This is a genomic window from Roseibium hamelinense, from assembly GCF_007830545.1.
GTDB lineage: Bacteria > Pseudomonadota > Alphaproteobacteria > Rhizobiales > Stappiaceae > Roseibium > Roseibium hamelinense.
This window is the reverse complement of sequence record NZ_VLLF01000001.1, coordinates 801,646-859,187: the sequence shown is the minus strand read 5'-3', so window position 1 is coordinate 859,187 and position 57,542 is coordinate 801,646. Positions and strand designations below refer to the sequence as shown.

51 protein-coding genes are annotated in these 57,542 nt (G+C 58.5%); 25 read left to right on the top strand and 26 right to left on the bottom strand.

The window, feature by feature from the left end; all coding sequences use genetic code 11:
- Positions 1–214: 214 nt before the first annotated feature.
- From JM93_RS04010 to JM93_RS04000, 3 genes are all read left to right on the top strand, one after another.
- On the top strand, positions 215–991 hold the full coding sequence (locus tag JM93_RS04010; protein WP_145340743.1) for a substrate-binding periplasmic protein: 777 nt from the start codon (positions 215–217) through the stop codon (positions 989–991).
- 80 nt (positions 992–1,071) lie between these two features.
- Entirely contained in the window at positions 1,072–1,581 is a 510-nt protein-coding gene (locus JM93_RS04005) for a YcgN family cysteine cluster protein (RefSeq protein ID WP_145341054.1), read from the top strand.
- 138 nt (positions 1,582–1,719) lie between these two features.
- On the top strand, positions 1,720–2,526 hold the full coding sequence (locus JM93_RS04000) for an amino acid ABC transporter substrate-binding protein (RefSeq protein ID WP_145340742.1): 807 nt from the start codon (positions 1,720–1,722) through the stop codon (positions 2,524–2,526).
- A 123-nt stretch (positions 2,527–2,649) separates the two neighbouring features.
- Here JM93_RS04000 and JM93_RS03995 read toward each other — a convergent pair whose 3' ends face one another.
- The 11 genes from JM93_RS03995 to JM93_RS03945 form a co-directional block, all read right to left on the bottom strand.
- Entirely contained in the window at positions 2,650–3,165 is a 516-nt protein-coding gene (locus JM93_RS03995; RefSeq protein ID WP_145340741.1) for an Hcp family type VI secretion system effector, read from the bottom strand.
- 486 nt (positions 3,166–3,651) lie between these two features.
- On the bottom strand, positions 3,652–4,392 hold the full coding sequence (locus JM93_RS03990) for an SDR family NAD(P)-dependent oxidoreductase (RefSeq protein ID WP_145340740.1): 741 nt from the start codon (positions 4,390–4,392) through the stop codon (positions 3,652–3,654).
- A gap of 12 nt (positions 4,393–4,404) precedes the next feature.
- Positions 4,405–5,877, bottom strand: coding sequence for an amidophosphoribosyltransferase (gene purF, locus JM93_RS03985; protein ID WP_145340739.1), 1,473 nt, complete (start codon positions 5,875–5,877; stop codon positions 4,405–4,407).
- Between the two features lie 125 nt (positions 5,878–6,002).
- Entirely contained in the window at positions 6,003–6,614 is a 612-nt protein-coding gene (locus tag JM93_RS03980) for a CvpA family protein (RefSeq protein ID WP_145340738.1), read from the bottom strand.
- Between the two features lie 63 nt (positions 6,615–6,677).
- Complete coding sequence (radA, locus tag JM93_RS03975) at positions 6,678–8,072, bottom strand: DNA repair protein RadA (RefSeq protein WP_145340737.1); 1,395 nt, start codon at positions 8,070–8,072, stop codon at positions 6,678–6,680.
- 9 nt (positions 8,073–8,081) lie between these two features.
- Positions 8,082–9,215 (bottom strand): alanine racemase, encoded by a 1,134-nt coding sequence (gene alr / locus JM93_RS03970; RefSeq protein ID WP_145340736.1) that lies wholly within the window; start codon positions 9,213–9,215, stop codon positions 8,082–8,084.
- Between the two features lie 62 nt (positions 9,216–9,277).
- Entirely contained in the window at positions 9,278–10,762 is a 1,485-nt protein-coding gene (locus JM93_RS03965; protein ID WP_145340735.1) for a replicative DNA helicase, read from the bottom strand.
- A gap of 361 nt (positions 10,763–11,123) precedes the next feature.
- Complete coding sequence (gene rplI / locus JM93_RS03960) at positions 11,124–11,714, bottom strand: 50S ribosomal protein L9 (RefSeq protein WP_145340734.1); 591 nt, start codon at positions 11,712–11,714, stop codon at positions 11,124–11,126.
- A 112-nt stretch (positions 11,715–11,826) separates the two neighbouring features.
- Positions 11,827–12,075 carry a 30S ribosomal protein S18 gene (rpsR, locus tag JM93_RS03955; protein ID WP_145340733.1) on the bottom strand — a complete coding sequence of 83 codons (249 nt, stop codon included), beginning with the start codon at positions 12,073–12,075 and terminating at the stop codon, positions 11,827–11,829.
- Positions 12,076–12,081: 6 nt separating this feature from the next.
- Positions 12,082–12,519, bottom strand: a complete 438-nt coding sequence (gene rpsF, locus JM93_RS03950; RefSeq protein ID WP_145340732.1) for a 30S ribosomal protein S6 — start codon at positions 12,517–12,519, stop codon at positions 12,082–12,084.
- 355 nt (positions 12,520–12,874) lie between these two features.
- The gene (locus tag JM93_RS03945) at positions 12,875–13,609 is read right to left on the bottom strand and encodes an MOSC domain-containing protein (protein ID WP_145340731.1); all 735 of its coding nucleotides are present in this window, start codon (positions 13,607–13,609) and stop codon (positions 12,875–12,877) included.
- A 209-nt stretch (positions 13,610–13,818) separates the two neighbouring features.
- On the opposite strand from JM93_RS03945, the gene fabD reads away from it, so the two are divergent.
- The 7 genes from fabD to gmk all read left to right on the top strand — a co-directional run bounded on the left by fabD (position 13,819) and on the right by gmk (position 20,329).
- Complete coding sequence (fabD, locus tag JM93_RS03940; protein ID WP_145340730.1) at positions 13,819–14,763, top strand: ACP S-malonyltransferase; 945 nt, start codon at positions 13,819–13,821, stop codon at positions 14,761–14,763.
- Positions 14,764–14,815: 52 nt separating this feature from the next.
- Complete coding sequence (gene fabG, locus JM93_RS03935) at positions 14,816–15,553, top strand: 3-oxoacyl-[acyl-carrier-protein] reductase (RefSeq protein ID WP_145340729.1); 738 nt, start codon at positions 14,816–14,818, stop codon at positions 15,551–15,553.
- A gap of 247 nt (positions 15,554–15,800) precedes the next feature.
- Positions 15,801–16,037, top strand: coding sequence for an acyl carrier protein (locus JM93_RS03930; protein WP_145340728.1), 237 nt, complete (start codon positions 15,801–15,803; stop codon positions 16,035–16,037).
- A gap of 69 nt (positions 16,038–16,106) precedes the next feature.
- Positions 16,107–17,372: a beta-ketoacyl-ACP synthase II gene (fabF, locus tag JM93_RS03925; protein ID WP_145340727.1), complete on the top strand. Its 1,266-nt coding sequence runs from the start codon at positions 16,107–16,109 to the stop codon at positions 17,370–17,372.
- A gap of 129 nt (positions 17,373–17,501) precedes the next feature.
- Positions 17,502–18,638, top strand: a complete 1,137-nt coding sequence (gene mltG / locus JM93_RS03920; RefSeq protein ID WP_145340726.1) for an endolytic transglycosylase MltG — start codon at positions 17,502–17,504, stop codon at positions 18,636–18,638.
- Positions 18,639–18,736: 98 nt separating this feature from the next.
- A complete protein-coding gene (locus tag JM93_RS03915; RefSeq protein ID WP_145340725.1) occupies positions 18,737–19,630 on the top strand; it encodes a YicC/YloC family endoribonuclease in 894 nt (297 codons plus the stop codon).
- A gap of 3 nt (positions 19,631–19,633) precedes the next feature.
- Entirely contained in the window at positions 19,634–20,329 is a 696-nt protein-coding gene (gene gmk / locus JM93_RS03910; RefSeq protein ID WP_145340724.1) for a guanylate kinase, read from the top strand.
- Here gmk and rsmA read toward each other — a convergent pair.
- The 6 genes from rsmA to lptF all read right to left on the bottom strand — a co-directional run bounded on the left by rsmA (position 20,326) and on the right by lptF (position 27,951).
- Positions 20,326–21,171, bottom strand: a complete 846-nt coding sequence (gene rsmA / locus JM93_RS03905; protein ID WP_145340723.1) for a 16S rRNA (adenine(1518)-N(6)/adenine(1519)-N(6))-dimethyltransferase RsmA — start codon at positions 21,169–21,171, stop codon at positions 20,326–20,328. The genes gmk and rsmA overlap by 4 nt on opposite strands.
- Positions 21,171–22,190 carry a 4-hydroxythreonine-4-phosphate dehydrogenase PdxA gene (pdxA, locus tag JM93_RS03900; RefSeq protein ID WP_145340722.1) on the bottom strand — a complete coding sequence of 340 codons (1,020 nt, stop codon included), beginning with the start codon at positions 22,188–22,190 and terminating at the stop codon, positions 21,171–21,173. The genes rsmA and pdxA overlap by 1 nt, the downstream gene beginning before the upstream one ends.
- Positions 22,191–22,196: 6 nt before the next feature.
- The gene (locus JM93_RS03895) at positions 22,197–23,117 is read right to left on the bottom strand and encodes a SurA N-terminal domain-containing protein (protein ID WP_145340721.1); all 921 of its coding nucleotides are present in this window, start codon (positions 23,115–23,117) and stop codon (positions 22,197–22,199) included.
- A gap of 155 nt (positions 23,118–23,272) precedes the next feature.
- Positions 23,273–25,657: an LPS-assembly protein LptD gene (locus JM93_RS03890; RefSeq protein WP_145340720.1), complete on the bottom strand. Its 2,385-nt coding sequence runs from the start codon at positions 25,655–25,657 to the stop codon at positions 23,273–23,275.
- Between the two features lie 10 nt (positions 25,658–25,667).
- Positions 25,668–26,762 (bottom strand): LPS export ABC transporter permease LptG, encoded by a 1,095-nt coding sequence (gene lptG / locus JM93_RS03885; protein WP_145340719.1) that lies wholly within the window; start codon positions 26,760–26,762, stop codon positions 25,668–25,670.
- A 1-nt stretch (position 26,763) separates the two neighbouring features.
- Complete coding sequence (gene lptF, locus JM93_RS03880; RefSeq protein ID WP_145340718.1) at positions 26,764–27,951, bottom strand: LPS export ABC transporter permease LptF; 1,188 nt, start codon at positions 27,949–27,951, stop codon at positions 26,764–26,766.
- A gap of 246 nt (positions 27,952–28,197) precedes the next feature.
- Here lptF and JM93_RS03875 point away from each other — a divergent pair, with 246 nt between their 5' ends.
- The 6 genes from JM93_RS03875 (at position 28,198) to JM93_RS03850 (ending at position 33,441) form a co-directional block, all read left to right on the top strand.
- Entirely contained in the window at positions 28,198–29,709 is a 1,512-nt protein-coding gene (locus JM93_RS03875) for a leucyl aminopeptidase (RefSeq protein WP_145340717.1), read from the top strand.
- Between the two features lie 457 nt (positions 29,710–30,166).
- A complete protein-coding gene (locus JM93_RS03870) occupies positions 30,167–30,619 on the top strand; it encodes a DNA polymerase III subunit chi (protein WP_145340716.1) in 453 nt (150 codons plus the stop codon).
- The gene (locus JM93_RS03865; RefSeq protein WP_208994904.1) at positions 30,616–31,341 is read left to right on the top strand and encodes a methyltransferase domain-containing protein; all 726 of its coding nucleotides are present in this window, start codon (positions 30,616–30,618) and stop codon (positions 31,339–31,341) included. Before JM93_RS03870 ends, JM93_RS03865 begins: the two co-directional genes overlap by 4 nt.
- Positions 31,342–31,357: 16 nt before the next feature.
- Complete coding sequence (locus tag JM93_RS03860) at positions 31,358–31,756, top strand: rhodanese-like domain-containing protein (RefSeq protein WP_244300747.1); 399 nt, start codon at positions 31,358–31,360, stop codon at positions 31,754–31,756.
- Positions 31,757–31,936: 180 nt separating this feature from the next.
- A complete protein-coding gene (locus tag JM93_RS03855; protein ID WP_145340714.1) occupies positions 31,937–32,284 on the top strand; it encodes a hypothetical protein in 348 nt (115 codons plus the stop codon).
- A 161-nt stretch (positions 32,285–32,445) separates the two neighbouring features.
- A complete protein-coding gene (locus tag JM93_RS03850) occupies positions 32,446–33,441 on the top strand; it encodes a cell division protein ZapB (protein WP_145340713.1) in 996 nt (331 codons plus the stop codon).
- A 117-nt stretch (positions 33,442–33,558) separates the two neighbouring features.
- On the opposite strand, the gene abc-f is transcribed toward JM93_RS03850, so the two are convergent.
- From abc-f to JM93_RS03830, 4 genes are all read right to left on the bottom strand, one after another.
- Positions 33,559–35,436 (bottom strand): ribosomal protection-like ABC-F family protein, encoded by a 1,878-nt coding sequence (gene abc-f, locus JM93_RS03845; RefSeq protein ID WP_145340712.1) that lies wholly within the window; start codon positions 35,434–35,436, stop codon positions 33,559–33,561.
- 63 nt (positions 35,437–35,499) lie between these two features.
- Positions 35,500–36,837, bottom strand: coding sequence for a DUF2254 domain-containing protein (locus tag JM93_RS03840; protein WP_170230497.1), 1,338 nt, complete (start codon positions 36,835–36,837; stop codon positions 35,500–35,502).
- Positions 36,838–36,888: 51 nt separating this feature from the next.
- A complete protein-coding gene (locus tag JM93_RS03835; RefSeq protein WP_145340710.1) occupies positions 36,889–37,782 on the bottom strand; it encodes a DUF4344 domain-containing metallopeptidase in 894 nt (297 codons plus the stop codon).
- 107 nt (positions 37,783–37,889) lie between these two features.
- Positions 37,890–38,459, bottom strand: a complete 570-nt coding sequence (locus JM93_RS03830) for a DinB family protein (protein WP_145340709.1) — start codon at positions 38,457–38,459, stop codon at positions 37,890–37,892.
- A gap of 270 nt (positions 38,460–38,729) precedes the next feature.
- On the opposite strand from JM93_RS03830, the gene ndk reads away from it, so the two are divergent.
- The 3 genes from ndk (at position 38,730) to JM93_RS03815 (ending at position 43,222) form a co-directional block, all read left to right on the top strand.
- Positions 38,730–39,152, top strand: a complete 423-nt coding sequence (gene ndk, locus JM93_RS03825; protein ID WP_145340708.1) for a nucleoside-diphosphate kinase — start codon at positions 38,730–38,732, stop codon at positions 39,150–39,152.
- A 757-nt stretch (positions 39,153–39,909) separates the two neighbouring features.
- Positions 39,910–40,989, top strand: coding sequence for a YHYH protein (locus tag JM93_RS03820; RefSeq protein WP_145340707.1), 1,080 nt, complete (start codon positions 39,910–39,912; stop codon positions 40,987–40,989).
- Positions 40,990–41,125: 136 nt separating this feature from the next.
- Positions 41,126–43,222, top strand: coding sequence for a molybdopterin-containing oxidoreductase family protein (locus tag JM93_RS03815; protein WP_145340706.1), 2,097 nt, complete (start codon positions 41,126–41,128; stop codon positions 43,220–43,222).
- Positions 43,223–43,240: 18 nt separating this feature from the next.
- Here the strand turns inward: JM93_RS03815 and JM93_RS03810 are convergent, their stop codons facing one another.
- The 3 genes from JM93_RS03810 to purM all read right to left on the bottom strand — a co-directional run bounded on the left by JM93_RS03810 (position 43,241) and on the right by purM (position 45,647).
- Entirely contained in the window at positions 43,241–43,798 is a 558-nt protein-coding gene (locus tag JM93_RS03810) for a DUF3291 domain-containing protein (RefSeq protein ID WP_145340705.1), read from the bottom strand.
- Positions 43,799–43,908: 110 nt separating this feature from the next.
- The gene (gene purN, locus JM93_RS03805) at positions 43,909–44,562 is read right to left on the bottom strand and encodes a phosphoribosylglycinamide formyltransferase (protein WP_145340704.1); all 654 of its coding nucleotides are present in this window, start codon (positions 44,560–44,562) and stop codon (positions 43,909–43,911) included.
- A complete protein-coding gene (purM, locus tag JM93_RS03800) occupies positions 44,559–45,647 on the bottom strand; it encodes a phosphoribosylformylglycinamidine cyclo-ligase (RefSeq protein ID WP_145340703.1) in 1,089 nt (362 codons plus the stop codon). Before purM ends, purN begins: the two co-directional genes overlap by 4 nt.
- Before the next feature lie 204 nt (positions 45,648–45,851).
- Here purM and JM93_RS03795 point away from each other — a divergent pair, with 204 nt between their 5' ends.
- The 4 genes from JM93_RS03795 (at position 45,852) to JM93_RS03780 (ending at position 51,479) form a co-directional block, all read left to right on the top strand.
- Positions 45,852–46,937 (top strand): AI-2E family transporter, encoded by a 1,086-nt coding sequence (locus JM93_RS03795; RefSeq protein WP_145340702.1) that lies wholly within the window; start codon positions 45,852–45,854, stop codon positions 46,935–46,937.
- 11 nt (positions 46,938–46,948) lie between these two features.
- Positions 46,949–47,629, top strand: a complete 681-nt coding sequence (locus JM93_RS03790) for an HdaA/DnaA family protein (protein ID WP_145340701.1) — start codon at positions 46,949–46,951, stop codon at positions 47,627–47,629.
- 99 nt (positions 47,630–47,728) lie between these two features.
- Positions 47,729–49,948 carry an RNA degradosome polyphosphate kinase gene (locus JM93_RS03785; RefSeq protein ID WP_145340700.1) on the top strand — a complete coding sequence of 740 codons (2,220 nt, stop codon included), beginning with the start codon at positions 47,729–47,731 and terminating at the stop codon, positions 49,946–49,948.
- Position 49,949: 1 nt separating this feature from the next.
- Positions 49,950–51,479 carry a Ppx/GppA phosphatase family protein gene (locus JM93_RS03780; RefSeq protein WP_145340699.1) on the top strand — a complete coding sequence of 510 codons (1,530 nt, stop codon included), beginning with the start codon at positions 49,950–49,952 and terminating at the stop codon, positions 51,477–51,479.
- 77 nt (positions 51,480–51,556) lie between these two features.
- On the opposite strand, the gene rnd is transcribed toward JM93_RS03780, so the two are convergent.
- Positions 51,557–52,732 (bottom strand): ribonuclease D, encoded by a 1,176-nt coding sequence (gene rnd / locus JM93_RS03775; RefSeq protein ID WP_145340698.1) that lies wholly within the window; start codon positions 52,730–52,732, stop codon positions 51,557–51,559.
- 159 nt (positions 52,733–52,891) lie between these two features.
- On the opposite strand from rnd, the gene JM93_RS03770 reads away from it, so the two are divergent.
- Positions 52,892–53,515, top strand: a complete 624-nt coding sequence (locus JM93_RS03770; RefSeq protein ID WP_145340697.1) for a ParA family protein — start codon at positions 52,892–52,894, stop codon at positions 53,513–53,515.
- A gap of 68 nt (positions 53,516–53,583) precedes the next feature.
- On the opposite strand, the gene JM93_RS03765 is transcribed toward JM93_RS03770, so the two are convergent.
- Entirely contained in the window at positions 53,584–55,827 is a 2,244-nt protein-coding gene (locus tag JM93_RS03765) for a bifunctional diguanylate cyclase/phosphodiesterase (RefSeq protein ID WP_145340696.1), read from the bottom strand.
- Positions 55,828–56,159: 332 nt separating this feature from the next.
- Here JM93_RS03765 and JM93_RS03760 point away from each other — a divergent pair, with 332 nt between their 5' ends.
- Complete coding sequence (locus tag JM93_RS03760; protein ID WP_145340695.1) at positions 56,160–57,503, top strand: globin-coupled sensor protein; 1,344 nt, start codon at positions 56,160–56,162, stop codon at positions 57,501–57,503.
- Positions 57,504–57,542: the final 39 nt, after the last annotated feature.

Below are 57,542 nucleotides of genomic sequence, written 5' to 3'. Positions count from 1 at the left end.
GTTGTCTTGTGTCCGGCAACGGCGCCTGGATCTGTGCGACCCTAGCGCCAAAACATCTGCGTTTTCAACCAATGCCACAGCTGCGTTCCCAAATCGCTAAGAGTTTCCGAAGTGTTTTCGAAAGGCGTGGATTTCCAGTTTTTCCTTTAGGGAAAGTTTTAGGCCAAGTGAATAAATTTGAGCAAATTTTTATTGGTGTCAGGGCGATTTTGTCATGCGGTCGGGTTGGTATGTTCCGCGCGCTTTTGCTGCGCTTGCTATTTTGGTCGCGGCGTTTGGGGTGAGCGGCGCCGGCAAGGACGCCCGCGCCTCCAGTGGACCGCTGCTGATTGCCTATGACGTAGAATTTAGGCCATTAACCTTTCAAAACGGTCTTGGTGCGGCGGATGGCCTTTATATTCACATCCTGAAAGGCGCGCTTGACGCGGGTGGGATCTCCTACCGGCTGGTGCCGATGCCGTGGAAACGGATCGTCTCGGAAACCGATGCGGCGGCGGTGGATGTGTCCTTGCCCTGGCGCCATCAGCCTGAACGCTTTGAAAAATATCACATGGTCGGCCCCATCAGCGAGAGCGGCATGCCGGCGCGGCTGTGGCAGAAGACCGGCGCCGGGCTTCGCTGGGACACGTATGAGGATCTGTCGGGCATGAAGGTTGGTGTGAGGGCGGGCTTCACCTATGCCCCCGATTTTCAAGAGGCGGACAATTTCGAGCGCGTCCGCACGTTTTCGAACGAAGTCATGATCCGCATGCTGATCAACAAGCGCTTTGACATCGCGATCAGCGACGAGATCACCCTGCGCATGGCGGCCAGGGATCTTGGACTTGAAGCAGAAATCGAACCGGTTGACGGGCCGCCCGTCGATTTCACGCTCCGGTATTTCGTGGTGCCGAAATCCAAGCCCAAGATTGCCGGGCAGTTGCAGTCTCTGCTGGACGCCTTCAAGCAAACCGGGCGCTACCGCCAGATCATTGCTCAGTATTTTGATTGAGGCCGGGCGATGCCCCGGCCGCAGTTGCCGCTTGTTGCCGGGCGCTGGAGATGCTACCCGGCGCCGTGACGTCCGAATTGATGCCCACAGAAGGCCAAACACCTTTGTCCAGCAAAGCTTCCCCCTCAGATCCGCGCCCGTTTTGGCAGCGCAAATCCCTGGCCGAGATGACCGGGGCGGAGTGGGAATCCCTGTGTGACGGCTGCGCCCGCTGCTGTTTGAACAAGCTGGAGGACTGGGACACGGGCGTTGTTGTGTGGACCGATGTCGCCTGCACCTTGCTGGATGGCGAGACCTGCAGGTGTACCGACTATGAAAACCGCGCCGCGACGGTGCCGGATTGCATTCAGCTGACACCCGAGGAGGTGCCAAAGCTCGGCTGGCTGCCGCCGACTTGCGCTTACCGACTGATAGAGGAGGGCGCCGATCTTTACTGGTGGCATCCGCTTGTCTCGGGCGATCCGCAGACCGTTCACCAGGCGGGCGTGTCTGTGACCCGGCGCACGGTCAGTGAAGACGGCATGGACCTGGAAGACTATGAGGACCATGTGGTCAGCTGGCCCGCCGAGGTGCCGCCACAAGCGCGCTGAGAGCCCTCGGCCTGCCTTCGGCTGCCGGCAAGCCGGTTCCGGGCCGGTGGTGTTTGCCCTTTACATAACGGAAAGCTTCTCGTAACCCAAACGGGCTATAGTCAAGGTTGCGCACAGTTCATTGGGATGTTTGACGCAATGAAGTCCTGGCTGTTTGTTTGCTTTTTGTTGGCCGCGGTGTGCTCGACGCGGGCGGAGGCGGATGACTCCTTCAGCCTCAAGATTCCGGACAACAATTTGACCGTCTACGTGTCCAATCTCCTCGGCACCGCTCTGGCCCGGACCGGACACACGGTCGAGATCGACCTTCTGGATCCTTCCATACCCATGCCCCGTCAGATGGTGATGTTGGATCTCGGCAAGGACATTGACCTTTTCTGGCGCGGCGAAGACGAGATGCTGAAGCGCCGCTTTCTGGAGGTTCCCGTGGATCTGACGGAAGGCTTGAAGGGCGTTCGCGTGCTGTTCGTGCGTCCGGGCGACGAAGAACGCTATGCCGATGTCGGGACCCTTGACGAGTTTCGCAACAAGAAAACGGTCGGCGTTTTCGGCCAGGACTGGAACGATATTGGTGTGTGGTCCGAGAACGGCCTGCCCTACGAGGAATGGCGCGGCCGCTGGAACCCGGACATCTTCCACCAGCTCGCTGCCGGGCGGACCGGTGTCGACTATTTTTCGCGCGGCATTATGGAAATCGCCGTGGAGGCACCGCAGTTTCCCGATCTTGCGGTCGAACGGCATCTGGCATTGGTCTATGAAAACGACTTCCGGCTTTACGTTTCGCGCAACAACCCGGAGCTTCACGCGCTGTTGACGGACGCGCTCCAGGTCGTTGAGGCGGACGGCACCTTGTCGCGCATGCTGCGCGAGGCATTTCCGGAGGTTTATGACGAAAAGGCGCTGAATTTGGCCGGACGGCGGATCATTCAGCTGCAAATGCCTTAGCCGGCCAACACACTTGGCCCTGACAGGTTTTGGCTGACATCAAAAAGCCGTCCCCGGGGCATGGGGACGGCTTTTCTGCCGGAGGTCTTAAGGGCGGGCCCCCGGCAGAAGGGGGAGATCCGGTTATGATGTAACCGGAGCGCGCCAGTCGTCGGAACCGGATGTGCCGGCTTTTTCGTGGGTCCACTCGGCTTTGCGGTAGCTGAAGAACCACTGGTCGAGATCGCCGCGGGAGGCGTTTTTGTCGTCGTTGACGTCCGGCAGCATGTGCTTGCCTTCAACCAGAACCGCGTCGGTGTACTTGACGGTGAAGTAGTGCTCCTGCTGGCCTGCGGTCGAGGTGCGCCAGAAAGCGACTTCGATTTCCAGGTTTTCGCCGGTTGCCAGAGCCTGCCACAGCAGCGGGGAGGCCTTGTCGAGCGGCTTGATGAAAGAGCTCGGCTGGTGGCGGCGCGTGCCGATGGCGGTGCCGGAGTTCGGGTCACGCGGGACGATTGCGTTCATTTCAAAGTTGTAGACCAGGCACTCGTCTTCATGGCCTTCCTGCCAGGAGTTGCCGATGCTGTCCGCGGTTGTTGCGTCCTTGCTGATGTCGCCCTGTGTTGCGCCTGAGATTTTAGCGTATGCAACATTTGCCATTTTGCAGTCTCCTCTAAGATGTGTCGAGCGGTCTGCGCTCTGATGTCCGTCGTCTTCAGGTTTGAATTCCGTCAGCGGCGTTGCTGATGCCACCTACTTTGCACGGGGCGTGCCAGTTTTGGCATTGGTGATAAAAGACGTATGAAAACAATGGGATAGCCGTCGTTCGAAGGGGGTGCGTCCGCAAGGAGCTGTGCAGAAACCTGCACAGTGCGCTGAAAGCCGCGCAAAACCCTGCGCAGTGGCCGTGTGACAGGGATCACAGTTTGACGAAACCGGTGCCCGGCCAGAAGCTGCGCAGGCCCGCCAGGGGCTGTCAGACCCCGGAGATCTCCCATGTGCAGGCGCTTCACGCGGCGGATTTCGGATCGTTCCACCGGGCACGCGCAGCTTTTTGGCGCCGCCTCGGCCATCAAAAAACCCCTTGCGCAAAACCGCACAAGGGGTCTTTCGAAGAGTCCGTTGGCTTCGCGCACGGCGTTGATGTCAGCCGTTGAGCAAATCCAATGTATCGTCGGACAAACGGTCATACAGACAGCCGGTGCGCATGTACTGGGCTGACACGAGGTTTACCAAAGCCGGTGCCACGTCTTCCGGTGTTGCCAGTGTAGAGGGATCTTCGCCGGGCATCGCCTTGGCGCGCAGACCCGTGCGGACCGGGCCCGGATCTGCCAGGTTGACATTGAGCGCCGCCTTTTCCGTTTCAGCGGCATATGTGCGGACCAAAGCTTCCAATGCTGCCTTCGTGGTGGACTGAATGCCCCAAAAGGGTGTGCAACTATGGGCCTGCGCCGCAGTCAGGAACAGAGCACGGCCGGCATCCGACTGCCGCAGCAGGGCATCCATTGACCGCATTAACCGCCAATTTGCCGTCACATTGGTCGCAAGGGCCTCATCGAAGGTTTTCACCTTGATATGGCCAATAGGAGACAGCGTGCCGAGCATGGCCGCATTGCCGATCAAAACGTCAAGCTTTTTCCAGCGCTTGTAAATCGCGGCGCCAAGGCGGTCCAGGGCGCCGAAGTCTTTCAAGTCGACGGGCACAAGCGTTGCGCTTTCCCCACCGGCCTGCTGGATCTCGTCATCAAGCTCTTCAAGTCCCCCGACCGTGCGCGCCAGAGCGATCACGTGGGCGCCTCTTGCGCCGAGATTTTTGGCAAGTTGATAACCGATACCGCGCGAGGCGCCGGTGACCAGCGCGACGCGGCCTTCAAAGTCTTTTTGCATGAGCTGGACCTGTTATTGCACTTCCACCAGCCGGGGAGGCTGCGCCATGTCGTGATCTTCGGACAGATCGGTGAGCGGCGTCGGATAGTCTCCGGTAAAGCAGTGGTCGGTGAATTGCGGCGCGGCGTTGTTGCGCCCCTCATAGCCCATGGCCCGGTAGATGCCGTCGATGGACAGGAAGGCGAGGCTGTCGGCGCCGATATAGTTCTTCATCTCGTCGAGATTGTATTTTGCAGCCAGAAGCTTTTCGCGGACCGGCGTATCGATGCCGTAGTAGTCCGAATGCTTGATCGGCGGGCTGGACAGGCGGAAATGAACTTCACGCGCACCGGCTTCCCGGATCATCTGGACAATCTTGACCGAAGTCGTGCCGCGCACAAGGCTGTCATCGATCAGCACGACCCGCTTGCCCTCGATCTGGGACCGGTTCGCCGAGTGTTTCAGCTTTACGCCAAGCGTGCGGATCGCTTGCGTCGGCTCGATGAAGGTTCGGCCGACATAGTGGTTGCGGATGATGCCAAGCTCGAACGGAATGCCACTTTCCTGGCTGTAACCGATCGCTGCCGGGACGCCGCTGTCCGGCACGGGAACGACCACATCCGCTTCAATATGGGCTTCGCGCGCCAGTTCACATCCGAAGTTCTTGCGCACGTCATAGACTGACCGGCCATTGAGGACGGAATCGGGCCGTGAAAAGTAGACGTACTCGAAGATGTCCGGACGGGCAGGGCGCTTGCCGAACGGGAAGTGGCTCTCAATGCCGCCCGGGGTACAGACGATAACTTCGCCATTTTCAACTTCGCGGATGAATGTTGCCCCGATGATATCGAGCGCACACGTCTCCGAAGCCAGAACAGGCGCGCCGTTCAAATCGCCCAGGACCAAGGGCCGGATGCCGAGCGGGTCGCGCGCGCCGATCAGTTTCTTGGCCGTGAGGGCCACGAGGGCATAAGCGCCTTCCATCTGGGTGATAGCGTCAATGAAGCGGTCGACAATTTTCTTCTCCCGCGAGCGGGCCAGAAGCTGCAGAACCACTTCCGAATCCGAGGTGGACTGGCAGATCGCGCCATCCATGATCAGCTGCTTGCGCAGGGTCATGGCGTTGGTGAAGTGGCCGTTGTGGCAGATGGCGATGCCGCCGCCTTCCAGTTCGGCGAACAATGGTTGGACATTGCGCAGGATCGGCTCGCCGCTGGTTGAATAGCGCACATGCCCGATCGCCGCACGGCCGCTCAGCCGGTTGATGGTTTCGGCGTTTGAGAAGTGATCGCCCACCAGGCCGAGATGGCGTTCTGCACGAAACTGATCCCGATCGAATGTCACAATCCCGGCTGCTTCCTGGCCGCGGTGCTGCAGGGCATGCAGGCCGAGCGCGGTCAGCGCACTGGCATCTTCGTGCCCCAAAATGCCGAAAACGCCGCACTCCTCGTGCAAGCGGTCTTCTTCAAGATCGAGTGGTTCCATAAGCGCGGTCCCGCCTGTCATGGCGAACTCCTTGTGCTGACTTTTGCCGGCATCTGCCGAACACTGCGCCGGCTTATCGCATGACGCGGTGCTTTTCCAGTAAATCTGGTCGTTAAAAAGGCAGGGAATTCCCTGCCTGATCCTGTTCAGTTGCCGCCATTGGTCAACTGATCGAGCCCTTGGCGCTCCGTTGCGCTGTAATTCGGCTCTTCACCCGGCGCGGCATTTGTGTCCTGCTCCTGGCCCACGCCCCTCAGGCGGTCCATGATTTCCTCTTCCGGGTCTTCGGGAAGCATCGACACGAGCCGCTCGCCAATCGAGATGAGCACTGGCCGCGACTTTGCCTCAAGCACCCAGTTCGGCTGTTGTTGCGGCTGAACGAACCAATTGAAGAACATCATCGCCACAACGACCAGCAAGAGACCGCGCACCGCACCGAAGACGAAGCCGAGGGTCCGGTCGAGCGCACCGATCCGGCTGTCCAGAACGAAGTCTGAAATTCGCATCGTAATATAGCTGACCACAAGCAGCGTGACCAGAAAAACGGCGGCAACCGATACGCCGAGCGCGACAAGGTCGTGATTTATGTATTGCTTGGCGTAGGGCAGCACGCGCTCATAAAGAAAGAACGCTGCGGCTGCGGCGGCAACCCAGGACGCAATGGACAAAACTTCCCGCACAAAGCCGCGGATCATCGCCAAAACTGCTGAAATGAGCATGATGACGAGGAGAATACCGTCGAGCAGAGTGATCGGCATGGTCCTGTTCAGTCCTTTTTCCGTGTCGAAGCCGCCAAGGCCTCTTTTAAGCGTTAACCTGACCTAGGAGGCCTTCTGTGCACCAGCGCTCGCTGAGAGTTTGGCGACGAAATCCCCAAGTTCCGGCAGTCCGGTGACGCGCAGGCCGCCAGAGGCACCGTCTTTCAAGTTCCCGTCAGGGCAGTAGGCCTGATCGAACCCGAGTTTTTGTGCTTCCTTCAGCCGCGATTGCGCCTGGGCGACCGGACGGATCGCCCCTGACAAACTGACCTCGCCGAAATAGACGCAATTGGCGGGCAGGGCAAGCCCGCTCAGGGAAGAGACCAGAGCGGCTGCAACCGCCAGATCCGCGCCTGGTTCGGCGATCTTTAGTCCGCCTGCAACATTCAGATAAACATCATGCTGGGAGAACCGGACGCCGCAGCGCGCTTCCAGCACCGCGAGGATCATGGACAGGCGGGCGTTGTCCCAGCCGATCACCGCCCGGCGCGGCGTTCCCAAAGACGACTGCGCCACCAAAGCCTGGATTTCGATGAGCAGCGGCCGGGAGCCCTCAAGACCTGCAAACACTGCAGATCCAGGCGCATTGGAGGTCCGGTCACCGAGAAACAGGGCAGACGGATTGGCAACTTCCGAAAGGCCTTTTCCGGTCATTTCGAACACGCCGATTTCATCGGTTGCCCCGAAGCGGTTCTTAACTGACCGGAGAATGCGGTACTGGTGCGCCCCATCGCCCTCGAAGTACAGTACGGCATCCACCATGTGTTCGACGACGCGCGGACCGGCAATCTGGCCGTCTTTGGTGACATGGCCGACGAGCACCAGCGTGGTGCCGTGTTTCTTCGCATAGCGGACCATGGCCTGGGCCGAGGCGCGCACCTGGGTAACCGTTCCCGGTGGCGAATCGGCCTGTTCGGTCCAAAGGGTCTGTATGGAATCCAAGATGACCAGGGCAGGGGGCGGGCCGGCCTCCAGGGTGGCCAGTATATCTTCCACACTGGTTTCTGCTGCCAATGCAACTGGAGACGCGGCAAGCCCAAGCCGTTCGGCCCGAAGCCGTACCTGTCCGACAGCTTCCTCTCCCGAGATATAAACTGTCTTGTGGCCAAGGTTTGCCAGGGCGGAGGCAGCCTGAATGAGCAGGGTGGATTTGCCGATGCCCGGATCTCCTCCAACCAGTAGTGCAGAACCGCGCACAAACCCGCCACCGGTCACACGGTCCAGCTCAGCCAGACCGCTTAGAATACGCGGTGCTTCTTTCGTGTCGCCGGTCAGGCCAACCAGCGGAATGACCCTGCCTTTCGAGCGCGGCGCTTTGCCGGGCCCGCCGCCGACACCTCCTGCGGTCTGTTCCTCCACAATTGAGTTCCATTCGCCGCAGGATTCGCAACGGCCCTGCCATTTGGCGGTGACCGCTCCGCAGGATTGGCAGACAAATTGTGTGGAACGTCGGGCCAAGGACTTGTCCTAGAGATTGAGAGGGCCATAGCGGCGGTGAAAGCGCCTACCAAGGCTCGTGAGATATTCGTAATCAATGGTCTCGGCATAAGCCGCAAGGTCGGCCGCCGCAACATTCGGCCCCATCATTTCCACAAAGGCGCCACGCCGGACGAGATGTTCGGGGATATCCGTGACATCCAAGGTGATCATGTCCATGGAGATACGCCCGAGGAGAGGGGCCTTGTGACCTTCGATCATGGCGTACCCGCCCGGCCGGTCATCCGAAGATCCTGCACGGCGCAACATGCCGTCTGCATACCCGGCCGCGACCACTGCGTTTCGCAGTGGGCGGGTGGCAGTCTGTTTGGCGCCGTAGCCGATCGTGTCGCCTTCCGGTACACTGCGGACGATCATGATCCGCGCTTCAACCTTGGCCACCGGTTGCATCGGATTGGGTTCGGTTTCGATCGCCTGCCCGCCAAAAAGCGATATGCCGGGTCTCACCAGATCAAAATGGAATTCGGGGCCCATCAACACGCCGGCCGAATTTGCAAGTGAGCGCGGAATGCCGGCAAACGGCGCCGTGACGTGTGCAAACAGCTCCCGCTGACGCCGGTTCATCGGATGAGCGGGGTCCGAGCCGCACGCCAGGTGAGACATAAGAAGGCTCGGCGTAAACGGACCTGTGATATCAGGGTCGTTGAGGGCGGCTTCGAATTCTTCCCGCGACAAACCCAGACGGTGGATGCCGGTGTCCAAATGGACGGCCGCCTTGAAGGAGCGTCCCGCGGTCTTGCAGAACGCCGCCCATTCCTGAACCTCCGGATAAGAGCCAAGCACCGGGCGGATATCGTTTTCGGCCAGAATGGGCGCGGTTCCGGGAAAAAGGCCATCAAGGGCGTAAATCGTGGCGCCGGGGAGTGATGTCCGCAAGGCCACTGCTTCTGTGGGCACGGCCACGAAAAATGTCCGGCAGCCTTCGGCGAAGAGACGCTTGGCTGTGTGGTCCAAGCCTGTGCCATAGGCATCTGCCTTCACGGTCGCGGCGCATTCGCCGGTGCCGCCAAGCCTGTCCCGAAGCAGTCGCCAGTTTCCGGCAATTGCATCAAGGTCGATGGTTAGCCGCCCGCCAAAAAGGCTATCCGAATCCCCGCTTTGCATATCTGGACTATGTCGAAGCAGCAAACAGTACGCAAACGGTCATTGCAGCCGCGTCCCGTGGCCTATTCCATGCGCTCTGGCAGGTAGTCGTCCTGTGCGAGATCCGAGAACCGGGTAAACTCGCCCTGGAAGTGCAGGTTCGCGGTCCCGGTCGGCCCGTGACGCTGCTTGGCGATGATTACCTCCGCCTTGCCCTTGACCCGCTCAAGTTTGTCCTTCCAGACCTCGTGCTCCGGCGTGCCTTCTTCCGGCTCCGTTTTGCCGAGGTAGTATTCATCGCGGTACACGAACAGGATCACGTCCGCATCCTGCTCGATCGAGCCTGATTCACGCAAGTCCGACATCATCGGCCGCTTGTCGTCCCGCGATTCAACCTGACGAGAGAGCTGGGACAAGGCGATGATCGGCACGTTGAGTTCTTTCGCAAGCGCTTTGAGGCCGGTCGTGATTTCCGTGATTTCCTGCACGCGGTTGCCGCTGTTTTTCGAAGACCCGGTGAGCAGCTGGATATAGTCAACGATCAGAAGGTCGAGGCCGCGTTGGCGCTTCAGACGCCGCGCCCGGGCGACGAGTGAGGCGATGGAAATACCGCCGGTCTGGTCCACATGCAGCGGAACCGATTGCATGGTCTGGGCACAGGCTGCCAGTTTCTCGAATTCCGCTTCTGATATGTCGCCGCGCCGGATTTTTGACGACGAGATCTCGGCTTGTTCGGAAATGATACGGGTGGCGAGCTGCTCCGCCGACATTTCCAGTGAGAAAAACCCAACAACACCGCCATTGACGGTCTTGATCGAGCCGTCCGGCTGTTCTTCGGCCTGATAATTCTGTGCGATGTTGTAGGCGATGTTCGTGGCCAGCGAGGTCTTTCCCATAGCCGGGCGTCCGGCAAGGACGATCAGGTCAGATGCCTGCAAGCCGCCCATCAGACGGTCGAGATCCATCAGTCCGGTGGAAATGCCGGACAAAGCGCCTTCGCGGTTCCAGGCGGCATGGGCCATCTCGATTGTTTCGGTCAGCGCGTCTCCGAAGGAGACAAAGCCGCCCTCGCTGCGGCCGGTTTCGGCAAGCTCAAACAGCCGCCGTTCGGCGTCGTCGATCTGCTGGTTGGGCGGCACGTCGATCGGTGCATCAAAGGCGATGTTGACCATGTCTTCGCCGATGCGGATCAAGTTTCTGCGGACCGCGAGATCATAGATTGTGCGGCCATAATCTTCTGCGTTGATCACCGACGCGGCATCCGCAGCCAGTCTCAACAAGAACTGTGTGGCGGAGAGATCGGCAATTTTCGCGTCTGCAGGATAAAACGTCTTGAGTGTGATCGGAGAGGCGGTTTTGCCCGCACGGATCAGATGTCCGATTTTCTCGTAGATGTCCTGGTGAGGCGGGACGAAGAAATGGTGAGGCTCCAGAAAGTCCGAAACACGGTAGTAGGTCTCGTTGTTCACGAGAATTGCGCCCAGCAGCTGGCGCTCCGCTTCCGCATTATGTGGTGCAAGCCGTTGCTCCACAGCTTCGGTCTCTACAGTTTGCAATTTGCCCTGCATTTCGTCCCCCGGTCACCCCTTGTCTATTTGGAATACAGCCAAGGCGGCGGAGGCTTCAAGGGAACAAAATGGGCATTTTCGATTCCCCCTGAAAGGTTAAGATCAACGGGGAAAGAATCGGTTTTGCCTTGACCTGTTCGCCAAAACAAGACTCAGCGTGACCTACGTATTTTTTCAAAATCTTGTGGAATTATACGGACTTGTATGCATTGAAGCATGGCTGCCATGCAGTCTGTGAAGAGTTTCAAAAGGTTAACGGCCTAGGTTTTTCAAACTCTTGGATCATACCGGTATTTGATTGCTGGCAAACAAAAACGGCGCCCCGCAGGACGCCGTTTCAAGGTCTTGAAAGCAGAAGTTATCAGGCTTCTTCTTCAGCTGCTGCCTCGTCAGAGACTTCGGCGTCGTCGCCGTCTGCAGTTTCTTCCTCGTCGTCTTCCTCGAATTCGAAGACGTCCATTTCCGGAGTGGTGAGGTCTTCACCAGCTGCCTGACGAACAGCTTCGTCTTCGGAGCGCGCGACGTTGACGGAGACGGTGACTTCGACTTCGGGGTGCAGCGCGATCACAACCGAATGCAGACCAATGGTCTTGATCGGGTTGCGAAGGTCGACCTGCCCGCGCGTGACTGTGAAGCCTGCTTCGGTAAGGCCGTCTGCGATGTCGCGAGTCGATACTGAACCGTAAAGCTGACCAGTTTCGCCGGCGGACCGGATCATGATCAGGTTTTCGCCGTCAAGCTTGGATGCAACAGCCTCAGCTTCGGTCTTGCGCTCAAGGTTACGGGCTTCAAGCTGAGCACGCTCACGCTCGAACCGCTCCAGATTTGTCTTGTTTGCACGGAGTGCCTTGCCCTGAGGCAGAAGGAAGTTGCGTGCATACCCGTCGCGGACGCGCACGGTGTCGCCCATCTGGCCAAGCTTGGCGATACGCTCAAGAAGGATGATTTCCATATCATTTCTCCTAACTGTCCCGCCGTTTCATATCGTTCTGGCGGTTAGAGGCCGGTTTTCCCGCGGCCCCAGTTCGGGTGCCCGGAGCTAGCTCCGGGCAGCGCCATCAGGCTTAGCTGATCACGAAAGGCAAAAGGCCGAGCAGGCGGGCGCGTTTGATTGCGCGGGCCAGTTCACGCTGTTTCTTTGCAGAAACGGCGGTGATGCGGCTCGGGACGATCTTGCCGCGCTCAGAGATGTAGCGCTGCAGGAGACGGATGTCCTTGTAGTCGATCTTCGGCGCGTTGGCACCAGAGAACGGGCAGGTTTTCCGGCGGCGGAAGAACGGACGGCGGCTCGGAAGCTGTGCGATATCTACCATTTTGTCTTACTCCGCTTCTGCACGGCGCGGTGCGCGGTCACCGCGATCACCACGGTCGCCGCGATCGCCACGGCCAGCACCTGGTTTGTCACCACGGCCACCGCCGCGGCGGTCGTCACGGTCACGCTTTTGCATCATCGCAGACGGCTCTTCTTCATGCGCGTCGACCTTGAAGGTCATGAAGCGCAGAACGTCTTCGCTGAGGCCCATCTGACGTTCCATTTCGGCAACCGCTGCATGCGGGGCCTCGATGTTGATCAAGGTGTAGTGCGCCTTGCGGTTTTTCTTGATGCGGTATGCGAGCGAACGCAAACCCCAGTTTTCAACTTTGCCGAATGTACCGCCGCCATTTTCGATGACGCCTTTGTACTGCTCGACGAGCTGCTCGACCTGCTGTGCAGAAATGTCCTGGCGCGCCAGGAACACGTGCTCATAAAGAGGCATGGGCTATAAGGCCTTTCCTAGGTTTCATAATCGGGACCTGGCGCAAAGCCTCCTCGTGACCTCCGGAAAGGAACGAGAATTCTAACGAGAGCGGAGACACGGGAAGACGAGCTCTTTATTCAAGGTCTCTGGCTTTTGAGAAAAAGCCCTTCCGTTCAGCCCCCAGCCGGGGTCCCGGACGAAATGCGGCTTATACACGGGTTTGGGCCGAATGCAAGAGCCCTGCCATCTGATTTCGGCCGTTGCTTCAAAGTCGTGGAAAGGCTTTTTTGAAAAGGCGCCCTACGGACGCGTTCAAACCCATGCGGCGCGGGGCCGGTCCACATTGGTGTTCCGTTCGGATGGCTCTGTTGCCCTAGAGCCCGAATTTTCGTCGGCTGTTGGCTGCGTTTCCGCCAGGCTTGGCCGACGTGTCAACCGCTTGTCCAACCTCAATTTTTCCGGGGATCAAAACCGAGGCGTAAACACCGAAGTGGACGTCTTCGCCGTTTGAGATCGCTTTCAGAATGCCGGGATTGGAGGGCAGGTCATGTTGTTTTGCGGTGACCATCACACAGCGCTCTGTCGGATGGGTGATTTTCAGGCGTGTCGAGCCGATGGTCAGGACGCGTCCCAAAAGGTCTTCTGCGGTCATGTGGCCTGGCGTGTCCAGGATGACATTGGCGCGAAACCTGCGGGGGTCGGCGTCAGAGCCGGGGTTGAGAGACTGTAATTTCTCAAGGTCGGATGACAGTATGATATGGACAGCGCCGTCATCGAAATGTGGTGTGTCCATTTCTCGGGTGACCGTCACGTCTTGGGCAAGAAAGTCTGACAGAAGGCGTGTCAGCTCAGGGGATCCCACTGGTGCCTTCCGGCCATCCGGCAGTTTTATGAACGTGGTGCCGTCCCGCGACGCCGCCTGCATCGAGAGAAGGTTGTCGATCCGTTGAAACGTGTTGGTGGATTTGCCGCTGCCAAGCTTTCCCCGTGTATCGGTTATCGCATAGATGCGATCGCCGGAGATCCCCCGTTCGTCGACCATCGTTTCCTGCACCGGCTCTCCAAGCAGGGATTTCACTGGGTAGCGCCAGATCGATTGAATTTTCATTCTTGCGGTTCTGAGCTGCGCAAAACGCCCAATCCCCGCAAAACTTCGGCCTTCGCTCTTGACACTTTGCCCCCGTCCGTTTCATAGCCTGCCGCCAACACTGGCAGGGCTTTGCCAAAAAACCGGCCAGAAACGCTCTTCTTTGTAGCAAAGGCGCGCGGCAAAACAATACAGGCCCGCTCGCGCTACCAATTCGGAGTCTATTTCATATGGCCACCGCATTCACCTTTCCTGGACAGGGCAGTCAGGCTGTTGGCATGGGTAAGGAATTGGCAGATGCCTTTCCCGAGGCAAAGGCTGTGTTTGATGAGGTCGACGATGCTCTTGACCAGAAATTGTCCGCAATCATGTGGAACGGACCTGATGCTGAGCTGACTCTGACCGCCAATGCCCAACCGGCGCTCATGGCGGTGAGTCTGGCAACAATGCGTGTGCTCGAGGCCAAAGGCTTGGACCTGAGCGCGTCTGCCTCTTTCGTGGCGGGCCATTCGCTCGGCGAATATTCTGCACTTGCAGCTGCGGGATCGCTGGATGTCGCGACAGCGGCGCGCCTGTTGCGGGTGCGCGGAAACGCCATGCAAACAGCCGTTCCGGTCGGTCAGGGCGGTATGGCAGCGCTGCTTGGCCTTGAATTCGATCAGGTCAGGGAAGTGGCGGCCGAAGCAGCACAGGGCGAGGTTTGTGAAGCGGCCAATGACAACGCACCTGGTCAGGTGGTGGTGTCTGGTCACCTGGCCGCTGTCGAGCGCGCGGTCGAAATCGCCAAGGCGCGGGGCGCCCGCCGGGCAGTGATGCTGCCGGTCAGTGCTCCATTTCATTGCTCTTTGATGTCACCGGCTGCCGACGCCATGGCCAGTGCGCTTGCCGACGTTGCCATCAAGGCGCCAGCCGTGCCATTGGTTGCCAACGTGTTGGCCGGCCCGACATCTGATCCGGGCGATATCAGCCGCAGGCTGGTTGAGCAGGTAACTGGCACCGTGCGTTGGCGCGAGAGTGTGACCTGGCTTGCCGAAAACGGAGTTGGAACATTTGTTGAGGTGGGGGCCGGCAAAGTTCTGACCGGAATGGTCAAACGCATTGCCAAGGAAGCCAAAGGCATTGCCGTGAATACGCCTCAGGACATTGATGGCTTGATCGAGGCGCTCAACGCCTGATCTCGTTGGCCGTTGAGATTTAAAAACGATAATCCAGCGAAAGGAAGTTGCCATGTTCACTCTTGAGGGCAAGACCGCACTCATCACCGGCGCCACCGGCGGGATCGGCGAGGCGATCGCACGAGCGCTGCACGCGCAAGGGGCAACAGTCACCCTGTCGGGAACGCGGGCGGAAAAGCTGGAAGCGCTCGCCGAAGACCTCAAGGACCGCGCGCATGTTGCTGCTTGCAACCTCTCCGATCGGGCTGCGGTCGATGCGCTGCTGCCGGCGGCCGAGGATGCGATGGGGTCGGTGGATATTCTGGTCAACAATGCCGGTATCACCCGCGACAACATCTTCATGCGCATGAAGGATGATGAGTGGGATCAGGTAATCGAGGTCAATCTAACCTCCGGTTTCCGCCTGTGCCGCGCTGCCATCAAGGGCATGATGAAACGCCGTTACGGCCGGATCGTGGGCATCACATCAGTGGTCGGCGTCACCGGAAATCCGGGCCAGGTGAACTATGCGGCGGCAAAGGCCGGCATGATCGGCATGTACAAATCACTGGCCCGTGAGGTTGCCAGCCGGAATATCACGGTCAACACAGTTGCTCCCGGTTTCATCGAAACCGCCATGACCGATGCGCTGAACGAGAAGCAGAAAGAATCGATTTTGGGCAGCGTTCCGGCGGGCCGATTGGGCACTGCGGGCGAGATCGCTGCCGCAACTACTTATCTTGCCAGCACCGAAGCCGCTTACGTGACAGGGCAAACCCTGCATGTAAATGGTGGTATGGCAATGATTTAAAAGGGAAATTCGCCAAGTTGGCAAACAGAATCCGAGCTGTTTTTCAGCAGCCTGGAGCGGCTGGTAAAGGTCAACAAAGTGTGTTACCTACCCGCCGATTGTTCCGATGGGAAGGGTGTGTGCCCAAGTCTGGGTAGCGCCGACCAGAACGTGAAAGACAACCGCGATAAAGTGGCATGTGTCCGGTAATCGGAGACGTGGCGGTTCGCGAAGATAATTGAAGTTTGAAAACCCAAGGAAGTGAAAAATGAGTGATATCGCGGATCGAGTTAAGAAGATCGTCGTAGAGCACCTCGGCGTTGACGCCGAAAAGGTCAGCGAAGGCGCTAGCTTCATTGACGATCTGGGGGCCGACAGTCTCGACACCGTTGAACTCGTCATGGCTTTCGAAGAAGAATTCGGCGTAGAAATTCCGGACGACGCGGCAGAAACCATCTTGACCGTTGGTGATGCTGTGAAGTTCCTTGAAAAGAACGCCGGTTAATCTCCGGTCCATTGTCTAATTACGGTTGAGCGGGGGTCCCCCCGCTCAACCCGAAACAAGTGCGGGTACATGAGGCGAGTTGTCGTTACTGGATTGGGCACGGTGTCTCCGCTTGGCGGAAATGTCGATGTCTCTTGGAAACGTATTCTGGAAGGCAAGAGCGGAGCCAACAAGGTCTCCGGCTTCAAGGCTGACGACCTGGCGTGCCAGATCGCGGCCCAAATCCCGCGGGACCCTGCCGACGAGGGCGCTTTCAATCCAGATGACTGGATGGATGTCAAAGAACAGCGCAAAGTCGACGATTTTATCATTTATGCCGTTGCGGCTGCCGATCAGGCGATGGCCGATTCTGGCTGGAAACCGGAAAGCTATGAAGATCAGACCCGCTCGGGTGTGCTGATTGGGTCAGGCATTGGCGGTCTTCAGGGGATCGAGCAGGCAGCGCATATCCTCGAAGAAAAAGGTCCGCGCCGGATTAGCCCGTTCTTCATCCCGGGCCGGCTGATCAATCTGGCAGGCGGGTACGTTTCGATTCGCCATGGCCTCAAAGGACCGAACCACGCTGTCGTGACTGCCTGTTCCACAGGCGCCCACGCGATAGGCGACGCATCGCGGCTGATTGCCTATGGCGACGCCGACGTGATGGTTGCCGGCGGCACCGAGTCGCCGATTGGCCGTCTGGCATTGGCCGGTTTCGCCGCCTGCCGGGCGTTGTCCACTGCATTTAACGATGCTCCTGAAAAGGCTTCACGCCCCTACGACAAAGACCGCGACGGGTTTGTCATGGGCGAGGGCGCCGGTGTTGTGGTGCTTGAGGAATACGAGCACGCGAAAGCCCGGGGTGCAAAAATCTATGCGGAAGTGATCGGCTATGGCCTGTCCGGGGATGCCTACCACATCACCGCGCCATCTTCCGATGGCGATGGCGCGTACCGGTGCATGGATGCTGCCCTTAAGCGTGCAGGGCTTGGGGCATCGGATGTTGATTACGTCAACGCGCATGGCACCTCGACCCCGCTCGGCGACGAGATTGAGCTTGGCGCGGTAACCCGGCTGGCCGGAAATGCAGCGCACAAACTGACGATGTCGTCGACCAAGTCGTCAACGGGGCATCTTCTGGGCGCGGCTGGCGCTTTGGAAGCCATTTTCTCCGTGCTGGCTATCCGCGACGGAATTGCGCCGCCGACAATCAATCTGGACAATCCATCGGTCGAGACCGAAATTGATCTTGTGGCCCATACTGCGAAGAAAATGAACATTGACGTTGCACTGTCGAATTCCTTCGGGTTCGGCGGCACCAATGCATCACTGGTCTTCCGCAAAGTTGCCGCATAGCCGTGTAAGTAACGTTCCAGCGTCGCAGCGGCAGTGAGCTGCTGCGCTCTTTGTAAAACTCTTGGCCGCGTTGTTCCTAAAGTCGCTGCGCCTTTGAGCCAATAGCTTTGCATCTGGAGGTGCATTGGAATGGGCATTAAGCCGAAAAGCCCGCGTGAAGCGCTTCAACCGGAGCCGGCTCCGGGGCCGCCGCCGCGCTCGCGCCACGTGCGCAATCCCTTCGTCATTCTCACCAATATGGCGATTTCACTTGCCGTGTTCGCGTTGCTTGCGGTCGGTGCCGCGTTGTACTTCGGCAAGCAGACCTTCGACCAGCCGGGTCCGCTGACCGAAGACAAGACGGTCGTCATCTCTTCAGGCTCCGGTCTGTCCGGGATAACGGACCGTTTGGCGGCTGCTGAAGTCATCGGCGATGGTTTGATCAACGAGTGGGTCTTCAATCTGGGTGTCCGGTTCTACAAGAACGAAACCAAGTTGAAGGCCGGGGAATACGCGTTCAAGGCCGGCGTTTCGATGGATGAGGTCATGCGCGATCTCGTCGAAGGCAACGCTGTCACGCATTCGGTGACGATCCCCGAAGGATGGACCACTGCACAGGTTCTGGAACGGGTTCGCGAGCATCCGGTTCTGGTCGGCGAGATTACCGAGATCCCGGCGGAAGGTGCACTCCTACCGCAGACCTACACGTTCACACGCGGAACGACGCGCCAGGGTGTCATTGACGACATGAAAGAGGCGCAGAGCAAACTGCTTGCCGAAATCTGGGACCGGCGTGTCGACGATCTGCCGATTGAAACACCGGAGGAGCTCGTGATTCTGGCGTCGATCGTTGAAAAGGAAACCGCCAAGGCAGATGAGCGTCCGCGCGTCGCCGGCGTCTTCGTGAACCGTTTGGACCGGGGCATGCGTCTTCAGTCAGACCCGACAATTCTGTACGGCTTGTTCGGCGGGGAAGCGTGGCTGAAGGACCGCTCGGCGATCACGCAATCTCAGCTTCAGGCCGAAAACGACTACAACACCTACCAGATCGATGCGCTGCCTCCTGGCCCGATCGGAAACCCGGGACAGGCTGCCATGGAAGCGGTTGCCAACCCGTCACGGACAAGAGATCTGTTCTTTGTTGCCGATGGAACTGGTGGGCATGTGTTTGCCGAGACCTATGAGCAGCATCAGGCAAATGTCCGCAAATGGCGCCAGATAGAACGCGAACGCCGGGCCGCTGAACAGGAACGGTCTACTTCCGGAGACTCCGTTCAATCAAATTGACGAAACAAGGATCTGGCGGGACACTTCCCGCCAGACGTCTTTTATGGGGCGCGTGTGAAGACACCGGTCCTCCGCGGGCGAACGAGGGGCAGAAAAACATGGCGCTTGCCAGCATGACGGGGTTCTCCCGTGTTCAAAGCGAGTTGGGGCCGATCCGCTGGACATGGGAGCTGAGATCGGTCAACGGAAAGTCGCTCGACATTAGGATCCGCATCCCCAACGGACTGGAAACGATTGAGGCAAAAATCCGCGAGCGCTGCGCAAAGGTCTTAAGGCGGGGCAACGTGTCCGTCGGCTTGTCCATGCAGCGTGATCTGGGCGATGCCGAACTTACGATCAACGAAGCGGCCCTGGAATCCGTGCTTGCGGCGATCGAACTTGTCAAACAGCGTGTGCCAGGTGTTGCGGAGCCGACCGTGGACGGGATCCTGAGCCAAAAGGGCGTGTTCGAGTTGAAAGAAGCGGAAGACGATGAAGACGCAAAAGCGGCTCTTCACGCCAGCCTGCTGACCACCCTGGATGCCGCCTTGCTCGACCTGGTCGACATGCGGCACACCGAGGGCAGGAACATCGGAGCGGTTGTCCGGGCACAGATCGACAAGATTTCGGACCTGACCGGGGCTGCAGAAGCATCGCCTGCGCGCCAGCCCGAAGCAATCAAGGCGCGGTTGAGGGAACAGCTGGCACTTTTGATGGATGGGACAGACGGTCAGCTGGACCCGCAGCGGCTTCACCAGGAGGCGGTCTTGCTGGCGACCCGGGCGGATATCCGGGAGGAGCTTGACCGGCTGGATGCACATGTCAAGGCGGCGCGGGAGCTGATCGATACGGGTGGGGCGGTCGGCAGGCGGCTGGATTTCCTGGCCCAGGAATTCAACCGCGAGACCAATACGCTGTGTTCGAAATCCAACGATGTTGATCTCACCGCGATCGGGCTTGACCTGAAGGCGGTCATTGATCAAATGCGCGAGCAAATTCAGAATTTGGAGTGAAAGATGAGCACCGAGAAACTTGGCACGCGCGTCAGTGCGGATGATGCTGAAGCGCAGCGCCGTGGCCTCATGCTGGTGCTGTCCTCGCCATCGGGCGCCGGGAAGTCAACCATTGCCCGTCTGCTTCTGGAACAGGAAGACAATCTCGAACTCTCGATCTCCGTAACGACCCGTCCGCGCCGTACAAGTGAAATCGACGGGGTTCACTATCACTTCATTGACAAGAAGCGCTTCGAGCAGATGCGCGACCATGATGAGCTGCTGGAATCGGCGGAGGTACACGGCAATTACTACGCCACACCGCGTGGTCCGGTGGAAGATGCGATCGAAAACGGACGCGACATTCTGTTTGACATCGATATCCAGGGCACGTTCCAGCTTTATGAGAAAATGCGCGAAGACGTGGTCTCCATCTTCATTCTGCCGCCGTCGATTGCGGAGATGAAGTCCCGTCTGAACCGCCGCGCTGAAGACACTGAAGACGTTATCCTAAAGCGCCTTGAAACCGCAGTTGGCGAAATGCGGCATTGGTCCGAGTATGATTATGTCGTGGTCAATGATGATCTCGACCGTGCGTTCCAGAGCGTCAAGGCCATATTGCGCGCCGAACGGCATAAGCAATTCCGCTCGCCTGCGATAGGGCCGCTGATCGACGGTATGGTCCTCGACCTTGAAGACGCGTTGAAAGCGAAGGGCTAGGCCGAAGCTGAATACGCGTTGGCGAGGCGGACAAAACCCTCAACGTCGATTTCTTCCGCACGGGCTGTCGCCGGGATTATGGCGGCCTCCAGAACGCCTTCTGTGTCCCCGCCAAGCGCTTTCAGGCTCGAGCGCAACATCTTGCGGCGCTGCCCAAAGGCGGCGGCGGTTACCTTCTCCAGCATTTTGAGATCACACGGCAAGGGCCCTGCGCGCGGGGTCACATGCACGACCGTCGAGGTGACCTTGGGCGGCGGCGTGAAAGCTTTTGGGCTGAGGTCGAATGCCATTGATGCATGGGTCCGCCACCCGGCCAGCACGCCGAGCCTGCCATAGGCTTTGTCGCCTTGCCGGGCAACGATGCGGCTGCCGACTTCCTTTTGGAACATAAGCGTGAGCGACTGCCAAAATGGCGGCCATTGCGGCACCGATATCCAATTCAGAAGCAGTTGAGTGCCGACATTGTAGGGCAGGTTGGCCGCAATCTTGACCGGTTCTCCGCCAGTCACAGCGACCGGATCGATGTCAAGCGCGTCGCCCTCTATGATATCGAGGCGTCCGGGATAGTGGGCCTGGATATCGGTAAGGGCAGCAAGGCATCTCGTGTCTTTCTCGATTGCCACAACGTTTTTCGCCCCATTGGCCAGCAAAGCACGCGTCAATCCACCCGGCCCGGGGCCAATTTCGAGCACGGTAACCTGTGAAAGGTCGCCGGCCGTCCTGGCGATCCGGGATGTCAGGTTCAGGTCGAGTAAAAAGTTCTGGCCGAGAGATTTTTTGGCCTCCAGCCCATGTTGGGCGATGACTTCTCTCAAGGGCGGCAGATCGTCGATCTGGGCCATTAGAACTTGCCCGGGTTGGACAGGACGCCCGCCATTCTGAGCGCAGCAGCAAAGCTGTCCAGCCGGGCCTTGCCGGTGCCTGCAATGTCGTAGGCCGTCCCGTGATCTGGTGATGTGCGCACGAAGGGCAGGCCAAGCGTCACATTCACGCTGTCGTCAAACCCTATGGTTTTTGCCGGGACCAGCACCTGATCATGATACATGCCCAGCACACAATCAAAGGTCTTGCGTGCTTGAGGGTGGAACAACGTGTCTGCCGGCAGGGGGCCGCGGGCATCAATGCCTTCGTCACGCAGTTTTGCGACTGCGGGCGCGATCACATCCCTGTCCTCGGTTCCGATCTTGCCATCTTCGCCTGCATGCGGGTTGAGCCCGGCTAAAACCAGGCGCGGCTCGGCAATCCCGAAGCGAGATTTCAGGTCGGCGGCGGCAATGCGGGCCGTGTCGAGGATCAGTTTCTCGGTCAGGTTTGAGGGCACATCCTTGAGCGGAATATGGATCGTCACCGGAACAACCATCAGTTCGGGACCGGCAATCATCATAACCGGCCGGGCGATGGTATCAGGCCAGTGCGTTTCCGCCAGCGCACCGAGATACTCCGTATGGCCCGGATGATCGAAACCCGCATCGTAAAGGGCGGCTTTGTTGATCGGGTTGGTCACAACGGCGCTCGCCGCGCCTCTGGCAACATCTTCGACCGCTTGCTCGATCGACTGAAGTACCGCGCGTGCGGTCGATGCCTGTTCCTCGCCGGGGCGGTCCTCGATCGGATCCCCGGTCAGAACGACGGGAAGCGCAGTCTTGAAAACGCTGCGTGCATCTTCGGGATTGCAGGCCTGTACAGGGATTTCAAGGCCCATGCGCTCGGCGCGTCGGCTTAAAAAGCCGGGGTCTGAGCGGATATAAAATGGTGGAAGCGCGAGATCCTTGCGTTGCAGCCAGGCCATCAAGGTAATGTCCGGTCCAATACCGGCCGGTTCGCCGCATGTGACCACAAGCGGCTTCTTGCCTGAAATCATCTAGAATTACCGTTCAACAATCGTTGCCGTGCGGCGAAGGGTCATCAGGTAGCGGCGGGACATTTGCTCGCCTTCCTTGGCGCGCAGATTGTTTTCAATTTCGGTCCGGGCCGCCATGTCCGACGCGATTTCTCGTTTGCCGCATAGGGCAAGCATTTCGTATCCGCGCTCGGTTTGCTCAGGTTTCGTCAAATTGCCCGGCTCTAATTTCGCCAGCGCCTCGCGCATGACACCGGGCAGTTCGGTTTCAAGACGGCGTCCAACCGGACGCATAACGACTTCCTTGTACTGGCCAAGCACAGCTCCTGCCGCCTCGCAGCTGTTGAAGTTGGCCCGGATCGCGTTGCTGTCCCGAAGCCGCTGATTGCGGAAGCTGTTGGATGAACTTTTCGGGACAACAACAATCACCTGACGCAGATCATACTCAACGCTGGTGTTTTTGTCTTCGTCTTCCATCTCGCGCAGGGCTGCAATGATGTCGTTTTCATTGACATCGACTTGTGCCTGGAACCGCCGCCGCACCGTTTGAGACCAGGCGAGTTGGGCCTTCAGGCGGTCCCGCAGTGTTTGCGGATTGACCCCGTTCTGGCGTAGGGCCTTGGAGAGGTTGGCGGGTGTCAGTTTGACGCCGCGTGCAATATTCGCGAACGCGTTGTTCACCTCCGCGTCGGATACGGATACACCAATCCGTTCCGCTTCGGCCAGCTGCAAGGCCTCGTCTATCAATTCCTGCTCGGCCTCCCGGCGGGATACAGCATTTGATTTGCGCTGCGTGAGGCGGATCAGCTTCGCCCGCTGGGAAATATCGAAGGACGTAATCGCCTTGTCATTGACGATCACTTCGATGGCGCCCTGGGCCGATGTCTCGGCCGGAAGGGCCATCAAGCAAAAGATACCAAGAGCAAGGGTCGCGATCTTTGTGCGCATGTAAATCCGTCCGGCCGTCCTATCGCAATTAAAAGGTCCGCTCATGGCAAACCTGTGCAGTTGGTTTCGCACAAAGGTGCCTGAAACTCAAATAACACCTTGGAACCTTGCGCAAGTCACCCGGCATTTTTGAGGCAAACCCGTCTTAAAGCCTCTTAATCAAGGCTTCCAGAAGAAACCTGTGTGTTGCCGATGGTGCGCAAGCCGATCCGCAAGAACAGCGTCCGGTCGACCTCATCGCCGTCATTGCGGCTGCGGTCCTCTGCATAAGACACTGACAGCGAAAACCCTTCGTCGTCGTAGCCTATGCCGAAGCCGTCTTGGACAATATCCGCGTTTTCAATGTCATACCGAACAGAGCCGAAAATCCGCCAGTTCTCCTCAAGCCTGAGGCTGGCGGCTCCAAGGATTTCCTCACGCGGGTCGTCGATGCCGACATCCGGCTGCGCGTTCAAGAAAGCATAAGCCACTGTGGAGACGACCGGACCGTAAGCCGCGGTTGCTTGTGCCTGGAGACGGTTGACCGAAAAGTCGTCATCATCAAAGCGCGCTTGCGCTCCAAGCCGCGCTCCTTGGCGCATGTCGAAATAAAGGCTGCTCACATAGTCGGACGCGTCGGAGGCCAGGCCCGAATCAAGTGTTGCGCCGAGGATGTCCGGTTTGGCATAGGAGTTTTCGCCGCCGATTTGGTAAGAGCGGCCAAACAGGGCGCTGAGATAGTAGCCCTCATCAAGTTGCAGCTTGTAATTGAAGCCGACATTCAGGCGCGAGCCACCCTCGGCCCGGTCAAAGCCTGAGAACTTGTCGTAGTCGAACAGGGTCGTGCTATCAAAAACGATGCTTTGGGCATCGTCGTTTGGCAATTCGCCGATCCGCTGTTCATCCGGGCGCACGATGACTTGCGCAACAGGCTCGAGGATCTGATTGCCGCCGGCAAAGGTCGCGACAAACGGATACCGGTATTCAAGCCCGGCTGCCGGCATGGCCCGGCCTACGAAAGATTCGCCCGCCAGTGCGCTCACATCTTCGTCCGCAGATGCAATGAAAAACAGGTCACCTCGCATGTAGGCGAACGGTGTGAACGTTTGGCCTAGCGGATCAATAAAGGTGCGGCGCCAGTCACCTTTCATGGATACCCGCGAAAACGTGCCGTCAACACCGCGGAACCTGTCCGTGCCATTGATATTGAAGGCATCGGTCTCCGCGCGGGTGAGGGAGGTGAAGTTGCCTGTGAAGGACAGCTCTCCGCCGGCAACTGGATCATCAAATACGTAATTGTAGTCGACGACCGGAGCCACAAAGGGTTGTTTGTCCTGTAGATCACTCCCGACCGGCGAAAACCCTGGGGCATCGAACTGCCCGTCTGTGGTGTAGTCTTCTTGCGAAATCGAAAACGCGTAGCCCCGGATCGCAAGGCTGTTCCGCAGCGTATTGCCTTCCAGATAGATTTCCGAGGTCTCGTTGTTGTCGCTGAAGCTCACGAAGGAATAGTCTTTCAGGAAGACACGGTCGCTCTTGTAGGTCGCGTCCCACCCCAAGGTCCAGTTCTCAGCGATATCGAACGAGCCGGTGGTCTTCACAGCACCGCGCCAGCGCTGGTCACCGCTCGTGCCTGCGAATTTGCTCGGTTGCGCTTGAAACAGTCCTGCTGCCGCGAGTGTATATTGCCCGCTCGACAAACGCTGGCGGAAGGCCGCGTCACCGACCACACCTTGTTCGGAGAGCGGTGTCAGCGTTGTTGTGAGATCGTAATATGGGCTCAGGGCCCAGTAATACGGGATCGATGCGCCAAAACCCAGGTTTGTCGATGCAACGCCGGACGGGATTAAAAAGCCGGATTTGCGCTTAACCGTCGGGTCCGGCATCGAAAAATACGGCACATAGGCTATCGGCGTCCCGAAAAACTCTAGTGACGCATCTTCGTAGTAGATCGTCTTTTCCTGCTGATCGTGAACGATCGTTGCAGCCTTGATGCGCCACAACGGGGGCTTGTCCGGCGGCGTGGTCGGCTTGGTGTAAACCGTATAGAGGCCGTTTTTGAACGTTGTGACGTTGCCGTCCTGCCGGGTCGCTTCCTCGGCGATGAACCGCGTGCGCTGCGGCGTGTCGAGACGAAGCGCCTGGGCAAACCCGTTTTTCAGGTCTTCCGACAGGGTCAGTGTGCTGGTCCTGACGACATTCCCGCCCGGCTCGATCAGGATGACGTTGCCTTGTGCGGTCAACTGATCCTGACGGCGGTTGAAGACAATCTGCTCCGCCTGAACGGTGATGCCGTCATAAAACACCTGGACGTCACCGACGGCGGTGATGATGTCGCGGTCGAAATCGTAAATGATCCGGCTGGATTCCAAAAGCAGATCGGCGTTGGGGTCAACCTGGCCTGCAAGCGCGTTCTGCAGGCTGTTGTCCTGAGCCTGAACCGGCGACGCCAGCACCAGACAAAATGACGCCGCTGCCACGACGGCATACCCGATCCTGCGCTTGGAATTGTCCGCGCGCGTCAAGGCAGTCGTTGAGAGAAGATTACGTGAACCAGTCATACCCAGCCGGTCACCCGTCTTCCTGATGAAGCAGGATCGTCAATCCCATAAGTACTCCAAATACACCTGGTGCCCACGCAGCGACCATCGGCGGCACGATTCCCGCACCTCCGAAGTCCTCAGCCAGCTCCGAAAGAACGTAAAGCACGAACCCGGCCAGGATGCCACCCAGAATCATGCCGCCCAACCCGCCAAACCGGGACACTTTGAGGGAAACCGCAGCAGCGATGAGGATCATCGCGGCCAAAAGCAGTGGACGGGCAAGAAGCGTTTGATATTGCAAAGCATATCGGTAGGCGGGCAAACCGGCATTTTGGGCGAGTTCGATAAAGGACGGCAGCTTCCAGAACGAAATCGATTCCGGTGAACCGATGCTTTCTCGAACCTCGGTTGCGGTTAAAAACGTACTGATCGAATATTTTCCATAGATCTGTGGATCACGTTCTGTGGTGTATACAATCGCGTCGTAGAGGTCCCACACGTTGTTGCCGAGCATCGCGTCTTTTGCCTCGATCCGCTCGCGGAATGTTCCGGACTTGTCGAATGTGAAAATGGTCACGCCCTTCAACCGCGCGCCGCCATCGAGTAATTGCTGGGCCTTGAGGACCGACTCGCCATCCAGACCGTCCTGCCGGACCCAGACATCGCTGGTGGATTGCAAGAGAAAGCTCTGGTCGCTCCCGAAAAGGCCGGTTGCCACGTCATCGGATTTTTGTTGCAGCCAAACAGCTGCCGGATTGTAGGCCGTTACGGACAGGATGCCGATCCCGACACCGACTGCAAGCGCGGGCAGACAAAATTGCCAAACCGAGATTCCCGATGCCCGGGTCACCACCAGCTCCAATGCGCGGCTCAAGCTCACGAAGGCGGCAATTGCCCCAAACAGTACGGTGAAGGGGATCACCTGTTCCATCAGGAGCGGGACACGCAAGGCGGAGATCAGGCTGACCCTAAGGACGGAAAAGCCTTCACGGTCGCCGCCGCGCCGGATCAGCTCCAAGACGTCGAACAAAAAAATCAGCACGGTCGCCAGCAAAAAAAGCCCGAGAATGGCTTTTAAAAAGCGCGCGGAAAAATACACGGCAAGCGTACGGCCCAGGATCATGTCACGATGCTCCGCGCGAGGAGTGGCCGTTCAGCCGGTCGAGGACACGAGTGGTCAGGTTTTCGGCTGCTTCGGTGACCCGCATAAGGATCTGGGAGGATGAAGCTGGCGCATCGCGCAAGATGAAGAACGTAGCGAGCGCCATCCCTGTGATCGGCACAACATACAACAAGACAAGCAGGCTGGTGTTTTCTCCGGTGATAGCCGTGACCGCGAAGCCCGCCGTGCGAAGCGCCACACAGCTTGAGATCGCGCCGAGAACAGCAAGGCCGCGGCTTTGACGGGTGGTGCGCGCCTTGCCCAGAAACGCGAATACGGTCAATGCAAACGCGACACAATAGAGCGGCTGTGAAAACCGCTCGTGAAGTTCGGCCGCAAGTTTATCCGGATGTTGCAATGCATACGCGTCATTGCTTTCCGGTGCCATCAGGTTCGCAGTCGAGCGTTCGCTTGCCTTGTAAACCGGCTCGGAGGCTTCAGGGATCAGATTCGACAGATCAAAAGCGTAGGATTGAAAGCGGACGATTGAAATGTCGCCCTTGGTTTTTGGGCGGCGCTGTATCGTGCCGTTTTGCATGAGAAGAAGGGTCTTGCCGGTCACCTCTTCGATCCGGCCGCGTTCGGCCTGATAGGTGAATGCGGTTTCCGGATCGCGCGTGTCATGCAGCAACAATCCGTCGAGTTCACCCTTTCCGGACCGGTTGCGGATGTGGAAGGTCAAACCGTTTTCAACGGTAATAAACCGGCCTGGCTTGACGACGTTGGCGACAAGATCGGCCCGCACGCGCGTGATTTCCTCGCGCAGTTCCGCAAGACCCATAGGGGAGAAATAAAGCGACATGCTTGCCGCCAATGCCATAACGCCGGTGGCGAATATCAGGATCGGTTTCAAGACAAGGAAGCGGGAGCCGCCGGTCGCATCAATAACAATCAGCTCGCTGTCACCGGACAGGGCGTTCAACACCAGCACCAGCGCAATCATCAACGCAAAGGGAGCCACGATGGCGATCAGGAACGGCATGGCAAGCATGGTGATCGCGATGAAATCGACAATCGTCTGCCCCTTCGACGTCACCAGATCCAGCTGGCGCAGCGCCTGGGTGGCCCACACCACGCCCGTCAGTGCTGCAATTGTCATCGCAAACACGTAAGCCGATCGCCTGATAATGTAGCGTTCAAGGGTCTTCATAAACACCTGATTGCCAAAGAGGGCGTGGGTCCCAATCGTTAAAACTCATGAAAGCCAATAGCATGGATTTTAGTGAACGGGACACCAACAAGCTTGGTTAATTAATTCTAAACAGTGAAAAGCTTGCCCGCAAAGCCGTAAAGCGCCATGTTCTAGGCACCTTGCCCCGGCTGTTTTTTGCAGTGTGTGGCATTCCTGCCAGCCCGTTTTGGGCCGAATTGATAAAACAAAGACAAGGGATCTCCCATGACACACCTTTCCAAACTTTCGTTTGGCAAGCTCGCCGCTCCGAAATCGGGCACGGCCGTTTTGTTCGCAGGCGAGGGGGGGACGCTCGGCCCGCTCAGCGCAGAACTGGCGGGTTCGATCACTGGCGGTATTGAGCGCGCGGCGAAGGTTGGTGGCTTTACGGGAAAGAACGGCAGCACATTGGAGTTGATCGCGCCCGCCGGGATCGATCTGGACCGTGTCATTCTGGTCGGCCTCGGCAAGACCGAGGATCTTGACGGAACCGCGTGGACGAAACTCGGCGGGTCGGTGTATTCCGCATTGGCCACGGCCAAAGCCGAAAGCGCCGCAGTCCTGTTCGAAGTTGCAGATGCGCCTGCTGATCTAGCCTCAGATGCAGCGGCCTTCGCCATGGGGGCAAAACTCGCTGCCTACACCTTCGATACCTACAAGACCAAAAAGAGTGAGGATGATGGTGGCAAGGACAAGGATAAGTCCTTGAAACTCACAATTGCTGTCGACGACGCGAAGGCGGCCAAGAAAGCTTGGGAAGGTGCCCAGGCCGTTGCGGACGGTGTCTGTCTGGCCCGCGACCTTGTGAACGAGCCGGCAAACGTCCTGGGGCCGGAAGAGTTTGCCGCCAAAGCCGGCGAACTCGCCGAACTCGGCGTGGACATCGAGACGCTCGGCGAAAAGGAAATGAAAAAGCTGAAGATGGAGTCGCTGCTCGGGGTTGCCCTAGGGTCGGTGCGTCCGCCGCGGCTTGTGATCATGCGCTGGAATGGCGGCAAGAAGGGTGACAAGCCTGTCGCATTTGTCGGCAAGGGCGTGACCTTCGACACAGGTGGCATCTCCATCAAGCCGGCCGGCGGCATGGAAGAAATGAAGGGCGATATGGGCGGCGCCGCGACCGTCACAGGTCTGATGCATGCGCTTGCCGCGCGCAAAGCAAAGGTCAATGCCATCGGTGTGATTGGCCTTGTCGAGAATATGCCGGATGGCAAGGCACAGCGTCCGGGCGATATCGTAAAGGCCATGTCGGGCACGACGATCGAAATCTTAAACACGGATGCCGAAGGGCGTCTCGTTCTCGCCGACGCCCTTTGGTATACCCAAGACCGTTTCAAGCCGGCAGTTATGATCGATCTGGCAACACTGACAGGGGCTGTGATTATCGCGCTTGGAAACCAGAATGCGGGCATGTTCACCAACAGCGACGAGCTGGCCGACCAGCTGACAGCTGCCGGGAAAGCTTCGGATGAGCCCGTCTGGCGGCTGCCGCTCTCTAAAGAGTATGACAAGCTGATCGACACGCCCAATGCTGACGTGAAGAACACCGGCGGGCGCACGGCTGGATCAATCACCGCGGCTCAGTTCCTGCAGCGCTTCGTGAACGATGTCACCTGGGCGCATCTCGACATTGCCGGTACAGCATTCGGAGCTGCGAAGACCGAGGTCAGCAAGGGCTGGGCTTCGGGTTACGGTGTCAGGCTGCTCAATCAGTTTGTTGCGGACAATTACGAAAACTGATCGGAAAAACGAAAAACCCGCCGGACAGTCCAGCGGGTTTTTCTGACCTTAAGACCAAAGCCTTCTCAGCAGGTCTTATATGTTTGGCAAGCCGTCGCAGGTTCGACGACAAATCCCATTCCAACAGTGGCACCAGCCATTGCAAACACAAGCGCAAGAAACACAACAACGCGCGCGATCATAAAGTCCCCGCTTTAACAAGGTAGGCCACGCATCAACGCGGTTCCACCCGTTCCGCCCAGAGGGAGAAATTGACTCCCCGGATCCAAAACTTAGTCATTCGACATTTGCGAAGCGTTAATGATACGACAGTTGCAACGTGTCTATGACGGTTTTGGTGTCTGGGCAAAGGTCTTTCGGAGTGTGGCAACCCTGCATCATGTTCCGTAACGGAGCTTTGTTGCAGGATCGCAGCCCATCGAGGGCAAGTTATTGAAACAAAGAGGAAAACTGTCCGTTGGCTGTTGAGGTCGTGTTTTACCATTTGCTCCACAAGCCGCTCGAGGCAGCGTTGCCACAATTGCTTGCAAAGTGCTTGGAGCGCGACTGGAAGGTGGTCGTGCAAACCGGCAGTGCCGAACGGTGCGCTGCGCTCGATTCTCATTTGTGGACTTATGTCGATGACAGTTTCCTGCCGCATGGAACGGCCGCTGACGGCTATGCAGAGCACCAGCCGATTTACCTGACGTTTGAGCAGGACAATCCGAACGCAGCAGATGTGCGTTTCATGGTCGACCGGGCGGACCCTCCGCCACTTGGGGGCTACAAGCGGGCGATCTTTATGTTCGACGGCCGCGACGAGGAGGCGGTTGCCGAGGCCCGCATGCGCTGGAAGGCCGCCAAAGGCGAGGGGTTTGAATTGGCTTATTGGCAGCAAACCGAAGCAGGCGGGTGGGAGAAAAAGGCGTGAGCGATAAAGTCGCACCCGATAAAAGCGTGCACTTCGATCCAGGTTTTATGGCCCGTCGTGATGCGGCGCGCGAACGCATTGACGTTTTGACTGGCGCGCATGCTGGAAATGCCGCCGACCGGTTGGCGTGGTTCAACGCTGTTTACAGGGAGGCAAATGGCGATCCCGCTGCCGTGCCCTGGGCGGACCTCAAACCGAAAGCCGCGCTGGTGGAGTGGCTGCAGCGCCATCCGGGCCACGGCAAACGCGCGATTGATATCGGTTGCGGTCTTGGTGACAACGCAGAGGCTCTGGCCTTGGCCGGCTACGAAACCACAGCGTTCGATCTGTCGCCGGACGCGATTTCATGGGCGAAGCAGCGTTTTTCGGACACATCGGTCAATTATGTCGCCAACGACCTGTTTGCTGTACCGCATGCATGGAAAAACGCCTTTGATCTCGTCCATGAGTGTTACACCATTCAGGCGCTGGACGGTGACTTGCGGCGGCAGTCTTTAGCCGCACTTGCAGGCCTTGTTGCACCCGGTGGAACGCTTTTGGTTATCAGCAGATGCCGGGAGGAAGGCGGTGAGCCAAAGGGCCCGCCGTGGCCATTGGCTCCCTCGGAGTGGCGGGCGTTCGAAACCCATGGTTTGAAGATCGCCGGGGAACACTTCTACTCGGTTCAGCGGCCGGATCGCACGATCCAGCATGTCCTGGCCGAATTCACACGGCCTGCATGACACATGGAGAAATCTCGTGGTTAAGAAACTGAAAGTCTCATCCAAAGACCTCGTGGCCGCCGCAAGAGCACGGATTGAGGAGGTTGAAACGTCCGAGGCGATCAGCCTCGTGGGCGATCCGGATGTTGTTTTTGTAGATCTTCGCGATGTGCGCGAGCGCCAGCGTTCCGGCTTTATCCCAGGAAGTTTTCATTGTCCGCGCGGCATGGCGGAGTTTTGGGTCGATCCCGAAAGCCCGTATTTCAAGGATATTTTCGGAGAGCAAAAACGCTTCATTTTCCATTGTGCGTCCGGCTGGCGGTCTGCACTGACGGTTGCGGCCTTGAATGACATGGGCTTTGACGCAGCGCATTTGACAGAAGGTTTTTCAACCTGGGAAGAGCAGGGCGGGCCCGTAGAGCAATCGGATGGATGAGCCGAAATTATTTCGCCGGTTATTGCCAACCGCGCCCCGGAAAAGTGTCGGGCCGGGAAAAATCCGTAATTTTGACAATATCTAGGAGCTCCTGCTGACTGTGCCGGAACGATCCGGTTGCAACGATTCAGAATCAGGGAGCGTGCCGGGAGACGCAAAGTGTCCGGTGCGGCGAAATTCATGTTGAAGGTTCGCAAACTTATTGCGTTTTCAGCGGTTGCCCTCGCGTTTCAAATCGCCGGGGCGCACGCTTTTGAGATTACTTCCGACCAAACCCGTGAAGCGGACGGGGGCGCGTTTGTTTACGACGGGCATGTCGAAATTGTGCTGGAGCCGGATGAAGATTTCGAGATTAGTGCAGACGCAATCGTTGAGGACGGTGAGAACGCACACTACTCGGGAGAGGTTGTGATCGATCTTGAGGGCGCTCATGTGCAGGCGGATGCGGCGTCGCTGATACCCTTGGCAAACGGCGGCTATAAAATCACATCACAAAAGGTCACGCTCGAAACGGGCGAAGACTCATAAGCGCTGAGACATACCGGGCCCGCACGCAGTCCGGGCCGGGTTTCCGGTGTTCGCAATTCTTTGAGGCAGTCACACTCTGGCAAGGCTTTGACGCGTAACTTGAAGATCGCGCATTGCGGGAAACCAGCCCTGTTCCCGTCCTTCTATGAAAGGATCCTTCCATGGCCTCCGATGACAGCGGATCGAGCACCGATAATCTCTATGCTAAGCCCCATGTCTATTTTCTGGTTCCTTACAACGTTGACGTTGGCGCGGAAGACGACGAGTTGGGAGCCATGCTCCGCCTCGGGGAATATAGTGACATCGAAGAGACCGCTCGGGTCGATGGTTACATCAGTGAATACTACCCGAATCAGCACATCCAGGACGCAGCCGCCGCGGGAAAGACTTCAACCGAGATAGCGGCAGGCGAGAAGGACCTTGCCAAGGGGATCTTGCTGGCATGCGATGGCCGTGTCCTTCTGAAATCGCGCGGCAAAATGTATGTCGAAACGGCAGATTATCATCAAAGAACCAACGGCGCTCATAAGGTTTCCGTATCTCAGGACATCACGTTGGCTTCTGACAGTGGCGTCGTGGTCATTCAAAGTGGAACAGACAAAGACGTCACAATCCGTGCGGGAACGACGGAAGATGATGAAAGCGCCGCTACTGGGACCATTAATGAATATGCGAAGACAAAGAACGTAAACATCTTGGGCCACGACTTCGAGAAGAAGGGCTCGTCCAACACCATCACCGAAGGATACACGCAAGCCATCTTCCTTGGAATGAAGTGGGCGTTTAACGCTGACCTGGTGGCAAATGCGAATTTTGCAGGCACCTTCGATTTGAAGGTTGGCCTGGATGTCAAAATAACAGCCGCCGCAAGCCTTGAGTTCAACCCGGTCAAGGTAAATATCCGTGACCTTATCGTTCAGCTCAGCGGCGGTGTCACGAAGACGCAGGCCGCGAAGAACGAAATTACGGCAATGAAAAATGACATTACGTCTCTCAAGGCCGCAAACACCGCTTTGACGTCGGAAAACACCGCGTTGAAAGCAGAGACGGAAGCGCTCAAGACAAGCTCACGCGAATTGGAAGCAAACCAACGCGGCATACAAACGACGCTTGGAAACCTTCAGGCCGATGTGAAGGAATTGATCTTTTACGCCTGACCGGCTACGCGGAGCCATCGAAGCATTGCCCAAGAAAGACACTGCCGAAAAGAACCGAGATTGCGGTGCCGGGGGATCAGCGGGAAACCGGCTGCCGATACGATCGGGTGTTTCCCTTCACCCCGCCTCTTCAAACTCCGCTGACAGTTCGAGCCATTCTTCTTCCGTTTTGATCAGCTTCTTTTCGCAATAAGCGCGTTCCTTGGCGAATTTTGCCGCGCGCTCCGGCTCGTTCTGGAAGAAACTCGGGTCTGACAAGGCTTCGTCAAGCTTTTCGATCTTCTCCTGAAGCCGCTTCATCTCCTTCTCCGAAGCGTCGATTTTCTGTTTCAAAGGCTTGAGCTGTGTCCGTTTCTGGGCCGCTTCCTTGCGCTTTTCCTGCGACGGGCGCGCATCCGGAACGGCGTCTGTCTTTGCCGGCCTGCGGGCATCCGGCCCTTTAAGAATCAGCCGCCGATAGTCCTCCATGTCGCCGTCATAGGCTTCGACCTTGCCGTCCGCGACCAGCCACAGCGTATCGGCACAGGCCTCCACAAGATGCCGGTCGTGGCTGATGAGGACGACTGCGCCTTCAAACTCGTTCAGAGCCTGAACCAGCGCCTCCCGGCTGTCGATGTCCAGGTGGTTGGTCGGCTCGTCGAGGATCAGCAGATGAGGTCCGTCAAAGGTGGCAAGGCCGAGCAAAAGCCGGGCTTTTTCACCGCCGGACAGATCTTTGGCGGGGGTGTTCATCCGGTCGGTCGGCAGCCCGAACCGGGCTACGCGGGCACGGACTTTTGCTTCCGGTGCGTCCGGCATGAGGCTGCGCACATGATCGACCGGATTTTCAGCGGGTCGCAATTCGTCCAGCTGGTGCTGCGCAAAAAATGCAATCTTCAGCTTGGATGCCTTTGTGATCTCGCCGTCCAGGGCACCAAGGCGGTCGGAAATCAGCTTGGCAAAGGTTGACTTGCCGTTGCCGTTCGCCCCCAAAAGCGCAATCCGGTCATCGGTGTCGATGTTGAGCGTCAGGTTGCGCAGGATCGGCTTGCCGTCGTAGCCGGTCGCAACCCGCTCCAGTTTGATGATCGGCGGGGACAATCGCCCTTCCGGGTTCGGGAAGTGGATCGGCCGGCCGCTTTCCTCGGTCAGGGCGGCAATCGGCTCCATCTTTTCGAGCATTTTCAGACGGGCCTGGGCCTGACGGGCCTTGCTGGCCTTGTAACGGAACCTGTCGACGAATTTCTGCATATGCGCCCGTTGGGCGTCCTGCTTTTCCTTCGCTTTTTGCTGCAGGACCATAGCCTCGCGGCGCTGGCGGTCAAAGCTGTCATAGCCGCCGGAATAGTAGGTCAGCTTGCCTTGATCCAGATGCACGATACTGTCGACCGCCTTGTTGAGCAGGTCCCGGTCGTGGGAAATCAGAAGCACCTGATGCGGATAGCGCGCTACGTAATTCTCGAGCCAGAGCGTTCCTTCCAGATCAAGATAGTTGGTCGGTTCGTCGAGCAGCAGCAAATCGGGCTCGGAAAACAGCACTGCGGCTAGAGCAACCCGCATGCGCCAACCACCTGAAAAGGCGGAGCAGGGGCGTTGTTGCGCCTCCGCATCGAACCCGAGGCCGGAGAGGATCGCGCCCGCGCGCGCCTCCGCGGTATGGGCATCGATATCAACCAGCCGCGTGTGGATATCGGCAATCCGCGTCGGATCGGTTTCGGTTTCCGCTTCGGCAAGCAGACGTGCGCGCTCGGTGTCGGCGGCCAAAACAGTGTCGAGCAGGCTGTCTTCGGTTCCCGGTGCTTCCTGGGCCACTTGCCCGATACGGGCATTCTTTGGGATCTGTGCTGTGCCGGTTTCGGAGGAAATCTCGCCGGTGATCAGCTTAAACAGGGTGGATTTGCCGGCGCCATTGCGCCCGACAAGGCCTGCCTTTGATTTTGCCGGCAGCGTGACGCTGGCCTTGTCGATCAGAAGGCGGCCGCCAATGCGGTATGTAAGGTCGGAAATCTGCAACATGGCCGGATCAATGGCGCAGGCGCCAAAGAAGCGCAAGAGCAAACCCTGCGCCGGTGGTCAAGCTCAACTGTTGTGTTGCCCGTCCGCTTCGGCACCGCCTGCTTCGGAATATGCCGGGCCGAAAGCGGCTTTCAGATCCTCAAGATCCGTGGGCAGCGGCTCGGTCGCTCGGTAGGCGCGCAAAATATCCTCCGCATGGCCCGTCAGCATGTCTTTCGACCGGCTATTGCCGGCGACTGCGTGAAGACGGCGGATCATGCCTGCAAGGGACAGCAAAAACAAATGGTTGTCCGCCGCGCATTGGCGCAGGGGCTGGATCGATTTTTTCAACAGATCCTCGAGGGTCAGGCCTGGTATCCGCAAACGCGGCTTTTCCGTCTCGTCGAAATGGATGTTCTCCTGAAGCCCCGCACGGACAGGGGCTTGCAACGCTTCGGCAAGACGATTGGTGCAGCTGATGGCCGTGTAGGTGTCGTTGACCCCCGGCGACAGTGCGCGCAAGGCAATTTCCAAAAGCAGGTTCAATGAAAAGATAATGTCCTTCGCGTCCTCGCGTCCGGCGGTAAGACTGACAGCGTCTTCGACAATTTCTGAAAGCTTTTCAGTCTCAACGAGTGCTCCGTCCCCCTCGTTTGCCGCGTAGTTGAACAGCGGTTCTCCTTTGGCAACGAAGTCTCCGGGAGCCGAGCAAAAATCGATTGCAAGGTCATTCTTCGCTGCAAACGCCACAAGTGAGTCAGCCGCGACCACGGACAAAAATCCCGACCTTGGGGCGTTGAACACATGCTCGCAGCGGTCAGGCATGGGCGCATGGGCGTGCTCTTTTTCTTCGTCGACCCTGATCACAACCTGCATTTTGGCATTGAGGGTCCTGCTGATTGCTGCAATTTCCTCGTCGATCATCACGCTCAGCGAGACTGAATGGACAAAGAAAATCAATTGCAACACGGACAAAACGGCGAGCACAAACGCGATGGATCCTGACAGGGCCGGCAGATCGTCGGGCCGTATAGCCGCAAGTACGGTCAGGGCATAAAGAAACGTACCGCCGAGAAGGCCAGCTGTTGCCTGGTTGGTGCGGTCGTTGGAGAACCGTTTTAGAAGCCGCGGGGCGATGGTGCCCGCTGCCAAAGTGAACACCACCAGAACAATTGAATAAACAAGGCTGAGGGTCGTGATGGCCGCCGCTGCAATCGTGCTCAGGACGGCCACGGTGGTGTCATAATTCAGATCTGCGCCGAATACCGGCAGAACGTGAACGCTCTGGCCCAAAAGATCGTCAATCGCGAGCGTTGGAACGGCGAGGGCCCAGATCGCCAGAGCCATGGCGCCGGGAACAGTTATCAGTCCGCGCGCGGTGAGCAGAGGCCGCAATTTGTCCTTGATGTGAGACCAGTTCAAAATGGCAGAAACTCCCATGCGGTGCCTATGCCCGCCAAAAAGAGCGGTGCCTTAGTTTCGAAGTGTCAGCAGATCCAGATAGATATCCGCAAAGCCGGTCATCAACTCATAGCATAGTGTCATTTCCCGCTGGGACGGATCCCAAAAAGCGTTTTCCTCGCCGCAGACTTCGGCCTTGAACGTGACCTGTTCTGGAAGCTTGTAAAGGTCATCGAGCTCTTCTGCGACGATTTCCATGAGCTCGCTTTCTTTCAGGAACAGCGCCATGGAGGCTTGCCCAGGGCCGGGCGGCCCATGCCGGACCCGGATCCGGTTGCCGCGCTCTCCGTCCTCGCGCAAATAGGGGGCTGTGACGATCTCCCACGAATCTGCGCTTTGCTCGTAATCGAAGCCACAGGTTTCGAGCCGCTCTTCCGGCAGCTCCAGATCCCGCGCAAGGTCCGCAAAGGCGGCCTCGTCGGCGCCCACCATCAGGCACAGCATCTGATAGCCGCGCTGCTGGTCCAGATCATGCTCGGAATAAAAAACCAGATCCTCGTAGTTTTCGGAGGCAATTAAAAACCAGCCGATCATGGCATGAGACAACAGCAGGTCCATGTCTTCGGTGTCGGCGCCCAGCATGGTGACCGTTGCCAGATTGTCGACGGCGTCTTCTTCCTGACCCAGGACCGGAAGCTCCAGCTCGGAAATCAGCATGTGCCCGGCTTCGTGATACAGCGTGAAAAGCGTGTTCCCGGCCACGAAATCGAGAAGTTCCTGCAAATCTTCATGCTTGAGGCGCTCCAGCTCGGCATCCAGGCCTTGCAGCTCTTGGGAAACATGAAGCGCAACAGGAGGGGCGATGTTTTCGGCCACGAACGCACGGCTGGAGGCGGGCGCGCTGGCCTGCAGCACCGGAAGTGCCAGCAGGGCGAGCAACAAGAAGCGGAACGTGCTATTGCCCATCACTGCCAGATACTCCCTCACACAGCTTTACAGCTTTCTGGCTGGTCCCAAGGCGGCCACGATACCGCCGAAGCCGAAGACTATAAAGAGGGAGAGTCTCCAGACCTTTAACAGGCAAAAATCCGGGTAGCTATCGGCAGCTTGTGCACGTTGGATCCCATGGAGGGCTCGATGCTGGCCAGGCCGCTTAGCCGCTGAAAAATCATCATGTCGAGATCTGCGCAGGCCACATCCAACAGCGACAGGGCAACCTGCGCCTGCGCCCGGTAGTGGGTCTGTTGCTGAAACAGATAAAACAAAGCGAGGGCTGCGGGCATGCTGACATCGCCGCAGTCCGTATTGTTGAAATGACGAAGCGGGCGCACGAGCTGAGCTTCTGTGACGTCGTGCGCATAGGCAACCAGGCGGTCATCGGCGGTCATCCGGTGATAGCGGTATTCGGAAAACTCCCGGATCGGATGTCTGGCATTGATCAGCGACGGCGCGTTTTCGTCGACCAGCCGGGCCAGCCAGGATTGATCGATTTGGAGCCCGCGTGACAGGACCTCGCACAACGAGCCGGTCTCGCCGGAAATGAACTTTCCAAAGCCGCTCTGACTGACTTTTGTGCAATCATCCAGAAGGCGCCGGTTGGCCCAGGCGTTGTAGTCGCACATCATGCGGATGATGGATTTCATCGATCGGCTCCCTCAGAGGAAAGCCTTTCATGAAAAGATGAGTCAAATCGTAATCCAATCGCATAAATTTCGTTAATTCCCGCGATTTTTGACAAGGAAGCCGCCTGTTGCCCGGTTTGTTGGGCCGAGACCCTTGCAGGGGCAAGGCTGCGAAGTTATAGAAGCCGCGATTTTCGAACACACTGCCATCCCGGCATGTTTCCCCAGGCCACAGCGCGGCGGCACTCCGCATGTGAGGTGGCCCTGTCAACCTTAGAAAGACTGAGCTCCATGGCGATTGAACGCACCTTTTCGATGATCAAGCCGGACGCCACCAAGCGCAACCTGACCGGCGCCATCACCAAGAAATTCGAAGACGCCGGCCTGCGCGTCGTTGCCTCCAAGCGCGTGTGGATGTCCCTGCGCGAAGCAGAAGCCTTTTACGCCGTCCACAAAGAGCGTCCGTTCTTCGGCGAACTGACCGAGTTCATGTCTTCCGGCCCGACCGTCGTTCAGGTTCTTGAAGGCGAAGACGCCATCGCCAAGAACCGTGAAGTGATGGGCGCCACCAACCCGGCCGACGCTGCCGAAGGCACCATCCGCAAGGAATTCGCCCTGTCCATCGGCGAAAACTCCGTTCACGGCTCCGATGCTCCGGAAACGGCTGCAGAAGAAATCGCCTTCTGGTTCTCCGGCACCGAACTGGTCGGCTAATTTTTCCAAGCTGATCGGGTTTGAAAGGGCTGGCCGCCAACCGCGGCCGGCCCTTTTTGCGTTCGGAACACCTCGCCGCCCCCCCTGCGCCGCCCCGCGCCTGATCCGGGGCCACCGCTGCTCTTTCGGTCGTCATCCCCGCCCCGCGAAGCGGACATGTGCGGGGATCCAATTCAGCTTGCGGCAAACGCTAGGCGGCGATTTGGGCAGTGACGGGGATCAGGAACCGCACACCGTGTCACCCGTCCTAAAGGCCAATGGATCCCCGCACGGCGGCGGGGATGACCAGCTTCGGTAGCTGCAGACGCCCCCTCGCTTCCCTTGCAACATATCCCGTCGTCATTGCCCGGCCCGACCGGGCAATCCAAGCCGTGGCCGGGCCGCAGACAGCTTAGTGCCGAATGGAAACGGAACGGAATGGGTTCCCCGGGTCGAGCCCGAGGACGACGGAGCAAGCGCAGAAGCCGTGCCATATCTCCCGCCGTCATTGCCCGGCCTGACCGGGCAATCCAAGCCGTGGCCGGGCCGCAGGCAGCTTAGTGCCGGATGGAAACGGATCGGAATGGGTCCTCGGGTCAAGCCCGAGGACGACGGAGCAAGCGGAGAAGAGCTGCCCCGGGCTTGATCCGGGGCCACTCATGTCCTGACCGCGCCCGTTACATTTGGCGACACCTTGGTACAGGTTCGCGCTTGGTTTTGAGGTGCTGCGGACGCACATTGGTCCTGTCCGACCCAACAGCTCAGGAGGCAGCCGATCATGCGCAAGAGCCTTGCCATTTATTGTATCCTTGCATCCGGCCCTGCCGTTGCCCACGGCACCCATGGACCGATTGCCGGAGAGCAGCCTGTAGAGCCCGAAAGCGCGCTTGAACAGCTGATGGAAATCGCGGTGCCCGAAGCGGAGGCGGCAGCGTCCTTCACCGTTGACGGGGCCTACCGCTACATCAGGGCCGACGGATATCCCTACAAGGCGCCCGGAACGTTTCCGAACAGGGGCAATCCGCATGCGATCCAGAAGAAGAACTACACTTTGAAAGTCCCCGCCAATCCGCGCAAGGCCAACGGCGCGACGAGCGCGAACGGCAAGGTGTTCGGCATTGCGCTCAACGGCGTGGTCATGGAGCCTGGAACCGCCGAGTTCTGGCAGAACAACCGCCGATCCGGGTGGAACTATGAGGCCATGGGCGGGGCCTGCAATCTGGGTCTGGACAAGTACAACGCCCATGTCCAGCCGGACGGCACCTACCACTATCACGGCATTCCCACCGGGCTGATGGCCTCCGAAGGCGGAACCCGGACCCCGGCCCTTCTCGGATATGCTGCCGACGGGTTTCCGATCTATGGACCCTACGGATATAGCAATCCGGAAGGCGCGTCGGGATTGAAGAAACTCACCAACAGCTACCGCCTGAAAAACGGCGCCCGCCCCAGCGGCTCCAGCGGGCCCGGCGGGACCTACAACGGCAAGTTCACCCAGGACTGGGCCTATGTGGCCGGCGCCGGAGATCTGGATCAGTGCAATGGCCGGTTTGCCGTAACCCCGGAATACCCGCAGGGCACCTATCACTATGTGCTGACCGACAGTTTCCCCTTCATTCCAAGGTGCTGGACGGGATCTCCCGACCGCTCCTTCGCCGCGCTGAAGCGCCGGGCGGACACGGGGGCAGATGGCACTGCAACAGACCATGCCAGCGGACAGGAGTTCGGGCAGGCAGACGTCATCAAGGTCCAGCACCGGCCGCAGCCGGGTGTGTTCGGGTCCGGTCACCGCCCGCCGCCACCGGGCCGGGGCCAGGGGCGGCAGCGCAGCGGAGGCGGTCCCTGCAGCGGAAACTGACAGGTCCCGGGACCTGATTAAGCCTGAACCGGCCTCAACAGAATTGTCCCCGCAACACTTGCGCGGCTTGACAGCTGCGCCATTGCCCCCGACTTTGCCGCGCCTGATCCCTTTGACAAGAGCCCGCGCCCGCAAGATGACACAACATCAACCCAAGTCCGCCTTTTCCGCCTGTCCGCACGATTGCCCTTCGACCTGCGCGCTGGATGTCGAGGTGCTTGCGGATGGCCGGATCGGGCGGGTGCGCGGGGCGCGCGGCAATGCCTATACGGCCGGAGTGATCTGCGCCAAGGTTGCCCGCTATGCGGAACGGCTCTACCACCCAGACCGGCTGCTCAAGCCCCTGCGCCGGACCGGCAACAAGGGAGAGGGCCGGTTCGAGGAAATCTCCTGGGACGCCGCTCTGGACCTGATTGCAGGGAAGTTTCTCGCCGCAGAAGCGGAATTCGGAGCCGAGAGCGTCTGGCCCTACCACTACGCCGGGACCATGGGCCTTGTGCAGCGCGACAGCATCCACCGGTTCCGCCATGCCAAGGGCTACTCCCTGCAATTCGACAGCTTTTGCACCAACATGGCCTGGACCGGCTATGTGGCCGGAACGGGCAAGCTTGCCGGGCCCGACCCGCGCGAAATGGCCGTCTCCGATCAGATCGTGATCTGGGGCACCAATCCTGTGGCGACGCAGGTCAACGTGATGACCCACGCGATCGCCGCCCGCAAGAAGCGCGGCGCGAGGATCATCGTTGTTGATGTCTACGAGACCGAGACGATGAAACAGGCCGATCTCGGCCTGATCATCAAGCCGGGTACCGATGCCGCGCTCGCCTGCGCGATCATGCATGTGCTGTTCCGCAACGGCCTGGCCGACCGGGACTATCTCGACCAGTACACAGACTGCCCGCGCGAGCTGGAAGCGCATCTGACACCACGGACACCTGATTGGGCGGCCTCGATCACCGGCCTTGCCGCGGCGCAGATCGAAGAAGCGGCAAGACTGATCGGCGCGGTCAAGCGGACGTATTTCCGCCTTGGCTATGGCTTCACCCGCTCGCGCAACGGCGCTGTCGCCATGCACGCGGCCAGCTCCATCGGGGCGGTGCTCGGCTGCTGGACGCAGGAAGGCGGCGGCGTGTTCCACAACAACGGCGCGATCTACGAGCTCGACAAGTCGATGATCGAGGCGCCGGAGCTGAAAGACCTGAAGACGCGCGCGCTCGATCAGAGCCTGATCGGCCGCATCCTGACCGGGGACGAGACGGCGCTTCTGGGCGGTCCTCCGGTGAAGGCAATGCTGATCCAGAACACCAACCCGGCCTCGGTTGCGCCGGAGCAGGAGCTGGTCAAACAAGGCTTTGCGCGCGAGGACCTGTTCACCGTCGTCCACGAACAGTTCATGACCGAAACAGCAGAACTGGCCGATATCGTTCTGCCCGCGACCCAGTTTCTGGAGCATGACGACATTTATAAGGGCGGCGGCCACCAGTATCTGCTGCTGGGGCCAAAGGCGACGCAGGCCCCGGATGGTCCGCGCGAAAACCTTGATCTGCTCAACGATCTGGCCAGGCGTGTCGGCGCAAAGGATCATCCGGGCTTTTCGATGAGCGCGCGCGAGCACATCGACTGGATGCTCAAGGCCTCCGGCTACGGCACCCTGCAAGAGCTGGAAGCCAACAAGTGGATCGATCTGCAACCGGACTTCGAGACCGCGCATTACCTGAAAGGCTTCGGCCATGCCGACGGCAAGTTCCACTTCCGGCCCGACTGGGGCCGCTCAAACGCGCCGAACAAACCGGCGGGCGAGCCGATGGGACCGTGGAACGCCATGCCGGAGCTGCCCGATCATTGGGAGGTGATCGAGCAGGCGGACGATCAGCATCCGTTCCGTCTGGTGACGGCCCCGGCACGGTCTTTCCTCAACTCCTCGTTCAACGAGACCGACAGCTCACGCAAGAAGGAAGGCCGTCCGGAAGTCTGGCTGCGGCCGGAGGATGCCGACCGTTTCGGCATCAAAGACGGCGCCCGGGTGAAAATGGGCAACCGGCGCGGCATCGTCATCCTGCATGCCCGGCATCTGGAGACGGTCGCCCCCGGCACGGTCATCTCGGAAGGCATCTGGCCGAACGCGGCCTTTGAGGACGGGCGCGGCATCAACACCCTGACCGGCGCCGACCCGGTCGCCCCCTATGGCGGCGCCGCCTATCACGACACGGCGGTGTGGATCCGCGCGAGTTGAGCCTGGAAAGTGCGGTTCTCAAACCGGCCGCAGGGTCTTTGCATTTGTTTGCGCCAAGGTTTTTACCCTGGCGATGTCCGGTTTATAGGCGCGGCCGTCGGCATCAAACGGCGATTTGAACGAGAAGGCTTCGGGCTGCGGCCCTTTTTCCATCAGGCTCTCAAAACGGCGAACCGCCTCCGCCCAGTCGGGTGTGTGACCGTCAGGTGCCCACCAAAGAACATATTCCGGAATGTGGTCTGCGCGGATGTGCCAGTCCCTCCCGTGGCGCAAAACGCTGCCGTGCGGTCCGTGATAGACTGCCGCCATGAGCGCTTCGATCGATGACCACAGCGAAAGAGTTGATGGCGCCCAGCCATCGCCGTTGGTGTTTTCCCAGCACGCGGGGAACACTTGTGTGCCCCAGCTCGCCGGGCCGTCCTCACCTTCGTATCCCGAACGGGCAAGAAAACCGGAAGCCTTCTCAAGTGTTTGAAACACCTGAGGCTCGGCGTCCCGGAATCCCTTGATCGTGTCCGACTGATAGGGCGCGACAAATTGGTTGAACGTATAGGCGGCTAGCCTGAAGTCCGGCATTCAAAACTCCCCAGCAAAACATCGGTGCAGGTGCAAGGAGGGCTCTTGGGTAAAATGCTGAAGACATACAACCGGTTGATTTTCTCGCCGGATGTTCCGTTAAGGTCGCCTCACGCGGGCCAGACAAGTTGTCCGGTGTCGTTTTCGCTGCCGCCTGATTTGACCCGGCCGCCGGTGATCTTGGCTTTGCCGGAGGCAACCAGCTCCAGAGCTTTCGGGTAGATAGCGTGTTCTACGCCGAGGACCCGTGCGCCGAGCGTTTCTGCGGTGTCGGTATCAAGAACCGGAACGGCACCTTGAATGATAATCGGGCCGTCATCCATTTCCGCGGAGACGAAATGCACGGTCGCGCCGTGCAGTTTGACGCCTTCCTCAAGAGCGCGTTCATGGGTAGCAAGGCCCTTGAAGGCAGGCAGAAGGGCAGGGTGGATGTTGATCAGGCGGCCTGACCAGGCATTTACGAAAAACGGTGTCAGCAGCCGCATGAACCCGGCAAGAGCAACCAGTTCGATGTTGTTGTCGAGCAGCTCTGCGTGCAACGCCTTTTCAAAACCCTCGCGGTCGCCGGCAAACGCCTTGTGATCGATCACAGCCGTTTTGATGCCGAACTCGGCCACGCGCTCCAGCCCCTTTGCACCTGGAACATTGGACACGACCAGTGCGATTTCAGCTGGGTAATCCTTGTTCAAGGCGGCAGAAATCAGCGCGCCCATATTCGATCCGCGCCCGGAAATCAGGATCGCTGTTTTCTTGCGCGTGCTCATGCGCCCAAATCCAGCGTGCCGTCAAACAGCACCGGCGCTTCACCCGCGGCCTCGATCCGGCCGAGATCTACCACCTCTTCGCCGACCTGTCGCAATGCGGCGGAGACGGCATCGGCCTGCTCCTTGTCGACGACGACCACCATGCCGATGCCACAGTTGAACGTGCGCAGCATTTCCGATTGCGCGACGCCGCCGGTCTTTGCCAGCCACTTGAAAACGTCCGGTACGGTGATCCGGCCAAGGTCTATCCGGGCACAGGTGCTCTTTGGCAGAACCCGCGGCAGGTTTTCCGGCAAACCTCCGCCCGTAATATGGGCAAGCGCCTTGATGCCGGATGTGGTCTTCAGTGCCGTAAGCACCGGCCTCACATAGATCTTCGTTGGCTCCATCAGGCTCTCGCCGAGTGTCCGGCCGGTTTCGAATGGCGCGTCGGAGGACCATTCGAGGCCGGACAGTTCGACGATCTTGCGCACCATCGAATAGCCGTTGGAATGAACGCCTGACGAGGTGAGGCCCAGAAGCATGTCGCCTTCGTCAACATCCGGGCGCGGCAGCAAATTGCCGCGTTCGGCGGCACCGACCGAAAAACCCGCCAGATCATAGTCGCCCGCCGCATACATGCCTGGCATTTCAGCGGTCTCACCGCCAATCAGCGCGGCCCCGGCCTCGCGGCAGCCTGCGGCAATGCCGGCGACCACATCTGCAGCGGTCTCCACGTCGAGCGCACCGGTCGCGAAATAATCCAGAAAGAACAGCGGCTCTGCGCCCTGCACGATCAGATCGTTGACGCACATGGCCACCAGATCGATGCCGACCGTTTTGTGCTGGCCGGTTTCGATGGCGATTTTAAGCTTGGTGCCAACACCGTCATTGGCTGCAACGAGGATCGGATCGGTAAACCCGGCCCCCTTGAGGTCGAATAGACCGCCGAAGCCGCCGATTTCGCTGTCCGCGCCAGGCCGCAAGGTGGCTTTGACCAAGGGGGCGATCTTCTTGACCAGGGCATTGCCCGCATCGATATCGACCCCTGCATCGGCATAGGTCAGGCCGTTTTGGCCGGTTTCTGTCGAGGGGTCCTCACTCATGCGGTGCTCCGGAAGGTCTTGGATGCTCAAAAAATCTTTGTGCCGCGCATACCCTTAGAACCGTGACAAAACAAGACCGCAGGGGCAATGGCTTTTGTTTCACGCGCCTTGACCCCAGCTTTGCAGCTCTTGACCATACACGTGTTAAGTTCCTAAGTGCGGAGCAGTTTTGCGCCCAAAGCGTTCGTTATCCAGGAGACCTTCATGACCTTGCGCCGGCAAGTGCAATTCTGGCTGCTGTCTCTGGCAGCCTTTATCGCCTTCATGTGGGTGTTTTCCGATGTCATGCTGCCGTTTGTGGCGGGCATGGCGGTCGCTTATCTGCTGGATCCGGTATGCGACCGGCTTGAAGCCGTTGGCATGAGCCGGGTCTGGGCGACCCTTGTGATCCTGTTTACATTCGTTTTCCTGCTGATCCTGTTTTTTGTTTTGATTGTCCCGGTTCTCGGCAATCAGTTGGCGGGTTTTCTGGACAAGTTTCCGGATCTGGTGGCCCAGCTGCAGGAGCTGCTCAGCCGGGACCTGATTGACCGGATAGCAGCCGCGGCCGGCATGAGCGTTGAGGATATCCAGTCATCTTTTACCGATCTGCTTGGCCAGGGCGCTTCATGGATCGGCAAACTGGCGCAATCCTTGTGGAGCGGCGGGCAAGCGCTTTTATCGATCCTGTCGCTGTTTGTAATCACGCCTGTGGTAGCGTTCTACCTGCTATTGGATTGGGACCGCATGGTTGCCCGGATCGACAGCTGGCTGCCGCGTGATCATTTGACCGAATTACGCGGGCTCGCTCAGGAAATGGATCAGGCGGTTGCCGGTTTCGTGCGGGGGCAGGTATCTGTCTGTTTGATCCTGGGCACGTTTTATGCGGTCGGCCTTGGTCTCGTCGGGCTTAATTTCGGACTGCTGATCGGCATGGGGGCAGGATTGGTCAGTTTTATTCCCTTCGTCGGGGCAGGGCTCGGCTTCCTCGTCTCGCTGGGGGTTGCGCTAGTGCAGTTCTGGCCGGATTGGATCATGATCCTGGCGGTTGCGGCGGTCTTTGGCGTCGGGCAGTTTCTGGAGGGCAATATCCTGCAGCCGAAACTGGTGGGGGACAGCACAGGTCTCCATCCCGTCACGCTGATGTTTGCGCTGTTTGCCTTTGGATATCTCTTTGGATTTGTGGGGATGTTGATTGCCGTTCCCGCAGCGGCGATGATTGGCGTGCTTGCGCGTTTTGCCTTGAGGCAGTACCTAGCGAGCCCATTGTACACAGGGTCCCGTCCACCGGAGGCGGCCCCCGAAGAGTAGGCGCTTGGAAAATGGCGGAACCTCCGCGCCAGTTGCCCCTTGTGCTGCCGCATGAAGCAGCGCTCGGGCGAGACGATTATCTGGTTGGACAATCCAACCAGGCTGCGTTTGAACTGCTTGAACGCTGGCCCGATTGGCCGTCGCCAGTCATCATTCTGGCCGGGCCGGTCGGCTCCGGCAAAACCCATCTCGTCGAAGCGTTTCAGGGCGATGCGGGCGCAGCGGTGCTGAAAGCAACCGAACTTGCCAGCCACTCCGCGCCGGAGCTTTTGGTGAGCCCGGCTGTCGTGCTGGAGGATGCCCATGAGGGTGTTGATGAGACCGCCCTGTTTCATCTGCTGAATGCCGCGCGCCAGGCCGGAAAGCCGGTGCTGATCACCAGCAGGACCTGGCCAGCTGCGTGGAACATCAAACTACCGGATCTCATGTCGCGTTTGCGGGCGGCAACGCCGGTTGAAATTCAAGAGCCTGACGACGGCCTCCTGCGCCAGGTCCTAATCAAGCTGTTTGCCGACCGTCAGATTTCAGTGGATCTGGGTGTTGTCGACTATCTGGTCAATCGGATGGAGCGGTCTCTGGGCGCGGCAATCGTAGCCGTGGATGCGATCGACAAGGAGGCCCTGGCAGGGCGCGCCAAGATCACCAAGCCGCTTGTCGGCCGCGTTCTGGAAGCCATGCAGCGAGCGCCTTGAAAAAATTGCCTGTAAAGGGCGTGGCACCGCCTAGGCGTCCACCGGTCTGATATGCTACCGCAGGTGCGGGTCCGGCAAAGCTGACGAGGGGATGAGCGCATGAATGAAACGGTAGATCTGTCCAAGGCCAAGGAAGCATCTGCTGCCGCGCCAAACCCGGTCGTGACCGGGGCCGGTGAACCCACCGACGATCTCAAGAGTTCGCCGGCGCGTTTCATGAACCGGGAGCTGTCCTGGCTTCAGTTCAACCACCGGGTTCTGGAAGAATCGATGAACACGAACCATCCGCTTTTGGAGCGGGTGCGGTTCCTGTCGATTTCAGCCAATAATCTCGACGAGTTTTTCATGGTGCGTGTCGCCGGTTTGCGCGGACAGCAGCGCGCCGAGGTTACCAACCGCTCCGATGACGGGCTGACACCGACCGAACAATTGCAAAAGATCGGCGAGGCGGTGGCCGAGTTGCAGGCGAGCCAGCAAAATATTTGGCGTGGCCTGCGCACCCAGCTGGCGGAAAACGGCATAGAGATCCTGCACGGTGAAATGCTCACCTCGGCGGAGAAAAGCTGGTTGGAAGACTACTTCCTATCCTACATTTTCCCTGTTCTGACCCCGCTTGCAATCGATCCGGCGCACCCGTTCCCGTTTATTCCCAATCTCGGGTTTTCGATCGTCTTCGAGCTGGTGCCGAGTTCCGGCGGCCGGGGCATGATCGCGCTGTTGCGGATTCCTGGTCAGGTCGAACGGTTTGTAAGGTTGCCGGATGGCGAAAACGGTTCTGCCCGGTTTATCTCGATTGAAAAAGTCGCCGGCCTGTTCATTGGCCGCCTGTTTCCCGGTTACGAGATCCGCGGAAAAGGTTCGTTCCGGGTGATCCGCGACAGCGATATCGAAATCGAGGAAGAGGCAGAAGATCTGGTCCGGCTTTATGAAAGCGCTCTCAAGCGCCGCCGCCGCGGCTCCGTGATCCGCCTTGAAATCCAAGATACAACGCCGCCGGCGCTGCGGGAGTTTGTTGCAGATGCGCTCGACGTGGATGACAGCGAGATCTTTCTGGCGGACGGCATTCTAGCTTTGAACAACCTGTCCCAGATTGTCGATCTGGAGCGGGACGATCTGAAATTTGAACCGTATTCGGCGCGCTTTCCGGAACGGATCCGCGAGCACGGCGGCGATTGTCTGGCGGCGATCCATCAGAAAGACATCGTCGTTCATCACCCCTACGAATCGTTTGACGTCGTTGTCCAGTATCTGCGCCAGGCAGCGCGTGATCCGGATGTGGTTGCCATCAAGCAGACACTATACCGGACCTCCAACAACTCGCCGATCGTTAAGGCGCTGGCCGAAGCGGCTGAAGCCGGCAAGTCCGTCACGGCCCTTGTCGAGCTGAAAGCGCGTTTCGACGAGGAAGCCAACATCAAATGGGCGCGCGATCTTGAACGCGCGGGCGTTCAGGTGGTGTTCGGATTCATCGAGCTGAAGACCCATTCGAAGCTGTCCATGGTTATCAAGCGCGAACATGGAGAGCTGAAGACCTATTGCCACATTGGAACCGGCAATTATCATCCGATCACCGCCCGGATTTACGAAGATCTGTCGTTTTTCACCGACGATCCGGAAATTGCCAAGGACTGCGCCCGGGTCTTCAATTTCATCACCGGATACGCCCAGCCAGCCGAGCTGACACATCTGGCCGTATCTCCGGTCAACTTGCGCAAGCGCATGCTGGAGCTGACACAGGCTGAGATAGAGCACGCGATTGCCGGACGTCCTGCGCAAATTTGGATGAAAATGAATTCTCTGGTCGATCCGGAAATCATCGACGCGCTCTACAATGCCAGCCAGGCCGGTGTTCAGATTGACCTGGTGATCCGCGGAATTTGCTGTCTGCGGCCTGGAATTCCCGGTTTGTCCGACAATATCCGGGTCAAATCGATTGTTGGCCGGTTTCTGGAACATTCCCGGATTTTCTGTTTCGGCAACGGCCATGGACTGCCATCACCGCAGGCGCATGTGTTCATTGGGTCCGCCGATTTGATGCCGCGCAACATCGATCGCCGGGTGGAAGTGCTGGCGCCACTGCTAACCCCGACGATCCACGAGCAGGTGCTCGATCAGATCATGGTCGCCAATCTGAAAGACAATCAGCAGAGCTGGCGGATCTTGCCAGACGGCAGCCACGAGCGCATCGTTCCGGCGGCCAATGAAGAACCGTTCAATGCGCATCAGTATTTCATGACAAATCCGTCCTTGTCCGGGCGTGGAAAATCGCTAAAAGGCGACCGTCCGCGTCCGTTCCTGGAGCGCCCGAAACGGGGATAACATGACAAGTCACTTCGAGCCGGCGCGGGGCCGGCTGAATGGAACCGGTCCGATCGCGGTGATCGACATCGGGTCGAATTCGGTGCGGTTGGTCGTTTATGAACGTGTTGCGCGCACGCCGACCATGCTCTTCAACGAGAAAGTGCTGGCGGGCCTGGGGCGGGGCATTGCGGCGACCGGACGCCTGTCGGACAGTTCGGTCGACATTGCCTTGCAGGCGCTGGTCCGCTTCCGCGCGCTCATTGATCACGTCAAGGTGGAGACCATTCATGTGATCGCAACCGCCGCGGCCCGCGACGCGGACAACGGTGCGGAATTCGTTCAAAGAGTTGAAGAAGTTGTCGGGGCACCTGTCCGCATCCTAGACGGCAGCGAAGAGGCCCATTATTCGGCGCTTGGAGTGATCGCGGGATTTTGGCGGCCGCGCGGCATTGTCGGCGATATGGGCGGTGGCAGTCTTGAACTTGTTGAAATCGCAGGCAAGACAGCAAAAAAGGGCAGGACCTTTCCCCTTGGGGGGCTGCGGCTGCAGGAACAGTCCGGCGGCAAGATTGCCAAGGCACAGAAAATTGCCGACGAAGAACTCAGCGGGTTCACGTGGCCGGTCATGGCGCGCGGAGAACGGACCTTTTATGCCGTTGGCGGAACGTGGCGATCGCTCGGACGCCTTCATCTGGAACAGCAAGAATACCCGCTCCATGTGATGCACAATTATGAAGTCCCGGCAGACGAGGCGATTGCCTTTTGCCGGTCGATCGCAGTGCCAAATCTTGAGGGTTTGGCAGGATCGGACAGGATCTCCAAGCAGCGCCGCCCGCTTGTGCCCTTCGGGGCTGTGGTTTTGGAACGCGTTCTCCAAAGCATGAATGCGGACCGTGTCGTGTTTTCGGCAACCGGTGTCAGGGAGGGATTGTTGCATGAACATCTGGCACCTGAAATGCAGGCTGCTGACCCGGTGATTGAAGCGGCCCGTGAACTGGCCGAGCTACGGGCGCGCTCACCGCGCCATGCAGAAGAGCTCATCGGATGGACTGACGAGCTGTTTGAACATCTTGAAATGGAAGAGACAGAAAATGAGCGCCGTTTGCGCCATGCGGCCTGCCTTCTGTCGGACATTGGCTGGCGCGCGCATCCAGATTATCGCGGCGAGCAAAGCCTGAACATCATCTCCAACGCCGCCTTTGTCGGGCTGGATCACGCGGGCCGCGCTTACCTTGCTGCTGCGGTGTTCTACCGTCATCAGGGATTGGGGGAGGGCAAACTCTCGCCGGTTATCCGGCAGCTTTTCACAGACAGGCTGCGGTACAGGGCCAAAGTGCTCGGAGCTGCCTTGCGGGTGGCCTCACTGCTCAGCGCCTCCATGGAGGGCATTCTGCCGCAAGTGCAAATCCGCAGCACCAAGGATGGAATCGAGCTGGAACTTCCTGAAAATCTTGCCGCTTTTGACGGAGAACGTTTGCGCCGCCGCTTCGACCAGTTGGCCAAGACCATCGGCAGCAGCGCCGACATCCGCATTGCGCAAGACGCGTAGTCACGGCTTTTGAAGCGGGTTTGAAGATCTGACAGGAGCTGCGAGGCTGCAACCGCGGACAAAAACGGCAAAGGCGGCTATTCGGCCGCCTGCGCCTGCTCGGTGTGTTGTGGAAGAGCTACGATTTGACGGTTCTGGAAAGCGAGGGCGACTTCGCCGCGTTTCAGCTTGAGAGCCGTTTCGCCGAACAATTCCCGCCGCCAGCCTTTCAATGCGGCCACGTCGGCGTGATCATCAGCTGCGATTTTTTCAAGGTCGTCAACCGTCGCAATCACCTTGGCGGCAACGCCATGTGCTTCACTGACCAGCTTTAACAGAACCTTCAGAAGGTCCACAGCAGCTGCCGAACCGTCTGGCGCGGGGCGTCCTTTCGGCAGCTTTGGCAGCTCGTCTTTCGGAAGGTCGAGCGCCCGATTGACAGCCTTCAGGATTTCATCTGCCGCTTTTGAGCGCTCGAAACCCCGTGGGATGGTCCGCAGCCGTCCAAGGCTGTCGGCCGTGTTCGGCTGCTGTGCCGCAATTTCGTATATCGCATCGTCCTTGAGGACACGGCTGCGCGGCACATCCCGGTTTTGGGCTTCGCGTTCGCGCCAAGCGGCCAGTTCCATCATGACCGCCAGTTCTATTGGCTTGCGGACCCGCATTTTCAAACGCTGCCAGGCATTTGCCGGCTCGGTGCGGTATGTGCCCTCGGAGGTCAGCACCTCCATCTCGTCCTGAACCCAATGCGTCCGATTTTGTTCGGCCAGATTCGCTTTCAGGAACTGATAGGCGTCGCGCAAATGCGTAACGTCGGCGAGCGCGTAGTCGAGCTGTTTCTTAGTCAGCGGCCGCCGGGCCCAGTCGGTAAAACGGGAGGATTTGTCGATTCGGGCGCCAGTGACCTTGTAGATCAACTGGTCATAGGAGATCGAATCGCCGAAACCGCAGACCATTGCCGCGACTTGTGTGTCAAACAGCGGCGCAGGGATCAGATGACCGAGATGAAACACGATCTCGATATCCTGCCGGGCGGCATGAAAAACCTTCGTCGTTGTCTGGTCGCGCATCAGCTCGAAGAACGGGGCAAGGTCCAGTCCTTCTGACAATGCGTCGACAATGAATGCCATATCCGGCCCGGCCATTTGAATGACACATAGCTTTGGCCAGAAAGTGCTTTCCCGCAAAAATTCTGTATCAACCGTGACGTAGTCATGGGCGGCAAGACGTTGGCAGGCAGCGGCGAGGTCGTTTGTTGTTGTAATCACATCCATGGTGATCGAGAGCTATACCTCAGTCCTGCCGCTTTGTCGCCACGAAATGGCAACTTTCGCGGCACAGGATCTTGAAAAAGCGCAAATAGTGCACTTATGTTCGGGCAGGACACACAAACAGGCCGAAGCCAACAGGGCTCGGGCAAGCGGAGGGCCAGCATGCGGAAGATTCTCGTCGTGAATTCAAAGGGCGGTTGCGGCAAAACAACGATTGCAACAAATCTCGCAGTCGCGCTGGCCAACCGGGGCGAGGATGTGGCGCTGGCTGATGCCGACCGGCAGAAGTCCAGCTTGTCCTGGACAAAGCGCCGGCCGGCGGATCTGGCGGCGATCGAGAGCTTGAACTGGACCAAGGAAGAGGCCATCGGCGACAAGGACAAGAAACTGGATGCGATTGTCATTGACGGACCGGGAGGGTTGCGGTCGGAGTTGGCGAAAAACCTGATCGCGGAAGCGTCCGACATCATCGTTCCGGTCTTGCCCTCGGCCTTCGATTGGCAGGCCACTGTCAAGTTTCTCGATGGCATTTCAGATATCAAGCGCGTGCGCAAGGGCAAGGCGGAGATCTATCTCATCGCCAACCGGATCAACCGGAGTTCTACTCAAATTGCAGAGTTGGAACAGACGCTTGCCAAAAAAGGATACCCCGTTTTGTGCCGCATATCCGACCGGGTTGCCTACGCAAAACATGCCGCAAACGGTTCGGGGATTTTTGATTATAAGGATGGCCGGTCAAGCGAAATGCGCAATCAGTGGCATCCGTTGCTGCAGGCTGTGGACTGATGTCTAAGGATCTTAGGCATCTGTTGCAGGACGCGCCAGGTCTTGCAACGGCATTGCCGCGTTGGTGCTCAAGCGGGAGAGTTGGCGCCCATCAGCCAGGTTTCTTCGAACTCCTGTGCTCCCAACGGTCTTGAGTAATAATAGCCCTGGGCAATCGGGCAGTTCATCGCTTTGAGGGCATCTGCCTGCTCTTTGGTTTCCACGCCCTCTGCGACGGTTTCCATACCGAGCTTTTCGGACATCGCAACGGTCGCCGCAACTATGTCATGGCTTACCTGGTCGATCATCATGTCGCGGACAAACGACAGATCGATTTTGAGCTGGTTGGCAGCGAAATGCTTCACATATGAGAGCGAAGAATACCCGGTGCCGAAGTCATCAATGGCGATGCGAAACCCCAGCTCTTCGAGATTAATGAGCGTCTCCTTGCCGGCGATAATATCGCGCATCAGGCCATGTTCCGTGATTTCAAGCTCGAAAGAACCGGGGTCGCAGCCGAATTTGCCAAGCGTTTCCTGCAATGTGCCGACATAATTGGGCGACATGAGTTCTTGCGCTGAAATGTTGAGGGCAAGCCGGCCGGGGACAAACAGGCCGCGGCTTGCCCAATCGATGATATGACGGCAGGTTTCCGAGATCACCCATACGCCTAACCGGTCCATCAGGCCAAGCTCTTCCGCGATCGGGATGAATTCTGCCGGGCTGACGTTGCCGAGCTCGTCATCGCGCCACCTCAGCAGTACTTCGCAGCCGCTGAATTTCTCATCCGCAAGATGAACTTGCGGCTGGAACGCGAGATAAAATGCACCTGCGTCCAGCGCATGCTTCAGTCGGTCGGACACGAGCTGCCGGCGGAGCAACGCATCTGCCATGCTCTGGGAATAAAGAACCGATCCGGCCCCGGTGGTTTTGGCCTGGTACATCGCCATGTCAGCCCGGCTCAACAAACTGTCCGCGTCGCTCGCGTGGAACGGTGCAAATGCGATTCCGATGCTCAACCCCAAGGCAAACCGTTCTCCCGATACCTGGATCGGATCTTGCAGAACGGTCTGAAAACGCTCTGAAATTTGCAGTGCCTCCTGCCTGGTCGCGACGTCGCAGATGACGGCGAATTCATCGCTGCCCAGCCGGCCAAGGAACGCTTTTTCGGGGCAAAGGGACTTCAGGCGTGATGCAACGGTTGCCAAGACCTGATCACCCGCGGCATGCCCTCTTTTGTCATTGATGTCTTTGAACCGGTCGAGATCCAAGTAGTAGAGCGCCAAGACCCTTTCCCCTGCGCCGTTTTCGTCCAGGGTCTTTTGAATGGTCTGGATTGTGTGAGCACGATTTGGAAGCCCGGTGAGCGTGTCGTAGTAGGCAAGGCACTCAATACGCTTTTGCGCGGCCTTGCGCTCCGTGATCTCGAACCGGACCGAGATGTAGTTTTCGATCTTGTTGTCTGCCCCTCGCAGGGGCGCCACAATGCTGTCGACCCAGTAGAGTTCGCCGGTTTTAGTCCGGTTGCAGATTTCACCGCGCCAGGTCTGGCCGGACGCGATGGTACGCCAGAAATTGTGCCAGAATGGTGGGTCGTGGTGCCCGGAATTAAGCAGGCTGTGTGGCGCACCGATCAGCTCATCCCGGCTGTAGCCGCTGATTTCGACCAGCGCGTCGTTAACATCGACAATCCGTCCCGCCGTGTCCGTGCGGGAAAATATCGTATGGTCTTCGATGACCGACAGAAGTTCGCGATGCCTGTCATTTGAGGTTGCGAGCAAACGCGAATGCTTTGAAATCTCCAGAGCTCTTTGAGCGGACAAGATCAGCAACCCGAGAATCTGGCAAAAGCGTTCCAGAATCGCGATGTCGGCCGCGCCGTAGCAATAGCTTGCCGGGACACACAGAACCAGCGTTCCCAGAATGTGCCGTTCCGCTATGATCGGTATGCTGTAAAAGTGCTGCGTTTCAAAGTTTTCAACCGCGGGGTCCGTAAAGCAGTTTGGGCATGAGCCGAACCGCGTTTTGCGCTTGGATACGGCGCTGATACTGAGGGGCAGGCTGCAGCTCTCCAGGCAGCAGGACGAACCATAGTCTGGGCTGATGCTTTTTTGAACTGTGAGCTTTAGCTCTTCGGTTTTAGGGTCGCGAATGAAGATACCGAGCTTTCGGACCTTTTGTCCGCACGGGTGGTCGGTGAGCACATCCAAGGCATGACCGAGAACGTCTTCCAGGGATGTATCGTCAGACTGATCCGTTAAAATGGTATCCAGTAATTTCAGAATGCAATTATGCTCACCTTTTGCCTCGTTAATATTTACAATTGTTTGCATCTTATTGTTGATCCGGATTTATCGATAGTATTCGCGATTTGTTATGTTCTTCAAATACAGCGCAATCCTTCACGTGGAGCGTAAAGAATGTGTGCTGGTTTTTCGAAAAATAACACCTTCCCCAAAAAATGTTCGCAAAAGTTGCAGTTGTCGAGTACGTGTTGAAACGTATTATTGTCATATTTCCCAATAATTTGAGGTGTTTGGCTCTGGCTCGCCTGAGAATTATTTAAGTGGCACCGAGTGCGGCAATCTTTAGTAGGCTTGATTCACTTTTATTTAATGGGCGGGAATAACTATACGGAAGATAGTTGCTTGAAAGGTGCTCTTTTATGTCCCGTGCCTCCGAGGCCGTCCATGAACGGCTGCGATTTGCTGATATTGATGAAATCGTTGTTGCGGGCCTGCGGTCCATTTGGCCGGCCCTTGAAAAGGATGTCGACGGTATCTTGACCGCATTCTACACTCATTTGAGCAAGCATCCGGAAATGGCGGGGATGATCGGTGACAAGCAGCCGCGTCTCGAAAATGCCCAGAAGAAACACTGGCGGAAGCTGTTTACCCAAGGGTTTGATCAAGACTACGTGGACAGCATCAACCGAATCGGCCGGGTGCACAGCCGCATTGGCCTGGAGCCGAGGTGGTACATTGCCGGCTATAAGTTTGTTTTGATCCACCTGCAGGACGCCTTGATCAAGAAGTTCCGGTTTTCGCCGGGCAAACTGGCGCGCGCGCTGTCCAATGTCACAACCGCGGTGATGTTTGATCTCGATATGGCAGTGTCCACCTATCAGGCCGTTCTAATCGAAAAGCAGGCGGACAAGACGAAGGCTCTGAACGCGGCCATTTCCAATTTTGAGCAGATTATCGCGCAACCGCTGGATTCCATTGGATCCGGCGCGCGCACCATGGCCTCGGATGCAGGCGGCTTGATCGAGGTGTCCGGATCGGCCCGGTCGGAGACCGAAACCGCGACCACAGTTTCAGAAGAATCCCAACTCAATGTCCAAACGGTAGCCTCCGCGACGGAGGAACTGTCAGCATCGATTCTTGAAATCTCAAAGCAGATCTCCGGCGCGTCGGACATTGCCAACAACGCGCGGTCCAGCGCGGAAAAGACGACAGGTGACGTCCAAAGCCTGGCCGGCGGCGCACAAAAGATCGGGGATGTGGTCGGATTGATTCAGGCGATTGCCGAACAAACAAATCTTTTGGCCCTGAACGCTACAATCGAGGCCGCCCGCGCCGGTGAGGCAGGCAAGGGATTTGCGGTCGTCGCGGCGGAAGTGAAGGAACTTGCGACCCAAACGTCCAAGGCGACTGAAGAAATCAGCCAGCAAATCGGAGAGATTCAAGGCGCAACCTCAAGCGCAGTCGGTTCCATAGAGACAATTGCGGAAGTCGTCCGGCAACTTGACGAAATGACAGCGTCAATTGCGGCCGCCATTGAGGAGCAGGGGGCAGCCACCAGCGAAATATCGTCCAGCGTACAAACCGTGGCCAATGGCGCGTCTGTTCTGTCCGGCAACATCCAGAGTGTTCAAACGGCAATCAATCTGTCTGATGATACGGCCAGATCGTTCCTGGATGCATCCAAAGACATGGAGCTGGGTGCGCAAACAATTGCCACGGAAATCAACCGCTTTTTCGATGATGTCCGACAGATGAACGGCTAGCGGACACTTCGGCTGAACGGGCAGGCGGTTGTTTGCCGC

Bases quoted from the DNA above. Each gene is read 5' to 3' on its own strand.
- JM93_RS04010 (WP_145340743.1), top strand. From the start codon at position 215: ATGCGGTCGGGTTGGTATGTTCCGCGCGCTTTTGCTGCGCTTGCTATT.
- JM93_RS04005 (WP_145341054.1), top strand. From the start codon at position 1,072: ATGCCCACAGAAGGCCAAACACCTTTGTCCAGCAAAGCTTCCCCCTCA.
- JM93_RS04000 (WP_145340742.1), top strand. From the start codon at position 1,720: ATGAAGTCCTGGCTGTTTGTTTGCTTTTTGTTGGCCGCGGTGTGCTCG.
- JM93_RS03995 (WP_145340741.1), bottom strand. From the start codon at position 3,165: ATGGCAAATGTTGCATACGCTAAAATCTCAGGCGCAACACAGGGCGAC.
- JM93_RS03990 (WP_145340740.1), bottom strand. From the start codon at position 4,392: ATGCAAAAAGACTTTGAAGGCCGCGTCGCGCTGGTCACCGGCGCCTCG.
- purF (WP_145340739.1), bottom strand. From the start codon at position 5,877: ATGACAGGCGGGACCGCGCTTATGGAACCACTCGATCTTGAAGAAGAC.
- JM93_RS03980 (WP_145340738.1), bottom strand. From the start codon at position 6,614: ATGCCGATCACTCTGCTCGACGGTATTCTCCTCGTCATCATGCTCATT.
- alr (WP_145340736.1), bottom strand. From the start codon at position 9,215: ATGCAAAGCGGGGATTCGGATAGCCTTTTTGGCGGGCGGCTAACCATC.
- JM93_RS03965 (WP_145340735.1), bottom strand. From the start codon at position 10,762: ATGCAGGGCAAATTGCAAACTGTAGAGACCGAAGCTGTGGAGCAACGG.
- rplI (WP_145340734.1), bottom strand. From the start codon at position 11,714: ATGGAAATCATCCTTCTTGAGCGTATCGCCAAGCTTGGCCAGATGGGC.
- rpsR (WP_145340733.1), bottom strand. From the start codon at position 12,075: ATGGTAGATATCGCACAGCTTCCGAGCCGCCGTCCGTTCTTCCGCCGC.
- rpsF (WP_145340732.1), bottom strand. From the start codon at position 12,519: ATGCCTCTTTATGAGCACGTGTTCCTGGCGCGCCAGGACATTTCTGCA.
- JM93_RS03945 (WP_145340731.1), bottom strand. From the start codon at position 13,609: ATGAAAATTCAATCGATCTGGCGCTACCCAGTGAAATCCCTGCTTGGA.
- fabD (WP_145340730.1), top strand. From the start codon at position 13,819: ATGGCCACCGCATTCACCTTTCCTGGACAGGGCAGTCAGGCTGTTGGC.
- fabG (WP_145340729.1), top strand. From the start codon at position 14,816: ATGTTCACTCTTGAGGGCAAGACCGCACTCATCACCGGCGCCACCGGC.
- JM93_RS03930 (WP_145340728.1), top strand. From the start codon at position 15,801: ATGAGTGATATCGCGGATCGAGTTAAGAAGATCGTCGTAGAGCACCTC.
- fabF (WP_145340727.1), top strand. From the start codon at position 16,107: ATGAGGCGAGTTGTCGTTACTGGATTGGGCACGGTGTCTCCGCTTGGC.
- mltG (WP_145340726.1), top strand. From the start codon at position 17,502: ATGGGCATTAAGCCGAAAAGCCCGCGTGAAGCGCTTCAACCGGAGCCG.
- JM93_RS03915 (WP_145340725.1), top strand. From the start codon at position 18,737: ATGGCGCTTGCCAGCATGACGGGGTTCTCCCGTGTTCAAAGCGAGTTG.
- gmk (WP_145340724.1), top strand. From the start codon at position 19,634: ATGAGCACCGAGAAACTTGGCACGCGCGTCAGTGCGGATGATGCTGAA.
- rsmA (WP_145340723.1), bottom strand. From the start codon at position 21,171: ATGGCCCAGATCGACGATCTGCCGCCCTTGAGAGAAGTCATCGCCCAA.
- pdxA (WP_145340722.1), bottom strand. From the start codon at position 22,190: ATGATTTCAGGCAAGAAGCCGCTTGTGGTCACATGCGGCGAACCGGCC.
- JM93_RS03895 (WP_145340721.1), bottom strand. From the start codon at position 23,117: ATGCGCACAAAGATCGCGACCCTTGCTCTTGGTATCTTTTGCTTGATG.
- JM93_RS03890 (WP_145340720.1), bottom strand. From the start codon at position 25,657: ATGACTGGTTCACGTAATCTTCTCTCAACGACTGCCTTGACGCGCGCG.
- lptG (WP_145340719.1), bottom strand. From the start codon at position 26,762: ATGATCCTGGGCCGTACGCTTGCCGTGTATTTTTCCGCGCGCTTTTTA.
- lptF (WP_145340718.1), bottom strand. From the start codon at position 27,951: ATGAAGACCCTTGAACGCTACATTATCAGGCGATCGGCTTACGTGTTT.
- JM93_RS03875 (WP_145340717.1), top strand. From the start codon at position 28,198: ATGACACACCTTTCCAAACTTTCGTTTGGCAAGCTCGCCGCTCCGAAA.
- JM93_RS03855 (WP_145340714.1), top strand. From the start codon at position 31,937: ATGTTGAAGGTTCGCAAACTTATTGCGTTTTCAGCGGTTGCCCTCGCG.
- JM93_RS03850 (WP_145340713.1), top strand. From the start codon at position 32,446: ATGGCCTCCGATGACAGCGGATCGAGCACCGATAATCTCTATGCTAAG.
- abc-f (WP_145340712.1), bottom strand. From the start codon at position 35,436: ATGTTGCAGATTTCCGACCTTACATACCGCATTGGCGGCCGCCTTCTG.
- JM93_RS03835 (WP_145340710.1), bottom strand. From the start codon at position 37,782: ATGGGCAATAGCACGTTCCGCTTCTTGTTGCTCGCCCTGCTGGCACTT.
- JM93_RS03830 (WP_145340709.1), bottom strand. From the start codon at position 38,459: ATGAAATCCATCATCCGCATGATGTGCGACTACAACGCCTGGGCCAAC.
- ndk (WP_145340708.1), top strand. From the start codon at position 38,730: ATGGCGATTGAACGCACCTTTTCGATGATCAAGCCGGACGCCACCAAG.
- JM93_RS03820 (WP_145340707.1), top strand. From the start codon at position 39,910: ATGCGCAAGAGCCTTGCCATTTATTGTATCCTTGCATCCGGCCCTGCC.
- JM93_RS03815 (WP_145340706.1), top strand. From the start codon at position 41,126: ATGACACAACATCAACCCAAGTCCGCCTTTTCCGCCTGTCCGCACGAT.
- JM93_RS03810 (WP_145340705.1), bottom strand. From the start codon at position 43,798: ATGCCGGACTTCAGGCTAGCCGCCTATACGTTCAACCAATTTGTCGCG.
- purN (WP_145340704.1), bottom strand. From the start codon at position 44,562: ATGAGCACGCGCAAGAAAACAGCGATCCTGATTTCCGGGCGCGGATCG.
- purM (WP_145340703.1), bottom strand. From the start codon at position 45,647: ATGAGTGAGGACCCCTCGACAGAAACCGGCCAAAACGGCCTGACCTAT.
- JM93_RS03795 (WP_145340702.1), top strand. From the start codon at position 45,852: ATGACCTTGCGCCGGCAAGTGCAATTCTGGCTGCTGTCTCTGGCAGCC.
- JM93_RS03790 (WP_145340701.1), top strand. From the start codon at position 46,949: ATGGCGGAACCTCCGCGCCAGTTGCCCCTTGTGCTGCCGCATGAAGCA.
- JM93_RS03785 (WP_145340700.1), top strand. From the start codon at position 47,729: ATGAATGAAACGGTAGATCTGTCCAAGGCCAAGGAAGCATCTGCTGCC.
- JM93_RS03780 (WP_145340699.1), top strand. From the start codon at position 49,950: ATGACAAGTCACTTCGAGCCGGCGCGGGGCCGGCTGAATGGAACCGGT.
- rnd (WP_145340698.1), bottom strand. From the start codon at position 52,732: ATGGATGTGATTACAACAACAAACGACCTCGCCGCTGCCTGCCAACGT.
- JM93_RS03770 (WP_145340697.1), top strand. From the start codon at position 52,892: ATGCGGAAGATTCTCGTCGTGAATTCAAAGGGCGGTTGCGGCAAAACA.
- JM93_RS03765 (WP_145340696.1), bottom strand. From the start codon at position 55,827: ATGCAAACAATTGTAAATATTAACGAGGCAAAAGGTGAGCATAATTGC.
- JM93_RS03760 (WP_145340695.1), top strand. From the start codon at position 56,160: ATGTCCCGTGCCTCCGAGGCCGTCCATGAACGGCTGCGATTTGCTGAT.